Origin of the sequence: Treponema sp. TIM-1, assembly GCF_046533115.1 — a bacterium.
Taxonomy (GTDB): Bacteria; Spirochaetota; Spirochaetia; order Treponematales; family Breznakiellaceae; genus JAIRMO01.
The window spans coordinates 1-57,671 of sequence record NZ_JAJQRC010000015.1; the positions used below are offsets into that span (position 1 = coordinate 1).

The 57,671-nt window shown below is 55.3% G+C and carries 37 protein-coding genes and 2 tRNA genes (1 of these 39 running past the window's edge); 12 read left to right on the forward strand and 27 right to left on the reverse strand.

Annotation, left to right across the window (positions count from 1 at the left end):
- Window positions 1-296 precede the first annotated feature (296 nt).
- The 6 genes from LQZ21_RS07805 to LQZ21_RS07830 form a co-directional block, all read right to left on the reverse strand.
- Entirely contained in the window at window positions 297-1,652 is a 1,356-nt protein-coding gene (locus LQZ21_RS07805) for an autotransporter outer membrane beta-barrel domain-containing protein (protein ID WP_411043722.1), read from the reverse strand.
- 149 nt (window positions 1,653-1,801) lie between these two features.
- The gene (locus tag LQZ21_RS07810) at window positions 1,802-3,049 is read right to left on the reverse strand and encodes a hypothetical protein (RefSeq protein WP_411043723.1); all 1,248 of its coding nucleotides are present in this window, start codon (window positions 3,047-3,049) and stop codon (window positions 1,802-1,804) included.
- 136 nt (window positions 3,050-3,185) lie between these two features.
- Window positions 3,186-4,310 (reverse strand): hypothetical protein, encoded by a 1,125-nt coding sequence (locus tag LQZ21_RS07815; protein ID WP_411043724.1) that lies wholly within the window; start codon window positions 4,308-4,310, stop codon window positions 3,186-3,188.
- Between the two features lie 192 nt (window positions 4,311-4,502).
- Complete coding sequence (locus tag LQZ21_RS07820) at window positions 4,503-7,025, reverse strand: beta strand repeat-containing protein (protein ID WP_411043725.1); 2,523 nt, start codon at window positions 7,023-7,025, stop codon at window positions 4,503-4,505.
- Window positions 7,026-7,114: 89 nt separating this feature from the next.
- Window positions 7,115-9,157, reverse strand: a complete 2,043-nt coding sequence (locus LQZ21_RS07825; protein WP_411043726.1) for a hypothetical protein — start codon at window positions 9,155-9,157, stop codon at window positions 7,115-7,117.
- Between the two features lie 260 nt (window positions 9,158-9,417).
- Entirely contained in the window at window positions 9,418-9,660 is a 243-nt protein-coding gene (locus tag LQZ21_RS07830; protein WP_411043727.1) for a hypothetical protein, read from the reverse strand.
- Between LQZ21_RS07830 and LQZ21_RS07835 the strand changes: the two genes are divergently transcribed.
- Window positions 9,659-9,964, forward strand: coding sequence for a hypothetical protein (locus LQZ21_RS07835; RefSeq protein WP_411043728.1), 306 nt, complete (start codon window positions 9,659-9,661; stop codon window positions 9,962-9,964). The genes LQZ21_RS07830 and LQZ21_RS07835 overlap by 2 nt on opposite strands.
- 200 nt (window positions 9,965-10,164) lie before the next feature.
- Here the strand turns inward: LQZ21_RS07835 and LQZ21_RS07840 are convergent, their stop codons facing one another.
- Window positions 10,165-11,304: a hypothetical protein gene (locus tag LQZ21_RS07840; RefSeq protein WP_411043729.1), complete on the reverse strand. Its 1,140-nt coding sequence runs from the start codon at window positions 11,302-11,304 to the stop codon at window positions 10,165-10,167.
- Window positions 11,305-11,492: 188 nt separating this feature from the next.
- Window positions 11,493-11,575: transfer RNA gene (locus LQZ21_RS07845), tRNA-Leu, on the reverse strand.
- Window positions 11,576-11,890: 315 nt separating this feature from the next.
- Here LQZ21_RS07845 and LQZ21_RS07850 point away from each other — a divergent pair.
- On the forward strand, window positions 11,891-13,387 hold the full coding sequence (locus LQZ21_RS07850) for a porin family protein (RefSeq protein ID WP_411043730.1): 1,497 nt from the start codon (window positions 11,891-11,893) through the stop codon (window positions 13,385-13,387).
- Between the two features lie 372 nt (window positions 13,388-13,759).
- Window positions 13,760-18,016, forward strand: a complete 4,257-nt coding sequence (locus LQZ21_RS07855; RefSeq protein WP_411043731.1) for a hypothetical protein — start codon at window positions 13,760-13,762, stop codon at window positions 18,014-18,016.
- Window positions 18,017-18,147: 131 nt separating this feature from the next.
- Here the strand turns inward: LQZ21_RS07855 and LQZ21_RS07860 are convergent.
- Window positions 18,148-18,222: transfer RNA gene (locus LQZ21_RS07860), tRNA-Pro, on the reverse strand.
- A gap of 185 nt (window positions 18,223-18,407) precedes the next feature.
- Between LQZ21_RS07860 and LQZ21_RS07865 the strand changes: the two genes are divergently transcribed.
- Window positions 18,408-19,409 carry a lipoprotein TP_1001-related protein gene (locus LQZ21_RS07865; RefSeq protein WP_411043732.1) on the forward strand — a complete coding sequence of 334 codons (1,002 nt, stop codon included), beginning with the start codon at window positions 18,408-18,410 and terminating at the stop codon, window positions 19,407-19,409.
- 55 nt (window positions 19,410-19,464) lie between these two features.
- Here the strand turns inward: LQZ21_RS07865 and LQZ21_RS07870 are convergent, their stop codons facing one another.
- Window positions 19,465-20,469: a GGDEF domain-containing protein gene (locus LQZ21_RS07870; protein ID WP_411043733.1), complete on the reverse strand. Its 1,005-nt coding sequence runs from the start codon at window positions 20,467-20,469 to the stop codon at window positions 19,465-19,467.
- Between the two features lie 410 nt (window positions 20,470-20,879).
- Window positions 20,880-22,223 (reverse strand): xylose isomerase, encoded by a 1,344-nt coding sequence (gene xylA / locus LQZ21_RS07875; RefSeq protein WP_411043734.1) that lies wholly within the window; start codon window positions 22,221-22,223, stop codon window positions 20,880-20,882.
- 135 nt (window positions 22,224-22,358) lie between these two features.
- On the opposite strand from xylA, the gene LQZ21_RS07880 reads away from it, so the two are divergent.
- Together LQZ21_RS07880 and LQZ21_RS07885 are read left to right on the forward strand one after the other, a co-directional pair.
- Window positions 22,359-23,192, forward strand: a complete 834-nt coding sequence (locus LQZ21_RS07880) for a helix-turn-helix domain-containing protein (protein ID WP_411043735.1) — start codon at window positions 22,359-22,361, stop codon at window positions 23,190-23,192.
- Between the two features lie 91 nt (window positions 23,193-23,283).
- Window positions 23,284-24,753 carry a class I SAM-dependent rRNA methyltransferase gene (locus LQZ21_RS07885; protein WP_411043736.1) on the forward strand — a complete coding sequence of 490 codons (1,470 nt, stop codon included), beginning with the start codon at window positions 23,284-23,286 and terminating at the stop codon, window positions 24,751-24,753.
- Window positions 24,754-24,859: 106 nt separating this feature from the next.
- On the opposite strand, the gene LQZ21_RS07890 is transcribed toward LQZ21_RS07885, so the two are convergent.
- Both LQZ21_RS07890 and LQZ21_RS07895 read right to left on the reverse strand, forming a co-directional pair.
- Entirely contained in the window at window positions 24,860-25,861 is a 1,002-nt protein-coding gene (locus tag LQZ21_RS07890) for an aldo/keto reductase (protein WP_411043737.1), read from the reverse strand.
- A 153-nt stretch (window positions 25,862-26,014) separates the two neighbouring features.
- Entirely contained in the window at window positions 26,015-27,910 is a 1,896-nt protein-coding gene (locus LQZ21_RS07895; protein ID WP_411043738.1) for a glycoside hydrolase family 5 protein, read from the reverse strand.
- A 192-nt stretch (window positions 27,911-28,102) separates the two neighbouring features.
- Here LQZ21_RS07895 and LQZ21_RS07900 point away from each other — a divergent pair, with 192 nt between their 5' ends.
- Entirely contained in the window at window positions 28,103-29,287 is a 1,185-nt protein-coding gene (locus LQZ21_RS07900; RefSeq protein WP_411043739.1) for a hypothetical protein, read from the forward strand.
- Window positions 29,288-29,361: 74 nt separating this feature from the next.
- On the opposite strand, the gene LQZ21_RS07905 is transcribed toward LQZ21_RS07900, so the two are convergent.
- From LQZ21_RS07905 to LQZ21_RS07915, 3 genes are all read right to left on the reverse strand, one after another.
- Window positions 29,362-29,808: a PTS sugar transporter subunit IIA gene (locus LQZ21_RS07905; RefSeq protein ID WP_411043740.1), complete on the reverse strand. Its 447-nt coding sequence runs from the start codon at window positions 29,806-29,808 to the stop codon at window positions 29,362-29,364.
- Window positions 29,809-29,892: 84 nt separating this feature from the next.
- Window positions 29,893-31,167 carry a peptidase T gene (gene pepT / locus LQZ21_RS07910; RefSeq protein ID WP_411043741.1) on the reverse strand — a complete coding sequence of 425 codons (1,275 nt, stop codon included), beginning with the start codon at window positions 31,165-31,167 and terminating at the stop codon, window positions 29,893-29,895.
- Between the two features lie 291 nt (window positions 31,168-31,458).
- Entirely contained in the window at window positions 31,459-32,637 is a 1,179-nt protein-coding gene (locus LQZ21_RS07915) for a pyridoxal phosphate-dependent aminotransferase (protein ID WP_411043742.1), read from the reverse strand.
- Between the two features lie 639 nt (window positions 32,638-33,276).
- On the opposite strand from LQZ21_RS07915, the gene LQZ21_RS07920 reads away from it, so the two are divergent.
- Together LQZ21_RS07920 and mnmE are read left to right on the forward strand one after the other, a co-directional pair.
- On the forward strand, window positions 33,277-34,770 hold the full coding sequence (locus LQZ21_RS07920; protein ID WP_411043743.1) for a transglutaminase domain-containing protein: 1,494 nt from the start codon (window positions 33,277-33,279) through the stop codon (window positions 34,768-34,770).
- Window positions 34,771-34,988: 218 nt separating this feature from the next.
- Window positions 34,989-36,455: a tRNA uridine-5-carboxymethylaminomethyl(34) synthesis GTPase MnmE gene (mnmE, locus tag LQZ21_RS07925; RefSeq protein WP_411043744.1), complete on the forward strand. Its 1,467-nt coding sequence runs from the start codon at window positions 34,989-34,991 to the stop codon at window positions 36,453-36,455.
- A gap of 70 nt (window positions 36,456-36,525) precedes the next feature.
- On the opposite strand, the gene LQZ21_RS07930 is transcribed toward mnmE, so the two are convergent.
- Genes LQZ21_RS07930 through LQZ21_RS07940 form a run of 3 tightly spaced genes read right to left on the reverse strand, consistent with a single transcriptional unit; the run spans window position 36,526 to window position 45,129 of the window.
- Complete coding sequence (locus tag LQZ21_RS07930) at window positions 36,526-39,747, reverse strand: autotransporter outer membrane beta-barrel domain-containing protein (RefSeq protein ID WP_411043745.1); 3,222 nt, start codon at window positions 39,745-39,747, stop codon at window positions 36,526-36,528.
- Between the two features lie 26 nt (window positions 39,748-39,773).
- The gene (locus LQZ21_RS07935; RefSeq protein ID WP_411043746.1) at window positions 39,774-42,191 is read right to left on the reverse strand and encodes a hypothetical protein; all 2,418 of its coding nucleotides are present in this window, start codon (window positions 42,189-42,191) and stop codon (window positions 39,774-39,776) included.
- A gap of 25 nt (window positions 42,192-42,216) precedes the next feature.
- A complete protein-coding gene (locus LQZ21_RS07940) occupies window positions 42,217-45,129 on the reverse strand; it encodes an autotransporter outer membrane beta-barrel domain-containing protein (protein WP_411043747.1) in 2,913 nt (970 codons plus the stop codon).
- 309 nt (window positions 45,130-45,438) lie between these two features.
- On the opposite strand from LQZ21_RS07940, the gene LQZ21_RS07945 reads away from it, so the two are divergent.
- The 3 genes from LQZ21_RS07945 to LQZ21_RS07955 are packed head-to-tail and all read left to right on the forward strand — an operon-like array spanning window position 45,439 to window position 51,039.
- Entirely contained in the window at window positions 45,439-46,458 is a 1,020-nt protein-coding gene (locus LQZ21_RS07945; RefSeq protein WP_411043748.1) for a LysM peptidoglycan-binding domain-containing protein, read from the forward strand.
- The gene (locus tag LQZ21_RS07950; RefSeq protein WP_411043749.1) at window positions 46,382-48,715 is read left to right on the forward strand and encodes a flagellar assembly lytic transglycosylase; all 2,334 of its coding nucleotides are present in this window, start codon (window positions 46,382-46,384) and stop codon (window positions 48,713-48,715) included. The genes LQZ21_RS07945 and LQZ21_RS07950 overlap by 77 nt, the downstream gene beginning before the upstream one ends.
- Before the next feature lie 50 nt (window positions 48,716-48,765).
- Window positions 48,766-51,039, forward strand: coding sequence for a DNA translocase FtsK (locus LQZ21_RS07955; protein ID WP_411043750.1), 2,274 nt, complete (start codon window positions 48,766-48,768; stop codon window positions 51,037-51,039).
- A gap of 238 nt (window positions 51,040-51,277) precedes the next feature.
- Here the strand turns inward: LQZ21_RS07955 and LQZ21_RS07960 are convergent, their stop codons facing one another.
- The 8 genes from LQZ21_RS07960 to LQZ21_RS07995 all read right to left on the reverse strand — a co-directional run.
- Window positions 51,278-51,592 carry a hypothetical protein gene (locus LQZ21_RS07960; protein WP_411043751.1) on the reverse strand — a complete coding sequence of 105 codons (315 nt, stop codon included), beginning with the start codon at window positions 51,590-51,592 and terminating at the stop codon, window positions 51,278-51,280.
- Window positions 51,593-51,701: 109 nt separating this feature from the next.
- A complete protein-coding gene (locus tag LQZ21_RS07965) occupies window positions 51,702-53,075 on the reverse strand; it encodes a sensor histidine kinase (RefSeq protein ID WP_411043752.1) in 1,374 nt (457 codons plus the stop codon).
- Between the two features lie 24 nt (window positions 53,076-53,099).
- Entirely contained in the window at window positions 53,100-53,789 is a 690-nt protein-coding gene (locus tag LQZ21_RS07970; RefSeq protein ID WP_411043753.1) for a response regulator transcription factor, read from the reverse strand.
- A 22-nt stretch (window positions 53,790-53,811) separates the two neighbouring features.
- Window positions 53,812-54,459, reverse strand: a complete 648-nt coding sequence (gene phoU, locus LQZ21_RS07975) for a phosphate signaling complex protein PhoU (protein ID WP_411043754.1) — start codon at window positions 54,457-54,459, stop codon at window positions 53,812-53,814.
- 81 nt (window positions 54,460-54,540) lie between these two features.
- Entirely contained in the window at window positions 54,541-55,293 is a 753-nt protein-coding gene (pstB, locus tag LQZ21_RS07980; protein ID WP_411043755.1) for a phosphate ABC transporter ATP-binding protein PstB, read from the reverse strand.
- 10 nt (window positions 55,294-55,303) lie between these two features.
- Window positions 55,304-56,143 (reverse strand): phosphate ABC transporter permease PstA, encoded by an 840-nt coding sequence (gene pstA, locus LQZ21_RS07985; protein ID WP_411043756.1) that lies wholly within the window; start codon window positions 56,141-56,143, stop codon window positions 55,304-55,306.
- Entirely contained in the window at window positions 56,140-56,985 is an 846-nt protein-coding gene (gene pstC, locus LQZ21_RS07990) for a phosphate ABC transporter permease subunit PstC (RefSeq protein ID WP_411043757.1), read from the reverse strand. The genes pstA and pstC overlap by 4 nt, the downstream gene beginning before the upstream one ends.
- A 60-nt stretch (window positions 56,986-57,045) precedes the next feature.
- Window positions 57,046-57,671: the 3' portion of a substrate-binding domain-containing protein gene (locus tag LQZ21_RS07995; protein WP_411043758.1), read on the reverse strand. The gene runs 250 nt beyond the window's last position; 626 of the gene's 876 nt are visible here — the last part of the coding sequence; its start codon lies off the right edge, out of view; it ends in the stop codon at window positions 57,046-57,048.

Genomic DNA, 57,671 nt, shown 5'->3' on the forward strand with positions numbered 1-57,671 from the left:
AACCTGTAGAGTCCGCGTCCACCGCCCGTGACCGGTCGGTTACCGCGGGGAATTCCAGAGCCGTGAGCGGGGCGTAATTCCCCGCCGGGCTTCGCCGGCACGGGCCTAAACTGCCGGAGTGCCGGGGGGTAAGAGGCCTCCAGCCGTATTGGGGGCGGGGGGCGACCGGTACGGGGTTAAAGGCCGGGTACCGGGTAAAAAGGTCCCTCCCGTCCGGTGGACGGGAGGGGGTTGGTCTCGTTAAAACCCGGGCAGGCCGGGTTTTAGGTGTTATTTACTCATGCGGGAGGGTTAGGTTATTGCTCCACCCAACCGGGAACTGTACCATTATCACCCGGACCATTGTTATCGGCTACCCATATGTAGGTTTTTGGCTCTATTTCTCCATCACTCGCTACCGCAGAGCTATAGTCGCTCTTCATATAGAAATTTGGATAGAAAGGAGTGGTGGAGTAATCGCGGTAGTAAGCCTGATTATCGCCAATAACAATCTGGGGAGCATCACCGGTTCCACTAAGAAGATCGCCCTTTAGCGGAGTAGAATCGAAATCTCTGGAGCCACGCAGACTAATATATTGGCCTGCCTGGATAGTCAGTTTACCACCCCTTGCAATTGTCAAGGTTTGTGTGTATGTTGAGTCTGTTGTGTCTATGTCTTTTTGAAGATATAGAACAGCATATAAACTTGAGTCGTGGTTCTTAACCGTTGCTACACCGGCCAGAATATATTCGTTGTTGTTATAGGAGAACGTACCGCTTGTAAGTTCGAAATGGGGTGTAGTGCCGCCGCCACTAGGACCGACAAAAGGAGCAGAAACACCATTAACGATTGCCGTACCGCCAGCGCTCACGATGTTTTTCCCATTTCCGGTAAAGTTGACGCCTACACCAGCAGCAACGGTGGCGCCAGGCCCAACGGTAACCGTGCCTTCATTGATGCCGGTTACACCGTCTTCCAGGGTGTATTTACTATCAGTGCCACTAACATTGATAGTCCCGCCGTTGGTAAAGGAGGCGGCTGGAATCGTGGTACCACCCCCTGTGTCCTCCTTCGTCAACTTAAATTCGGCGCCAGTTCCAATGGCAATCGTGCCGGTATTGGTGGCGGCTGCACCGGCCGCCAGGGTGAAGGTGGTACTAACGCCGGTAACTGCGATAGTCCCAGAGTTGGCAATGGTTCCCTCCACCTCAAATTCGGCGCCAGTTCCAATGGTAATCGTGCCGTTATTGGTGACGGTTGCATCCTCGGCCAGGGTGTAGGTACCGGCAACTTCGATAGTCCCGTCGTTGGTAATGTCTCCCTCCACTACAAGTGTGGCGGTGCTCGCCACCACGATTTTTACGCCGGAATCAATTTTGAGTGAATCGATCGTCAGGGTTCCACTACCGCCAATGGTGACGGAGCCGTCGGCGGGGTTCGGGGTAACGGTGACGGTCCCGGTCCTAGTGCCGTCCTCCAACGCGGAGGCCGCGTTCGCGGCCAGCTCGGCCTTGGTGGGCGCGCTGGTGCCGCTGGCCCCCGTTGTCCCGGGGGGGGTAGGCGAAGGAGGATTTACGGTGCTGCTATCATTGCTGGTTCCCGTAGAGCAGCCCAAAATGAGGAATGATACACTTAATAGGGCGATCATTCCATAGACTAGTTTTTTGTTCATAACAACGTTCCTTAAAGTTTTGTTAAAGGCTGCACCCGGCAAGGGGCTAATATGCCGATTGCCGGATAGCCTGCCCGTCCAAACTGGACGGGGTTCGGTCCCTTAAAACCCGGACAAGCCGGGTTTTGGGTGCTCATGCGGGAGGAAAGTTATTGTTGTTTCCAGCCGGGAGTCACAGTAGTCGAAACATTATCGGCATCGGCGACCCATTTAAAGGTGGCGGTGGAACTAATAGAATTAGTGATGACACCTGAACCGTTATAGAAGTTACTGGTGGCACTGGCAACAACGATACTACCACCAGTACCAATAGTAATCGTGGCAGCAGAAGGAATATCAGTACCCAGTTCGCCAACAACTCCAAAGCTGACAAAGTTGCCATCATCATCAGTGAAATTACCCGTCAGGCTCAGCGCTGCTTCGAGAGTTAACGTACTGTTTTCCTTTATTAGAAAAACTTGGTCGCCCACATTGTTAAATGCACTTTTCAGTGTTACGGAACCCTCTACGATAAAAGAAGTGTTGTTAAAGTGAAACTTGCTGTCGGTAGGTACCACGAATATCATACCGGAGTCAGTGGCCCTACCGATAAAGGGGTCTGAGGCACCGTCGAAGTATACTTTACCGCCGCCTTCCACAATGACTATCCCGCTTCCGCCAAAGCGGACGTCTGCACCAATCGTAGCGGTGGCGTCAGGCCCAATGATAACCGTGCCGTTATTGGTGCCCTTTGTGCCGGCGGGCAGGGTGTAATCACCCTCCACTGTAATGGTCCCGGCGTTGTTAATGGTTCCATCGGCCGCCGCTGTAAATCCGGCGTCAGATCCAATAACAATCGTGCCGGTATTGGTGACGGTTGCATCGGCTTCCAGGGTGTAAGTACCAGTAGAGCCGGTAACTTCGATAGTCCCAGAGTTGGCAATGGTTCCCTCCACCGTAAAGTCGGCGTTATTAACGGTAATCGTGCCGTTATTGGTGACGGTTGCACCGGCTTCCAGGGTGTAGGTACCGGCAACTTCGATAGTCCCGTCGTTGGTAATGTCTCCCTCCACTACAAGTGTGGCGGTGCTCGCCACCACGATTTTTACGCCGGAATCAATTTTGAGTGAATCGATCGTCAGGGTTCCACTACCGCCAATGGTGACGGAGCCGTCGGCGGGGTTCGGGGTAACGGTGACGGTCCCGGTCCTAGTGCCGTCCTCCAACGCGGAGGCCGCGTTCGCGGCCAGCTCGGCCTTGGTGGGCGCGCTGGTGCCGCTGGCCCCCGTTGTCCCGGGGGGGGTAGGCGAAGGAGGATTTACGGTGCTGCTATCATTGCTGGTTCCCGTAGAGCAGCCCAAAATGAGGAATGATACACTTAATAGGGCGATCATTCCATAGACTAGTTTTTTGTTCATAACAACGTTCCTTAAAGTTTTGTTAAAGGCTATACCCGGCAAGGGGCTAACATGCCGATTACCGGATAGCCTGTCGGTCCCTAAAACCCGGACAAGCCGGGTTTTAGGTGTTAGTTGCTCATGCAGGCGAGGAAAGTTAATATTCCTGCCAGCCGGCCTTACCCGCATTCGCCCCACCGACATCATTGGTCCAGGTATAGGTACCAGTTACAGAACCTACTACAGCACCCGTAAGTCTGTCATAGAAATTAACAATGGTGCTGGGGTCGAAGCTAATAGTGCCGGTAATTTCAACCTGAGCGCCGGCAACGCCCCTAAGGACGGGGTTATCCGCAGTGCTGTTCTTCAACGTCAGGGTGTCACCAGAATCGATAATTAATTTACCAGCCTTTACGGTCAACGTTAAATTTGGCCTAAGCTCATAGTCTTCCGCGAGAGTTACGTTACCTTGCTCCACAGCAAAAAAACCATTGCCATAGGAGAATTTGCCCACGGGGGCGGTGGTGCTAAGTTGGAATGTCGATCCCGATGTACCGATAAGGGACGGACTGGAAATATCATCAGCGATTACCGTACCGCCGGCGTCCACGATGTTTATCCCGGTTCCGGCAATACGGACGCCTGAGGCAGCGCTAACGGTACCGGTACTCGCAACGGTAACCGTACCGTTGTTGGTGCCCTCTACGTCGGTGGCCAGGGTATAGGTACCCGCTACTGCAATGGCACCGGTATTGTTAATGGTTCCGTCTGCCGCCCCAGTCAAGGTACCACTACCTTGCACTTCAATAGTCCCGGTGTTGTTAAGGGTTCCGGTTGCCGCCACATTCAAGTTACCACCACTTTGCACTTCAATGGTCCCGGCGTTGGTAATGGTTCCCTGGGTTCCCGTCCCGTCCTGCACGGTAATGGTACCTGAGGGTACGACAAGGGTTGCCCCGCTGCCCACGGTAACGGGGGCGGAAATGGTGGTCCCGGTGACGACGGTGAGTTCCACACCGGAGGGAACGGCAAAGGGTTGGGTGATGGTTGTAGCATTGGAAATCCTGAGTTTACCGTTACCCGCGTCCACGACGGGGATGCCCAGAGAGGTCAGGGTGGCTGCCAGGGCTTTAGCCGATTCCCCGGGGCTGGGCCGCTTACCGCCGGAGTCGTCGAATGGGGAGCCTGGTGCCCCCCCATCGTCCGCCTCGGTGGGGCAGCCGATAAAAAACAATGATACGCTTAACAAGGCGATCATGCCATATAAAAGTTTCTTTTTCATAAAAACCTGCCTACTTATAGTTCCTGTTTTATCAGGTTTGTTCTTTGGCGGTTTTAACCGCTTTAGAACCAATCAAGGGCTGTCCGGACCTTTTCTGGTTCCGGACCGTCCATTTGTATCCGTGTCGGGGCCGCGCCCCAACAGGACGGTCCTGAAGGTTTTTCACGCTTTCAGGACTGCCCAAAGGGATGGTTAGGGGTTTCTCACACTAACACTCTGTGCCGCAATTTCTACGTCTGTAGCTGCTCCGATGATGGTTAAACTCGATGCCGGTAACGCGGCAAGGTCCCCTACGGTGGTTTCGAGCACTTCGTTATCGCCCCGGACGACGCCGTTTCCGAAGAGGGTGGCGTCAGCGGGACCGCATTCAAGGACTTTTTCGTGCAGGTTCGTTATGGAGAACGCCGTGGTATCGCTCAGGGTAAGCTTACCGGGGTTTGGTCCGTTGGCCAGGATGATCCGGTTGGCACTAGCATGTCCCTTTATCACTAAAGAGCCGTTGCCCAACAGGTCGAGGTTCACCCCCTCTATGGTAAGGAGTTTATTACCAGTACCGGTGGGATCTACCGTAATTATCGGGTCTCCCATATCGGGAACCACCGCGAGGGTTGCCCCGTTACCGGAGATACTATTCGCCCCGAGGGTTACCGTGCCGCCGGAGGCGGTCAGCCGCGATTCCGCGGCGGAGCCGGTTATTGTCGTATTCCCAAGGGTGACGACATTGGTGGCGGCGAAGGCGAGAATACCGCCATCCGCCAGGGTCAGGGACCCGGAAGTAATAGCACCATTAGTACCAAGGCGCAGAACGCCCGGTACCAGGAGATTGCCGCCGATACTGGTTGTCGCATTCAGGGCCAAGGTCTTGTTACCCACAAAGGTTGCAGGATCATCGGCATCGCCGGGCAGCTCCGTGCCCGCCCTCAGAATCCCGGTGATATTTATGATTACCGGAGTCCTGCCCGCGGCAAATACCGGGTTAGTGCCCACCAGGATCTGCTTGCCGGCTCCAAGGGTTAGGGATGTGGCCAGGGTAATTCCCTGCTCGTAGGCCAGGGTAACATTGCCATCCAGAACCGGCGCCGTGGCGCTTAATCCGGCGGTAAATTCCGTATCGCAGGCAATTATGGTGGCGCCCGTAAGGGTGGCCGGACCGCCAAAGACTATCTTGCCTGATCCGGCAATGCTGTCGTCAGGCGAAGCGGAACCAAGGGCGACACTGGCGGTTGTAGAACCCATGAAGTTAATGACGTTCTTATTGGCCGGGACTTTAAGAAAGTTGGCAACAAGGGTGGTGAGGGGGGCGCCGCTGACATTGACGCCAAAGTTCCGGGTAAAGTTTATCTCCCCGGTATTGGTGGTAACCGCGATCGGGCTCGTAACCAGCGGGGTACCAAGGTTTAGGACCCCGCTGTTCTCCGCAACCCTAACACCACCAGAGATCTGACCGCTATTACCGGTATTAAGGTTTATGGTCCCTTCGTTATTAGTAACAACGATACCTGGCGCCGCGATATCCGGGGAGGTAATGGTTATGGTCCCGGCCTTGGCATTCTTGCTGTTGGGGCTGGTGATACCAAGCCCGCCGGTGAAGGAGCCGGTGGTCGAAATGTCGAGGGAACCGGTATTTTGCCCCGAGATGGTAACAGCACTGTCAAAGATGGGGGCGGTAACGCTGACGGAACCGGCATTGTTACCGATGAAAAAGCTGCCGAGGGCGTCCATCTCCGGAGTCCTTACATCAACCTTTCCCGACTCGACGACCGTGCCGATGCTAAGGTCGGTAATTTGCGCCGCATCACTGATCGTAACCGTCTCGGGCCCTTCGATCCGGTTGATGGTAAGCTGTACAGAGTTACCAGCGCCAGCCCCCGGTCCCAGGATGGTGATGGGGGTGGTCCCCTTGACCGTGCCTAATTCTATTTCTCCGGCAAGATCCGGCAGGCCCAGGGTTACGTTCCCCGGAGCGCTGCTGGTCAGGATGGAATCGGCGGTAAATGTGAAGTTGCTACCCACTGCGCCAAACGTTGTGGAGTTATTTTCGGTAAGATCCACCTCCCCCAGCGCGATAAGGCGGGGTGTACCTGGCTGATTTCCATCGCCGGGCGCTCTGGATGCCGCGTTCACCGTAATCTTGTCCAGTATGTAGAGGTGCGTAACATGGGGGGCGACATTACTAAAATCCGGACCAAGTTGAAAACTGGGTACCGCAATATGGCGGTCGGTTCCCTGGACGTTTATAAGGGGGTCAGGCATATACTTAACCTTAAAGCCGCCGGTAGAGGTGGCTGTATAAATATGTTCCCCATCCCCGTTGTAGATAAAAGTGCCGGTACCCTCTACGGTTATGGTGGCATCCTGCGCAAAGCTGAGGGTTGAACGAGCGGCATTAACAATTACCCTATTGTTATTATCACCAATTACCCTTATGCTGCCCTCTACCCGGACCGGGACATCGCCAAAATCGGCGACCGTGGGTAAGGTGCCGGTACCTACTATCTTCAGTTGATCCGTCAGGACGACGGAGCGGCCGGTTGATTTTGCCGAAGCGACGGCCCGATCCACGTCCTCATAGTCGGCGGTGCCGAACAGGTGGTTTTCACTGTAAAGGGCGGTGCTTCCCCCGTCACTATCCGTGGCCTGGGAGCAGCCCGTCAGGGCAAACAGCGCCGCCAGTAACAGGACAACACTGCCGAAAATTATCTTTTTCTTCAACATAAAACACTCCTTAAAGTATCCGGAACTATGCCGGATGATTTGTTTCCCGCGTTGCCGGGCCTGGCCCTGCATGTTTGGGAATTCCGGCCTTAGTTGTTAAAGGTCGTACCGGATTTGGAAAGGGTGACGGCGGCGCCGGCCACGATGCTCACATCCGCGGCTGAAACATCCCGATGGGCCACGGACCAGACATTCTGGGTCGTCGTGGCAGTGGGCGAGGTTAAGCCCACAAAGCCCCCGGACAGGGTAATATTGTCGCCGATCTTTGACCGGGTGGTTTCTACTCCGCCTTCCCCGTTGTTCAGGGTAATTTTGCCCCGCTCGGTTAATATCACCCGGCTGCCGGCGACTATACTAATGATACCATTGGTGGCCAGATTAAGGTTCGCCTGCTCCAGGGAGAGGATATCCGCCGTGGCCAATCCGAAGGTGGGAACGCCCGCCGTTGTGGACAGGGTTGCCCCCAAAACACTCCCCGCGATCTTGTTGTTCCCCAGGGTAATGGTCCCACCGCTGGCCTTGAGGGTGGAAGTCCCGGTAATCGTCGTATGCCCTATATTAATGGTCCCGGTGGTAGTCGAGGGGGAAATGAGGGACCCCCCGTCGGCCACGGCCAGGTAGCCGAATTGGGTAGGACCATCCGTATTCGTTCTCAGGGTCACCCCGCTAATCGCCAAGGCAGCCTCCGGGGCTACCTGCAGGATACCGTCGGTTATGCGAAGATCATCACCAGCCAGGGTAAGCCTTTTTGCGGCGGGTATCCCGTTGGCATTAGTTGGGTTACCGGGAGCGGTCAAGGTTACCGAACTACCACTGTTATTGAAACGGATTAGTTCCACCGTATCGGGACCGGCGGTCAATATTGGCGCGACAATAGGGTCCCCTCCCCGGGGGGTAAACCGTACGGAGATGATTTTACCCGCCCCCAGGAACAAAGGATTCTCATCGCTAGCAAGGGTAAGCACCACCTCGTGTTCCAGGGTAACATTCCCGAAGAGCTGTAAAACCGCACTGGTGCTGACGCTGCGGTTAAACACCACATCCCCGGCTATGGTCGATACCGCGCCGCTAAGACTAAGAGCAGAACCACCCACAGTAGGAGGAGAATCAAAGGTAACCGTGCCGGTACTCGCGATATCAATCACATCGGGATCGGCTGTTCCGGAAAATTTGATGCTGCCGTCGCCGCCCCTGATGATAATATCTCCGACAGCGCCTAAAACCTCCAGGGTTCCCGCCCCGGTAAGTTTACCCGCTATGGTAAGAGCGCCGGCGGTCTCCTGGTCGATGATGAAATTCTTCTCCGCAGCCACGTTAATATTGGGGATAAGTGTCGGGTTCGGAGCGGTACCGGCAGGTACGGGTACGACAACGCCCCCTTTACTGGTGGTCAGGGTGGAGCAGGTACCTAAAGTAATAGGACCCCCTCCCACTATCACGCTGTCAGGGGGTGTTCCGATAACATCCACGGTTCCCAGGGCAGTGAGGATTAAATTATCCTTGGCGGGGATCCCGGGGCCCGGGTTTGTGGCGCTGCTGTCGATGACCAGCTCATCAAGCACGAAGAGCCTAACGAGTTTCTCGGCGTTTATCCGGGCGTCAACCCCGTTGGGGTTGGTGGAATAATCGTGGTTTTGTTTGGATCCCAGCTTAAACCGTTTTACCGCGGCTTTGATGGCGGTAGGCATGATGGTTTCCAGGCTTTCCGCATACTCCACCAGGGCCTCGACATTAACAGGCTTGGTATTCTGACCGGGCCGGTGAATGTATTCGCCATTAATCAGAATGAAAGATCCGGTTTCGCCCCAGGCTACATCGGCGTCAACCACACTCACCGTGCCGTTAGGAAACCTTACCAGCCCATCGATCCTGACCTGGGCGTTTTTAAAGTTTAAATGCCCGGGGCCGACAATGGTAAGTCCATCCTCCAGGACGATGGGCTCCCGCGCGGCAACCGCCCGGTCTATCGCCTCCTGGGCTTGATAGGGGGATACGGCAGATCCGTAGATCCGGTGCGCATACTGCAGTCCGGAACTACTATCGTCATCGACGGATGTGGGGCACCCCGTCAGAGTGATCAGCGCCGCTAAAAACAGCACCGCACTTCCAAAAATTAGGCTCTTTTTCAACATAAAGCCCTCCTGTATTTATAGTCACCCGGTCATAACAACCAGATGGCGGAAGCGCCCCGAAGGACGCTTCCAAATAAAAAGAGGACTATACGCATTGAAAATCAGCCCCGGATGGGGTATCATTACGATGCGTTTAGCAAATCCCCGTGGCAACGCGCATTCCGCCAAGAAAACCGTTGCCCCGGGGCCCTCTTTTTAAGGACACCGTCAAGGAACTTATCCGAACCATTCAGATAGTCCCGCTTATCTATAACCCGGCATTAACCGGCATAACCATACTCCCGGCGGCCAAACCGCCACAACAACCCCTCTCTCAAACCCCATACTGATCCGAGGATAAAAAAAAACAAAAAAGTAATATTTTTTTTAACAAAAATTGCTTTTTCGTCCCTACCTGGCACGGTTCTTGCTGGGGGGTAAGAAACTGAAAATGGAGAATTGAAAATGAAAAATAAAGAGGAAGGAGAAGTTTGGTGTGAATAGAAAATAGTATGGTCTGTCATGGCTTCCTCCTTTTATTTTTTGCCGGTTTGGGCCGGTCCCTTTTCCATTATTTACCTACACATTATTATATCACGTTTAGTCCCAAAAATCTCGTTTTTTTTAAAAATTTTTAAAAAAAATGCAAAAAAACGTCAAATTTCAGCCCCCCTCGCCAAATTCACCCAAAAAGCGCCCTCCGACGCCGGGTACCATGGCCTTATAAAGAATTTAACCACAAAGGCGAAGAAGGCGCAGAAGGCGCAGAAGGAAGGAAGGAAGGAAGGAAGGAAGGAAGAAGAATTAAGAGTTAGGAGAGAGAAATGAGGAGTGAGGAAAATCTCCTCTCTCCCCTCTTCGTTCGTGGTGTTCGTGTAGTTCGTGGTTAACCCTCTTCGCTCTTAATTCCCTTCTTCCCTTCTTCCCTTCTTCCCTTCTTCCCTTCTTCGCCTTCTTCGCCTTTGTGGTGAATTCTCTTTTATGTAATCTTCGTGGTCGAATCCTCTTCCCCCTTCACGCGGTAAATATCAGGAAATCGCTGATGCCCGGAGTTTTTCCTGGTGGGCCAGGACCTCGTCCAGGGGCAGGGGGCTGGTCCTGACCGGGGCGCAGGGTTTTCCGTTTTCATCCTGGATGGAGAGACCGCTGTTTCCGATTACCTGGGCGGCTTCTTTTATGGGGAAGATCCCGGTTTCAAGGTATTGGGCGATAAAGACCGAAAGACTGTCCGCGGCGCTTTGTACGGCCCCGGCATAGATATCGGGAACAGACCGGGAGTCGGGCTTATCCCCGGTTCCGGGGTGAAACCAGGTACGATGCGCTAAATTAAGATAATCAATGTGTTTGGGGAGGTTTTCAGGATAAAGATAGGGGATCGGAATCTCCCCTATCCAGTCAGGAGCTTCCTTTCCCCGGAGCCGATGGTTCATAGAGGTTTTACCGGGATCGGTATAATGGTAAAAGGTAGTACAATCACGGAAGGTATTTTCTATGCGTTCCTTAAGTTTAGTATCCCTACCGGCCCGCTCGGGAAAGGCGGCGATCAGAGCCTGGGCAAGGAGTTCTTTGAGCCCCGACGGCGGGGCCTCGCAGACAGAAACCAGCAGCGCCTCCTGATCCCAGGATGAGACCGGCCGGCCCCGGAGGTACTCCAGCATGAGGACATCGAGGATCCGCTCAAAAAAGGCATGGGCGGCTTTTCCCAGGGACGAAACCTGGTCCTGGTCCAGGGATTCGGTGGGGACCGGGAAGACTAAACCGGATTTATACACGATGTAGGGATGGGCCAGGCGATCCAAAAAAGCATGGGTCATAAACCCCAGGGCATAGGCCCCCAGGGCGTTGATCCCCATTTCCCGCCGGAGCATACGAATATCCTCCGCACTCGGAGGAGGGTCCGGCAGGGCCATCTTGAGGAGGGTCGCGGTAAAGATCCCATATCCCCGGCGGTGCAGCAAGCCGCCGTATTCCAGGGCGACCGGCCTGGTCATCTGGCTATGGTAAAAGATATCCGGTCCCTGGCACCCCAGAATAAAGGGGGTCTGATAATCTATTTGTATCTTTTTCAGGGCCTTTTCGGCTACTATTCCAAACCGGGAATGGATGGCAGGGTACATGGCACCTATCACATCCTCCCCAAAAAGGGTATGCAGAATCTGGGACGGCATATCTATAAAGATACCACCTAAACATTAAATGGCATACGGAATTTAAGAAAAATTTACCACAAAGGCGAAGAAGGGAATTAAGAGAGGAGTTAGGAGATTTTCCTAACTCCTCATTTCTCTCTCCTAACTCTTCTTCTTCCTTCTGCGCCTTTGTGGTCGATTTATATTAGGGTATAAAGCTTTTTTTTTGCGGCGAAGAAGACTTGAACTTCCATGCCTCTCGGCACCAGCACCTCAAGCTGGCGTGTCTACCAAATTCCACCATCGCCGCATTAATTGCAGTATAAGGATAGCCCAATCCGCATATTCGTGTCAATAGATCGCATGGCCTAATCAGTAATTCTCAGTCTAAAACAACCACGAGCTTTTGCTTCGATATTCCGGAATTTATACCTGAATTCTCGCCTTTGTTCGTGTGGTTCGTGTAGTTCGCGGTTAAATTTCTTCGCCTTGGCGGTCAATTTATAAAGAAATTCCGTTTTTTATTTTAAAATCTTGCATAACCTTAATTTTATTAAGACCAAAACATGGTTTTTTCCCCTGAAATGACTGATATATAAAGCAGTGCATTAATAAAGGATGAGGGATGAAGAAGGTAAAAAAAAGGAAGGGCTTGCGCGGTTTGCATTTTCCTCCTTTGCTTGCCATCCATTGCTCATGGTTCATTTTTTTTGCCCTCCTGCCCCGGGGGGCTGACGCCCAAACGACCCCGGGGGATATTTCGGCGGCGATCATGCCCTTTGTGGGGGACGATTTGGCCATAAGCGCCCAACTACAGGACAAGACCACCGGGGAAGTAAACGCCCTATCAGGCTATATCCCCCAGCCGTTTTCCGCCGAACAGTACCCCGAATACCTTAACTTGCGCCCGGATGAGCCCCCGGATCCGTCCCTGCTGGGAAACTCGCCATTTGTCCTTACCGGGGAATATTACGTTGACAGCGACGAATTAGAGCATTTTCAACTCTGGTTGTGGGTCAGTAGTACCGGGTCCCTGGTGTATACCGATGAAATGGTTTTTGAAAATATGGAGGAGGCCGAGGGCTATCTGCCCCCGGTAGTCAAGTGGATCTTCTCCAATATAGCGCAGCCGGCGGCAGTAGCGCCGGAAATAATAGTAGCAATACCGCAGGAAATGACATCGGAAATACTGGTGGAAATACCGCAGGAAGTAACCGTGGAAATAATACCGGAAATAGCGCCGGAAACGGTGGAGGAACCGGCGGAGGAAACGGCGGAAGAAACCATCGCCGAAGGGGATACCGGCGGAGACGGTGAACACCCTGCTTCCCCAAGGCTGTATCTGGGGCTGCGGGGAGGCGCTTCCTTCAACACCTATGAAATCCGGGGAACCGGGACGTATCAATCCGGCGCGGTTAAAAGTATCGGCCTTGAAACCGCTTTGGCTGCGGAACTCAGGATCCTGCGTTTCTTAAGTGTGCAGGCAGAGGCGGCCTTCAACCTGGAATACTTCAAGCCCTCTATGTTGAAACACTGGGGAAGTGAGGAAATTTTTACCAGTGACCTGTATAGGGTGATGTCCTTCCAGGTTCCCCTCCTGGTAAAATTGCCCCTGACCTTTGAACAATGGAGGCCCTCCGTTTACCTTGGGCCGTATATTATGCTGCCGCTCTTACCGATAAAAAATACGGAAGGTTCATATTTCTACCGGATAAATCTGCCCATCGGTATTATCTTTGGAATGGACCTGGGCTATACCCTGGGTCCCGGAGAACTCTTTCTCGATCTGCGGTACGAGATGGACCTGGGCATGACCATCGTGCGGGCCACTTCTTTTCAATACACCCAGAACCGGATAAGTATGACGTTGGGGTATCGGTTTGGACTATGGAACCGGCAGAAAGTTCCTGCGGCGCTTACCCCCGAGGAACCAGCGCTTAATCCCGAGGAATCCGTGTTTAACCCTGAGGAATCCGTGTTTAACCCCGAGGAATCTATGTTTAACCCCGAGGAATCTATGTTTAACCCCGAAGAACCTATGTTTAGCCCTGAGGAACCAGTGCTTAATCCCGAAGAACCTATATTTACCCCTGAGGAACCACTGGTCCCCTACACGGAGTAGCTGCCAAACCATCCCGCGCGAAATTTGAAGGGAAGTTTCCGCGGTTCTAAAAAACCGAAATTCTGCCCATTTTTGTAGTTTATTTTGAAATTTAGCATAAATTTAAGCTTATTTATACAAAGATTTTGTCTTTAACCGCTGAATTTATGATCAATAGAAGCAGTGGGGGGGAAAATAATGGCAGCAACGTTGGACAGCATAAATCGGAGAAATAGAGTGAGCTATAGAGTAACCCAAGGACTTGATGTTACGGATAAGGGGACCAATTGGCTTTCCCCCTTTTTGACGGAACCGGAAAGGAAAAATCAACAATTAGGGAAGTCCAGCGGGCGCGGTTTATGCTCTTTCCTTCGGCTTGGCGGCTTATGCGCAATGTTCTTGGTATTTCTCCTCTTGTTGGCGGGCTGCCCGTTGGATATGGGAGAAGATGTCATTCGTCCCCGGGAGGGCTTTGGAGACGATAGGATAAGCGGCATTATTCTCATCACCGACTACAATCTGCAAACCTATGTGCCCATCCCCGTGGCAGGAGAGAACCCGGTGTGGGCGATACGGAGCCGGGCGGACGTGGAAGTGGATGTGACATGGTATCGGGAGACGACGCCGAATACGGATACCTGGGATCCTATGACGGTGGGCGATTCCTTCGAATCAGGGATAAAGTATGGGGCGGATATTACCCTGCGGGCGATGAAGGGCTTTCGTTTTACTTCGGCGAGGAATTTCCGCTACGAACTGCCCACGGTGGTGGAAGTGCAACCCGGTGACAATCAAGGCGCCTCCGAGAGGACCCTAACCAGGGTCTCCTACAAAAAGGCAGCCTCGGCCGCGCCCGTAGACTACTTTGACCTGACCTACCGGGTACCGGCCCCCGTGGCGGGATCGACGCCGGTATCGACCATTACGGGCGCAGGGCAGTATACGGCCCTGGTAACCTGGACGAAGGCGGATGATTCGCCTATGGAGCCCGGGGACTTCATGTCGCAGACCGCGTATAAGGCCAAGTTACGACTGACGGCGGCATCGGGCTATGCCTTTGATCCCCCGGCGGATATGCGGTTTTTTCATTTGGGCAGTGACCCCGTAACCGACGGTACCAGTGCCAGTACCAGTCTGGCCTTTAAGGAACTGACGCCGGCCAAGAAGGTGGGGGAGGTAACCATCATCTTCCCGGCAACCTCCGTACTGAAGGCGGTGACGGTGACGGATCTGGACCTGACCAGCAAGCTCCCCAATCCGATCAAGGGCAGTATACCGGAACTGTATATTTCTTCTCCCCAGTATATGGGAACGATAACCTGGAGCCCGGCGGATGGCAATTTCCAGGCCGGTACGATCTATACGGCCAAGCTTGCCCTGATCGCCCTTTCCGGACATACCTTTACCGGAATAGCGGCGGATGCCTTTCTCCACCGGGGAGCGGACAAGCGGGTAACGCCGAACCCGACTAATGCCGCGGATAGCGGCACGGTAACGATTGTATTTCCGGCGACCACCACCACCAAGGCGGTTTCGGTGACGGACCTGGACCTGAGCAACAAGGTCCCCAAGCCGGTCACGGGAGGTACGCCGGCGCTGGTTCTTGCGGCTTCCCAGTATACGGGAACGATATCCTGGAACCCGCCGGACAGCATCTTCCAGGTCAGTACGACCTATACGGCCACGATTACCCTCGCCGCCGCTCCGGGCTACACCTTTACCGGGGTGGGGGCAAACACCTTTATCCATAGCGGGAAGGACGGGTCCGCTGCATCGAGCCTGGTTAATGCCGCGGACAGCGGTACGGTAATGATTTTGTTCCCGGCGACCACCACCACCACGGCGGTTCCGGTGACGGACCTGGACTTGACCAACATGATAGCCGCGCCGGTCCGGGGAAGTACGCCGGTACTCTACCTTTCCGGACCCCAATATACGGGGGTAGTAAACTGGACCTCCGGTCCATCCTCCACGACGCCCCTTGCCGATATTTTTGATGGCGACACGGCCTACACGGCCACGGTTACCCTCACCGCCGTTTCGGGTTACACCTTTACCGGGGTGGGGGCGGACACCTTTATCCATACCGGGAAGGACGGGGCCCTTACGCCGAACCCGTCTAACCCTGCGGACAGCGGTAAGGTAACGATTGTGTTCCCCGCGACCGCCGAGGTGAGCGCACTGAAAATAACAGACATAGACCTGAGCAGCAAGATCCCCCGGCCGGTTACCGGGGGTACCCCGACACTGTACCTTTCTACGCTGCAGTATGCGGGGACGGTAAGCTGGCTCCCGGCCCACGGTATTTTCCAGGCCAACATAGCCTATACCGCCACGGTTACCCTCACCGCCGCTTCGGGCTACAGCTTTACCGGGGTGGGGGCGAACGCCTTTATCCATACCGGGAGGGACGGGGCCCTTACGCCGAACCCATCTAACCCTGCGGGCAAAGGTAAGATAACCATCAAGTTTCCGATGACCACCGCCGGGAGCGTGAACAAGGTGACCGATCTGGATTTGACCCGCAAGATCCCCAAGCCGGTCACCGGGGGCACGCCGACACTGTATTTTTCCACTCCCCAGTATACGGGGACGGTGAGCTGGACCTCAGGACCCTCCAAGACGGCCCTTACCGGGCTCTTCCAGGACAGTTCGGTCTATACGGCGGAGGTTACCCTCACCGCCGCTTCGGGTTACAGCTTTAACGGGGTAGGGGCGGACGCCTTTACCCATACCGGGAAGGACGGGTCGGTGACACCGAACCCGTCTAACCCTGCGGACAGCGGTAAGATAACCATCAAGTTTCCGGTGACTACCGGGGGGAACCTGTCCACGGTGACGGACCTGGATATGTCCAAGTGGATACCGGCCCCGGAGGTGGGGGCGAGCGCGGTTCGATCCTTTGTCTCCCCGGAATACATAGGAAGCGTGAAATGGTCGCCGGCGACGGGGATCTTCAAGAACAGCACGATATATACCGCGGAGATTACCTTGTCTGCGATCCAGGGGTATTCCTTTGAGGGGAGCCAGAGCTTTGTCCATCCCGGGGTCGACCCAGGGGGGATAAGTTCCGGCGCCGATCCGGGGCATCCCGGGGATAAGCGGTGGCACATCGTGACCATCAAATTCCCGGTCACGGACCCAGTGGTCATCAGCGACTACGACCTCAAGAACTACCTGAGCCTTCCGGTGAAGGGAGAAAAGCCGCAGGTCCTTATTACCCACGAGGGGATTGATCAAACCGCGACCACCGTAAAATGGACGTGCTATCCCCCGGACTCCGCTATATCGACGGACCCGGACTACGTTTTCATCTCCGACCAGGAGTATCAGGCAGAGATAACCCTGCAGGTGGCCACGGGCTATATCTTTGACGGAACCCGTCCTTTTGACTATCCCAACGAGACCGATGCCAATGTGTTGGACAGTCCCTCCAAGAAGGACACCAAAAAGAGAACTTTCACGGTGATCTACACCAATCTCCTGGAGGTGGAAGGCTTCGCCGCCCCCAAAGGGAGGAGCCTCATAGACAAGCTCGTCAGCAGCCGCCAGCAGGCCGGCCTGTATGTGGAGATCAAGCCGGGCACTGAAACGGTAGCCTTTGGCACTGACAGCCTCCTCCAGGAAGGTTTAGTCCTGCGGCAGAATTCGACGAGCCCTCGGACGGTTACCATCGACGGCAACCATCGGGAAGTGACCCTGGGGGGAACCGTAACCAACGGAAGGCCCCTTATTACGATAGAGTCCCCGATTACCCTGATCCTGCGGGATATTACCCTGCGGGGTGCGCCGGGCAATACCGCCCCGCTGATCAAGATCTACCGGGGGGCAACCCTTATCCTTGAGAAAGGGGCCCTGATTGTCGGCAATACGAATATGGGACGAAACAATGATGACGCCGGAGGGATACTAATCAACGGAGGAATACTGGAACTGAGAGGCGGGACCGTCAGTGGTAACAGCGCCGGGTCGCCCAATATGGCCGGCGGCATTTCGATGGACGGCGCGGGGGGGGGCACCATCCTCATACAGAGCGGGACCATCAGCGGCAACAGCGCCAGCGGGAGCAGCAGCGGCGGCGGCATACGTGTCAGGAGTGGAAAACTCATCATGGAGGGTGGGACCATCACCGGGAATACCGGGGGTGGGGTCCTCCTGCTGGAATGGTCGGACTTCCTCATGACCGACGGAACCATCACCGGGAATACCGGCGGCGGCGGCAATATCCTGGTCAGCAACTACAATGCGAAAAGCGTCATAAGCGGCGGAACTATCGACATCCTGCGGGTTGCGGAGACCAGAATCGTGGAGATCCGGGGAGATACGGGAACCACCGGCAGTCCGTCGATAAGGCAGAGAACCCCGCCGGCGCTGAGCATAAACCGGGTGGAACTCCTGGCCACCCCCTCCGCGGTCAACCACGCCCAGATCACGCTGAACGGGATCCTGCCCGCGAATCTGATCATCGATGTCGTAAGCCGCGACACCCAATCGAACCAGGCGTTTGACCGCCGTACCGTCTACGGCCAGTTGGGGAACCGGGCTCTGCTCCTGGGCAACACCAACACCAACAACAGCGGGAACTACCTGCGGTTCACCTATGCCGGCAACTCCGGCGTCTTTGGCAGCGATGGGAAGATAGTTCCCTAAAGCCCGGGAACCCCCGCGGGGGTTCCCGGCTCCTGCGGGGCATTTGAAACCGCCCCGTAAAAATAAAAGATCCTTCCTTCCTTGCCATGCAAGGAAGGAAGGAACCTCATTTCATCGCCAAGATACCTTAGTCGGGCAACCCGGATTTGAACCGGGGACCCCAAGTCCCCCAGACTTGTACGCTAAACCAACTGCGCTATTGCCCGGCTAAGGGATCTTTCAACTGAAATTTTCCGTTTATACCTTACAACTAATGGGTATAGCATGTCAATATAGGAATCCAGCACAAACCTATCGTCAGTCCGGCCATTCATCCCGCATTTTTTTTATTTTTTTACCATGCTATTAAAGCAAGGCGCAGGACAATGCCATTACTAGGGTGGAGGTATCTATGATAAAACAGCTTTTAGGATGGTGCCTGGTCCTGACGGGTTTATGCGGCGGGGCGTGTTCCACCGAATCGGCGATACAAAAGGCCCTGGGCGTTCGCGCCTCGTCGCCGGTATTCCTGGGGTATAAAGCGGTTTCTCCCGCGGAGATCGACTTTCAGTTTTCTCTGCCCGTAGAAGTATCATCCATGGTTTTTGATCCCACCCTGGATGTTAAATCCGTTACCGGGGGTACGATGGTCCAGATCTATCTGAACCGCCCGGCAGCGGCAGGGGAGCGGATAACGGCTAATCTATTGGTAGAGGATGAGGGGGGGAATACCCTGGATGTGTTGATCCCCTTCAGAGCCCGGAATGACCGGCTCCCTTCCTTTACCATTACCGAACTCCGTACCGACTATTCAAAGCCCAAGGCCGAATTTGTGGAGATAAAAACCAAAACCCCCGGAAATCTGGGCGCCCTGCGTTTGTTTTCGGCAAGCGCCGGTATGGATGCGCCCATATGGGAATTTCCCCCGGTGGAAGTGGGGGGAAATGAGTACATCGTGATCCACCTGCGGAGCATAGAAGAGGGCATTGTGAACGAGACCGGTACGGACCTGGCCGCTTCCGGGGGGACCGACGCTTTGCCCACGGCCAGGGATTTCTGGGTCCCGGGCGCCGCCAAACTCCTTCATAAGACCGGCGCGGTGTTTTTTCTGGACCAGGATGACCAGATCCTGGACGGAGTTTTACTCTGCGAAGATGATGCGGGATGGTCAAAAAAGGAATTTATGGGAACCGTGGTGGAATTACTGAGCAGCCAGGGGGCATGGATCGGTACCGAGGGGGGTGTACCGGGCCCCCAGGACGCGGTGGTCAGTAAGGGCGCCACCGCCACCAGAAGCATTTCCCGGAAAGAAGCCCTTCCCGACACCAACAGCAAGGCGGATTGGTATATCACCGCGACGAGTAAGGCGTCACCGGGGAAGCCGAACAACCCCGAAGTGTATGTTCCCAAATGAGCGGTCTACCTTGTGGTCGAATGCTCTTTCTCCCCTGTATCCGGTGGATAGACCATTAACGGCGGGCGGGGCTCTTATCCGGGGGACGTAATTCAATCGGCCGCATGATTTTATCCACCGAATCAAAAAGCACGATATTGTTCCGGCCCCGGACCTTTGCATCATAAAGGGCTAAATCCGCCCGGCTGTATAACTCTTCCACCGTATCCTCTGAACCGCCCCGCATGCGGTAAACCCCCAGACTTACGGTAATATAGGGGGCTATGGGGGATTTTTCATGGGGAATGTTGAGATCGATAATCCCCTGCCTGATTTTTAATGCGATCCGTTCCGCTTCGACCAGCCGGTTTTCAGTCCCCATGATGATAAATTCCTCCCCGCCGACCCGGGCGGCATAAAGCCGCTCCTCATCGGTGATCTTTTTGAGTACCTTACCGATGGCCTGTAATACCACATCGCCCTTGGGATGCCCATAAAAATCATTGTACCGTTTAAAGTAATCCACATCCAGCATGATAATAACGATAGTTTGATGTATGTGCTGGCATACGGAGATATAAAAATTCACCGTATCCATAAAATCCCGGCGGTTCCCGATCCCGGTCAACTCATCCCTGATACTCTCCTCCCGGAAACGGTTGCGTTCCTTCTCCAGGCGCTGGGCGGCTATCATCTCCCGGATAGACACATAGGACATATACCAGCTAAAGGCCGCGCCGATCATGGCCGCGACAACAATGTTTATCAAATCGGCGATCCATATAGAAAAGGACTTAACCTCTATGGCCAGGGAGGAGAAAAGCAGTATGATCACAAAATTTATTAAAAGATTCCACAACGGATCTATCACAAATATGATCTGGGAACATATAAAAAAGATTAAAAAATTGATCGCCTGAAATTCCGGCCGGTCAACGATCCCGATATAAATGCCAAAAAACATCAATCCGGCAAAAAAAATAATAATTCCGGAATATACAAAAATATCCTCGCCTTTTTTGTGCTTCCGTACCCATTGGGCATAGAAAAAGGTGCTTAATTCCCATGCCTCAACGCCCATATAAATTAAAAATTTATACATTGATTTTTGAATAAGCAGGGGATAAAGTGAAAAAAGCATTACGATAAGCGTCGAAGCCAGGCTGATAAGTACCAGGCTCCGGGCATTATGATTAACGATACCCTTGTGACAGCCCTCTATGGCCTCTTTCGAAACATTGTAATACTTCCATCGATAAAAAATAGAAGTAATTCCCTTCTCCTTAAGGATGTTTTTTTAAATATAATACATTCTGGAAGGTTTTCAAATTTATGGGGCTTTCCCACGAGCAAAGAAGAGACGAGACAAGAATTCGACCACGAAGGCGCATAAGGCGAAGAAGAGGGAAAAATGAGTAATAATTCGTGGGGAGGGTTTCATACCCCGCGGATCTACCGCGCTTCTAAGGGTATGAAACCCGGCACCACGTCCTACAATCCCAGCAGGTACTGATTGAGGATGTTCTCAAGCCGTTCCTGCTTACCGCTGGTGATTCCCGCCTTTCCGTATTTGGAGCCGAGTTTGGCCAGATCTTCAAAGGAGAGTTCCCCCTTATCAAATTTTGCCCCGTCCCCGGAATTAAAGGAGGCGTACCGCTTTTTGACAAAAGCGCTGAGTTTTCCGTCATCGATGATCCGCTGGGCAATCTCAAGACCCACCGCAAAGGTATCCATTCCGCCGATATGGGCTTCAAAGAGGTCTGCGGGATCTATCGAATTCCGGCGTATTTTAGCGTCAAAGTTGAGTCCCCCCGAGGTAAAGCCCCCAACTTTGAGGATGGCGTACATGGCCAGGGCCGTCTCGTAGTAACTCGTGGGGAATTGATCCGTATCCCAGCCGTTCCGGGGCTCGCCCCGGTTTGCGTCCACCGACCCAAAAAGCCCCAGGGCAGCGGCGGTTTCCAGTTCATGGGCAAAGTCGTGGCCCGCCAACTCCGCATGGTTCGCTTCGATATTAAGCCGGAAATCCTTGTCCAGGCCGTAATACCGGAGGAAGCCTGCTACGGTTTCTACGTCGTAATCGTATTGGTGTTTGGTGGGCTCCATAGGTTTGGGTTCGATATAAAAAACCCCCTTAAAGCCCTGCTTGCGGGCATAATCCCGGGCCGCCCCTAAGAATTTCGCCAGATGTTCCTTTTCTTTTTTTAGATCCGTGTTGAGGAGGCTCATGTACCCCTCCCGGCCGCCCCAGAAAGTATAGCCCTGGCCGCCTAGTTCTATGGTAACATCAATGGCGGCCTTAACCTGGGCGGCAGCCAGGGCCACCACGGAAAATTCCGGGTTGGTCGCGGCGCCGTTCATAAACCGGGGATGGCTAAAGAGGTTTGCCGTACCCCACAGGAGTTTTATCCCCGTGGCCTTTTGCAATTTTTTCGCCTTTGCCGCCAGGGCAAAAAGATTTTTTTCACTTTCCGCGGGGCTTTCCCCCTCCGGGGCGAGGTCCCGGTCATGGAAACAGTAAAATTCCGCCCCCAGTTTGGTAAAAAACTCAAAGGCCGCATTCAGTTTATGCTCCGCCGCCTCCAGGGGGCTTTTGGCATCCACAATCCAGGGATGGGGATGGGTGGGCGCCCCAAAGGGATCCGACCCGTCGGCACAAAAACTATGCCAATAAGCAATGGCAAAGCGGAGATGATCCTTCATCTTTTTTTTGCCGACCTTTTTTTCCGCATCATAATACTTAAAGGCCAAGGGATTATCGCTTTTAGGTCCCTCGTAGATAATTTTTCCGATACCGGGGAAATATTCCTTATTCCCCACATAATACTCCGCCATAGATACCTCCCAATGGTTTTCGAATTCTTTTAAGCAGCCGGACCCGTCCGTGTTTGTTATCTATGATACCCCTCTTTGCGGAAACCAACCATAGGAAATATTGACAAATCATATCTATTATTGATATTTTTTTTTATGCGGATAAAAGACATGGTCCATGTTTATAAATTGGAGGGGGGGGATAAACTCGCCTGGCATGGACGGTACCATACCCATGATCCCGGGGATTATGAGGTGCACCTTTTTCTTGAGGGTAACGGCCTTTTTCTGCTGAACCGCTCCAAATTTATCATCCAGGGAAACCGTCTTTTTTTAACCAAACCCCGGGAATTCCATTCCATCCTGCCCGACGCGGTGCGGCGGCCCATCAGTTATTACGCCATCCTTTTTGAGCCGGATCCGGCGGCGGCCCCGGACCGGGAGCTCATCTCCCTGATTGAGGCCCGGGACCTGGCTGCCTACCGAAACACCGGTATTGAGGGCCGGGAACGGTTTTTGGTGGAAGAACTCTACCACCTGACCCGGGATACCGGCCGGGAGCGGGCCGCGGAATATCTATTACTGAGCTTACTCTACCGCTGGTATGGGGCCGCCCCCGCAGTGTCCGGAGAAATTGTCCCGGACCGGAACGCCCGGGGGGACCACACGGAACGGGCGCTGGCGTTGATGGAAAAATCGATCCGGGAAAAAATCGACATAGGGTCCCTGGCCCGGCGGCTTAACCTTTCGGAGGAACATTTTATCCGGCTTTTCCATAAAAAGTTGGGGATGTCCCCGTTTCAATATTTTATCCGGCTTAAGATCGAGGCGGCTTCGGCATACCTGGTGGATACCAACCTTACCATTGCTTCGGTGGCGGAACATTTTGGGTTTGAAAATCCCTTCCATTTTTCCCGGGTTTTTAAAAAATGCACGGGCCTTTCCCCCCGCCACTATCGCGGGACCTTTTCCGGCAGGGGGGTAGAGTAAGTACCCGCGCGGGTCCTAAGCAAAAACAGACCGGGGCTACGCTTGTTTTGCTCGGGTAGTTCATGGTTCAATAATAAACTATGGTATCATAATGAAACGGATTATTTTAAAGCCCGGAGAGGAAAAACGTATCCTGGGGGGCCACCCCTGGGCCTATGATAACGAAGTTGCCCGGGTCCTGGCGCCTATTCCCGGAGGGTTTAAACCCATTACCCTGGAAGAACTGGAAGCCGGGGAGCTGGTCGATGTGGAAAGCGGCCATAAGACCTACCTGGGCCGGGGTTTGGCTAATCCCCGTTCCAGGATCGTCGCCCGGATCTACAGCCCCTCCAAGGAAGGGGTGGATAAGGGCTTTTTTAAGCGCCGGATTCGGGCGGCCCTGGCCGGGCGGCTTTTGGGATACGATCTCCGCCGGGAATCGGCCCGGATCATCTTTGGGGAGGCGGATTTTCTTCCCGGCCTCATCGTCGACCGCTTTGTGGGCTGGCCCTTGGGGGAAATTGAGGCCGGCCTTACGGAGGAAGGGCCGTTGCGGGCCGGGTTTTCCGGGGAACCGGGGGAAGCCCTGACCTTTGAAAAGGTTGAAGCCGCCTTAGGCCCCCCGGCATCCTGGCTTTCGATACAATTCCTCGCCTGGGGGATGGACCGCCGCCGGGAGGAGATCCTCGCTGCCCTGGAGGAGGTTCTGGAAAGGTATGTCCCGCCGGAAGACCGGTTTACGGCCGCTGCGGATACAGGGGACCCGAAAAATGCCGGGGAACCGGGGCAAGGTCCGGCGGCGGGAACCGGGCGGCCCCTGGGGCTTCCCCAGGGGATGGTGGAAAAGTCCGCTGCCCGGATCCGGAAACTCGAGGGCCTCCCCCCCGGGGAAGGGCTCATCCGGGGGAGTTTCCCCGCTGAGGGGATCGTGATTTTTGAAAACAACCTGCCCTTTATCGTTCACCTTGCGGAGGGGCAAAAAACCGGCCACTACCTGGACCAGAAGGAAAACCGCCTCCGGGCAGCGGCCTTTGCCGTTGGGGGACGGGTCCTGGACGGCTGCGCCTATACCGGCGGTTTCGGCATCCACGCCGCCCGGTTTGGCGCGGTCCGGGGGAGCCAAGCCCAGGTGGTTGCCCTGGATGTTTCCACGGTTGCCTTGGAAACCCTTATGAAGAACGCCCGGCTCAACGGCGTAGAGGACCGTATAACCCCGGTGGAGGGGGATATCTTTGAAGTCCTCCGTTCCTATGAGCGGGCCAAGGAGCGGTTTGATCTCATCATCCTGGATCCCCCGGCCTTTGCCAAATCCCATTCCGCCCTGGAAGGGGCCCTCCGGGGATACAAGGAAATTAACCTCCGGGCCATAAAGCTCCTTGCCCCCGGAGGGGTCCTGGTCAGTTGTTCCTGCAGCCAAAGCCTGGATGAGGGCTCCTTCAAAGCCCTCATTGCCGAGGCCGCCGCCGATGCCGAACGCCGGCTCCTGCAGCTTGATTTCCGTTACCAAAGTCCGGATCATCCCATCCTGGTAGGGTATGATGAATCCCTCTATCTCAAATGCGGGTACTACCGGGTCTTATAAGCCCCTAGGAACTGTTCAAGAATAAAATGCGATGCATTTTATTCTAATTGCTTACACAATAACGAAATAACTTGCCCTTTTGGGCAAGTTATTTTTGAACAGTTCCCTATGAGGAAATATACCCTTCCGGATCCCAGAGGTCTTCCCAGCTCCGGGCGCCGGGCCAGAGGAACACCTGGCCTTTAATCAGGCGGCAGTTTTTGTCGGTTTTTGCCAGGGCCGCCATTTCCTCGCCGGTTAAGGGATCCTCCCGGGCTGCGCGGAGATTGGCCAGGTAGTTTTTTTCGTGAACCGAGAAGGGGATGGGGATAGCCCCCCGCTGGATGGACCATTTCAGGCAAACCGCCGAGGGGTGGATGCCGTGGGCTTTGGCAGCCGCCAAAACCTCCGGCTGTTCCATGTCAACCAGGTCCTCCGGGGTTTTGTCCCGTTCCGGCCGGTTCGGTGAACCCAGGGGACAGTATGCTATGGGCTGGATCCCCTGGGCAACACAGTAGTCGAACAACCGGGGCTGTTGGAAGCAGGGGTGCAGCTCCAACTCCAGGACCGCAGGCTTAATCCGGCACAGGGGGAGTATCGCCTCCAGTTTCGGGACGGTCATGTTGGACATGCCGATGCTGCGGACCAGCTTCATATCTACCAGCCGTTCCATCTGCCGCCAGGTCGCCATAAACCGGTCCGTTGAAAAGGGGACCGAATTGGGGTTCCGGGCATCGCCGTCACAGCCCGGAGCGTGATAATTGGGAAAGGGCCAGTGGACAAAAAAGGCATCCAGGTAATCCAGCCGCAGATCCCGAAGGGTTTTTGCCAGGGATAACAGGACCTCTCCCCGGCCGTGCTGGTCATTCCATACCTTGGAGAAGATGAAGAGTTCTTCCCGCTTTACCACCCCGGAATTGATAGCCTCTTCAAAAACCGTGCCGATGAGGTCTTCGTTACCGTAAACCGCCGCACAGTCGAACAAACGATAGCCCCCCCGGATGGCGCCGGCTACCGCCGCGGCAACTTCCGCCGGGGAGTACCGGTCAGAACCAAAGGTCCCCATGCCGATACCGGGGATCTCGTCCCCGTTGTAAAGGACCCGCTTGGGAACAAATCCATTACCCATAACTTTTCCTCCCTAAACAGACGCTGGGGAACCCCCGAAACCCCCCTGGGTTTCCGGCGGGCCCCGCTTAATCCCAGTATAACCCCTGGTGGTTCCAAATTAAAAGATGGGGAGGGGCTGTTTCAAAAGCCGCTGGTCCCCGCCGGAACTTTTTCAGGAAGGGCGGGCCGTATCTCCCCGGACCCGTATCTCCACCTCTCCCCCGTAAGCTCCGTGGAAGACGAGGAGCCGCCGCGCCTCGGCGTGATATTCGGTCTGTATCGGCTCTTCGACCCCGATGCGGGAGGTAGCGGCTGTTATTTCGGGCTTGCTGCCGAAGTACTCCCGGGGGATATAGATCTCCGTGGGGGCGGAAATAGCGGCATCCGCCATAAAACGGTAGATGAGGAGCCGCTTTTTCCGGTCCCAGCTTAAAAAGCGGGGGATCCCCGCGGTGGCCAGGGGATACGGCCGCAGCCAGCCCTCCATGGCCCGGCCCTCCCCATGGTGATAGATGGAAAGATCCTCATTGTTCCAGCCGTCCCCCCATTCGTGGGTATTATCCGCGGTGTAATTCCAGATGGTGGAATGGAGCAGATGGGCGTCGATGGCATCGTAATACATGGAGAGGGCATCCTCGTGGGAGCGGTAGTTCCGGGTTTTAAAGGCCCGTTGGTGGTTCATATCAAAGGGAAGCCCGAATTCTCCCAAAAGACAGGGGATATTTTCCATGTGATCCCGGGTCCAGTTGACCCCCCGGCCCAGTTGTTCCGAAAAATAGGCGGCTACGTTTTTCCGGCCCCACAGGGGTTTCCCGGTATCAAGCCGCAGGGTAAACCAGGGGCGGAACGATTTGGTATAGAGGGTAATGCCGTCATACCAGTGAAAACCATGGACCACCGTCGAAGGGTCCTCTGCTTTCCAGGTGGGCTGCTCCCCGGTGGGAACCCCCTCAACAAAAAAGATCGTTTTCTCCTGTACTTCCCGCAGCCGGTTTATGAGGCGGTTCATGAAGGGTTTAAGAAAATCCTCGGCAAACAACGCCGGCCTGCCCTGATAAAAGGCAAAATGGTCCTTCCTGAGGAGCCGGGGCTCCCCCCCCTCGTCGGTCCAGACCCCGGCCTGCTTCCACGGACAGGTAAACCCTTCGGTAAACAGGGACAGGCCTTCGGGGTTGAGGGTCTGGTGCCCCTTGACCCGTATCCCCATAAGGTCCATGGTATAGACCGGTACCCGGACCGGGTGGCCCGAAGCGGCGGACATGGCGGCAAAGGGGCTGGGCATGGGGCCGGCTTTGGTCACGCAGTTTTCCAGGCCCCCGCAGTCGCGGTAGCCGATAAACCCCTGATGGGGCTCGTTCATGGTTCCCCAGCCCTCGATGGCTTTACAATGCTTTAAACGCCGGTAGCAGTGCCGCAGGGCGGCGAAATATCGTTCCTGAAGCCAATCCTGGACCGGTTCTCCCGCTACTTTGACCCCCGGCGCATAGGTATTTCCCGCGAAAAACAGGGTAAACATGGTTGCCGCGGCATAACGGTTATAATTAACGGGCCATATCATTCGGGGATAGGGGCCGTGGTTGAAGCGATGGTAATTTTGCTGGGTCAAGGCCGCGCCCACGGCATCCAGATGGTCCAGGTTAACGCCCAATTTTTCCATGGTCCAGGCCGGGGCGCCGTCTCCGCCGGTCCAGCGGCTCCAGACATCCTGGTGGGGATCCATAAAAACGGAGATCCCCTTTTGCTCCGCGATGAGCAAAATTTTCCGCAGGTAGGCCAGATATGCCTCGTCGTAGATCCCCGGCCCTTCATGCTCCAGGGCTTCCCAGGTTATGATAAACCGAATAAAGGTAAGGCCCCAGCGCCGGAGCCGGTCAAAATGGGCCGGGGCCTCTTCCTCGGGAAAGGGCCGGCCGACAAAGGATACCCCCGAAGGATTTGCGAGGGATTCGGATCGCCAGCTTTGGCCGTCCGGATGCAGGGGGTATTTAGAACTCCCCCCCAGGTTACAACCCCTGAGTAACAGGGTCCTCCCCTGATCATCGGTGATGCGGTTTCCGGCGATATGCATAGGATCTCCTTGTCGTTTTCAAAACCGAGCTATTTCAAATCAACAACCCCGCCCCAAGGCTCCCCCACGTGAGCAGGTTCTTGGGTATGTACCCTTCGCAACGAATCAATTATGTGATACAATAGAACCAGTCCGATCTGGATCAGGTACAGTTTGTACATTATCCATAATTATAGGTAAAGGAACCAGCCCATGAAACGTATTTTTTGTATTATTTCTTTATGCATGATGGTCGTTGCCCTTGGTGTATCCCAGGATTTGGCAACTTATACGTATCTTTATAACGGCGCTGAAACCATTTCCGATCAGTTGAGTATCCTGCAGCAGGTGGAAAAGGCGAATTTAAGCGATTCCGAGGAGTTTTTTGTCAATGCCCTGGGCAGGCTGCTTTTGGAATATCCCGCCACCCAGGTTACCCTGGAACGGTCCACCGCCGATACCACTGCCCGGTTTCTCGCGGGGGTGCTGGGGGATAAAAAGTATACCGCTGCGGGGAGAAATTTGTGGCGAACGGTGGAAGTTTTTTCCAATCCCCTGGTAAAGGCCGATGCCCTGCTGGCCCTGGGTAAAGTGGGGGCGGTTAACTATTTTCCCCATGTAATCCAGACCCTTCAGGAGCTGAACGAGCGGCCGGTCCCGGACCGGGAGGGGGGGGAACGGATTGCCTATGGGGCGATTCTCGCCCTTGAAAATTACCAGGGCATTTCCGATGAACAGCGAAAGGAAGCGGCGGTGGCGGTATATCTTGCTGCCACGGGGTGGTATTCGGATAGGATACAAAAACAAGCCGAGGCTTCTTTGGCGGTCCTCGCACAGGACCCGACAGAGCCCTATAACTCGATTATCCAGGGCAGTTCCTATTCCTATGAAAACAAGTACAAAGCCCTGCAGAGCCTGGAGGCTGGCCAGGCTTCCACCACGGTCAAGGCTACGGTGGCGGTGACTGCCCTGACAGAAGGCTGGCGGCTGCCGACCGGCGCCGCCCAGTTCCGGGCGATATTAACCAATATCCGTAAATTGGCGATAAGTATGATTAACCGTTACCGCACCGAAGATGCCTCGGTGTATTCCCTGTTGGAACGTTCATACCGGCAGGGGACAGATACCCAGGAAAAATACGATGCCGTGGCGGCCCTAGCCTCCCTGGGCACCGACGAGGCGGTGGGACTGCTCTCATCCTTCCTTATGGTTATGAACGGTAAACTCCAGAGTAACAGCGTATCAACGGATGATCTGCAGATGACCCGGGCCTTAATTTCCGCCCTGGGTGCGGCGGGCAATCCCCAGGGACGGCCCGCCCTAAATGTGGTCCTTTCCCTTAATTGGACGGACGCCGTCAAGCGGCTGGCCAATGACGCCCTGAGCCGCCTCCGGTAACCGGGAGCCGGCATGGGGCCCATGCCGGTCTGCAGCGGCTGTTTCAAAACGAAAGGAAACAGCCGCCCCCCTCATTATTCCGCAAGGATATGTAATATCTCTTCCGGGCTGGTGGCGTTGAGGATATCGTTTCGTTTTTCCGAACTCTTAAAAAGCAGGCTTATTTCCGCAAGAAATTGAAGATGGGGACCGGTTTTTTCGAGGGGCGAAAGGGTCATAATAAAAATTCGGCATGGTTCGCCATCTAACGAATCGAAATCTATCGGATTGTCGGAAATGCCAATACATGCGACCAAGTCATGGATGGTGACACTTTTCCCGTGAGGTATGGCTATCCCATGCTTCATACCGGTGGACATCTTCTGCTCCCGTTCCATTACCGCGGAAAAGGCCGCCGCCCGGTCCTGAATCTTGTTGGCCCTTACCAAGATATCCAGCAATTCATTGATGATATCTTCTTTCTTGGTACCTTTAAGATGAAGAACTATCGTATCTTTTGTCAACACTGTCTTGAGGTTCATATATAAAGTGTAGAATTCAATTAGCGAAAAGTCAAGGATTTAACGAATTTTAGTATAATTAGTATAATTCCCGTATTCCCGGTCCTACCCCGGCTGCCCCCCTGCTCCCCAGAGGCGGATAAGTTCAATAATCAACTTACAGGCAGCGGTCATTTCGGAAACCGAGGCCCATTCCATGCGGCTGTGCCAATTTCGCCCCCCGGTAAAAATATTGGGGGTGGGTATCCCCAGCTCCGTAAGCCGGGACCCGTCGGTGCCGCCCCGGATAGGTTTCAGCGTAAATTCGATCCCCAGGTTGGAAGCGGCTTTTTTCAGCATTTCCATAACCAGGGGCTGCTCCAGGATCTTCTCTTTCATATTGTAATACTGGGGCTTTATGGTAAGGCGGACCGTTCCCCCGGGAAACTGGGCCTCCACAGCCCGGGCAAAACACTCCAGGGCCGCGATCCGCCGGTCTGCTCCGGCCCGCTCAAAATCCCGGATATACACGGTGAGGGCCGCTGTTTCCGCGTCTCCCTTAATTTCCATAAGGTTATAGTAACCGTAATACCCGTCGGTAGCCTCGGGGCTCTCCGACCGGGGGAGCATCATCGCAAAAGCCGCCGCCATGATGGTGGCGTTGGCCATGATCCCCCGGGCATATCCGGGGTGGATGGCCTTGCCCGTGCAGTGGATATCCGCTTCATAAGCGTTAAAACACTCAAGCTCCAGTTCCCCCAGGCGGCCGCCGTCCAGGGTGTAACAGGCCGCGGAGGTAAGCCATTCCCGGGGGAAGTCCGGAAGCCCCTTGCCGGTTTCCTCGTCCGGGGAGAAGACCAGCTCCACCGGGCCGTGTTTCAGCTCAGGATGGGCCAGGAGGTATTCCAGGGCCCCCATAATTTCCGCGATGCCGGCCTTATCGTCCGCCCCCAGCAGGGTGGTTCCGTCGGTGTGGATGAAGTCCCGCCCCTGGTGGGCGGCCAAATCAGGATCCTCCGCCGGGTCCAGGGCCAGGCCGCCTGAGAGTTCTATCCGCCTGCCGTCGTAATTTTTTACCAGCCGGGCCTGGACATCCCTGCCGGGCACATCTTCCGCGGTATCCAGGTGGGCCATAAACGCCGCTGCCGCCGCCCCTTCCTTTCCGGGGCTTGCCGGAACCCGGGCAAGCACATAACAATGATCGGTCAGTTCCACCTCCGTAAGCCCCAGGCCCCGGAGCTCCTCCGCCAGCATCCGGGCCAAATCCCACTGGCCCGGCGTGGAAGGGGTTGCCTCCACATGACGATCACTGGTGGTCCAGCAGCGGACATAGTTTAAGAAGCGGGGAACCACCAGATCGGCGATAAGGGTATCTTCTATGCAGTTTGCCGTATGTTCCATGGAATTAGTATAACACAACGGAGACAGGAACAAAAGAGAGAAATAACCAGGAACAATGTAAGAAATTCACCACGAAGGCGCATAAGGCGAAAAAGGGAGGAATTAGGAGTTAAGGAAAACCCTCAAAATATGACAGGCCCAGTCTTCCTCACTTCTCTCTCCTAACTCCTCTCTTAATAATTCTTCCTTCCTTCCTTCCTTTCTTTCTTCCTTATTCGCCTTCTGCGCCTTTGTGGTCGAATTCTCTTCCCGTCTCTTCCTCTTCGTTCGTGGTGTTCGTGTAGTTCGTGGTTAAATTCTTTGCGTATAACGGCTCATCCGTTCCCGCATCTTTTCCAGCCGGTTCAGGGCTTCGTAGAGGGTGTCGTTTTTTTTCGCAAAATGGAAGCGGATCAGGTGGTTAACCGGTTCCCGGAAGAAGCTGGACCCCGGAACAGCGCCCACGCCGACTTTACGGGCCAGGTCTTCGCAGAAGAGCAGGTCGCTTTCATAGCCGTATTCGGAAATGTCCAGCAGAATATAATAGGCGCCCTCGGGGATATTGTGGGGGATTCCCAGACTGCTCAAGCCCCGGACAAAAATATCCCGCTTTTCCGTATAGGTCTCAAGCAGGGTCCGGTAATACTCCGGGCCCATGCGCAGGCCGGCAATGGCCGCTTCCTGCAGGGGCGCGGCGGCCCCCACGGTAAGAAAATCGTGGACCTTCCGGGCTACTTCGATGACCGGGGCCGGGGCAATGATATACCCCAGCCGCCAGCCGGTGATGGAATAGGTTTTAGACAGAGAACTGCAAGACAGGGTCCGTTCCGCCATACCCGGCAGGGAGGAAATATAGTGGTGCCGGTGGGGGGCGTACACAATATGCTCGTACACCTCGTCGGTAATAATATAGGCATCGTATTTTTTGGCCAACTCTGCGATAATCCCCAATTCTTCCCCGGTGAATACCCGCCCACAGGGGTTGGAGGGGTTACAGAGGATCAGCGCCTTGGGCCTTTGCCGGAAGGCATCCTCCAGCTCCCCGGGATCAAAACGGAACTCCGGGGGCCGCAGGGCCACGTAGAGGGGTTCCGCCCCGGAAAGGATGGCGTCGGCGCCGTAGTTTTCGTAAAACGGGGAAAAAACAACGACCTTGTCCCCGGGATTTGCTACGGTCATCATGGCCGCCATCATCGCCTCGGTACTGCCGCAGGTAACCACGATCTCCGTTTCCGGGTCTATGGTACGCCCCATAACGCGGGACTGTTTTTCCGCCAGGGCCTCCCGGAAATTCCGGGCCCCCCAGGTAATGGAATATTGGTGGGGCCCCCGGAGGGCTATTTCCGCCAAACGATCCGTAAGCTCCCGGGGGGGATCAAAATCGGGAAACCCCTGGGAAAGGTTCAGCGCGTCGTATTGCTGGGAAATTCTGGTCATCCGCCGGATAACCGAATCGGTAAAATCCCTCGTCCGCTCACTCAGAAACCGCATAATCCATCCTTTTTATGAACTCTATGCAACCCTACTAAATTATGGTTCACGGGTCAAGGCGGGCCGGTAATACCGGGACAAAACCATTCATTTTCAGGCTAGAAATACCTAAAGAAATTTAACCACGAAGGCGCATAAGGCGAAAAAGGAAAGGAGAAGAATTAAGAGTTAGGAGGAAGAAAAGTTAGGGGTTAGGAAAATTCCTCGCTCCGCTCTTAATTCCCTTATTCTCATGTAATTGACCGCGCAACGGTCTACTTCGCGGTCGAATTCTCTTTCTCTTTTGTAAGTGCGGATTTTTTTCTTGACATTTTCTCCTACAAGGTGATAATATTAATGCCAGAAGCAGGAACGTCGACTGCGTTCATCTGATTTTCAGACTTCCCATTCGGTCCAGCTGAATGGTCTCCAATATCTTAAAGATAATCCAGGGATTCATGGGCATTTTTGTCCCTTTCGTCTATAAAAAGCTGGTGGGCCTCAATCTACAGGGCGCCGGCGATTTTTTCGATCATCTCGATGGAGGGAAATTTACGGCCAATTTCAATTTCACCGATATAACTTGCGGCGGTATCGCATTTTTCTGCAAGGTCCGGGTTCCGGGCAGGGCTTATATCATTTTTTGGGGGATGATCTCGTATGAAACGCCTGATAATTCCCGCTGTTACGGCGGTATGTGTTTTCCTGTCGGCCTGTGCGACAGGTACCGGGGTAATTGATGATTTTTTCACCACCCTTATAGGACCCTCCGCCGATCAAGGAGCGGAAAATACCGGTGCCCCGGTGGAGAAAACACCGCCAAAGGCCAGGAACTCTGGCAAAACCACCGGCCCGGCCGTCCCGGATCGTTTGCCGGTTCTGGCTTCGGTTTCGGCGCGGCAGACCCGGACTTACCCAAGACCTGCGTCCTATGAAGCCGCCTACGCCTACCGGAACGATACGGCGGATCCCCAGGTTAGACGGCTACCCCAGCAGATTGAATCCCTCCGCTCAAAGGACCCGGCCGAATATGTACGGCAGGCGGCGGCTTATATCAGCAAAAATTCAAAGGATCCCTTTGATAAGGTAAAAAAGGCCCATGACCTCGTGGCCCTGACCATACGGTACGATGCGGCTTCCTTCCTGGCAAACCGTAATCCTCCGCAGGATTACGAGAGTGTGCTGAAAAGCAAGCTGGCGGTGTGTGAGGGGTACTCGAATGTGTTTAAAAAGTTTTGTGATGAGCTGGGGGTCGACGCTGAGGTGGTTCACGGATATGGACGAGGGGTGGGTTCTTCACCCTTTATCGATGAAAACCCCGCTGATTCAAACCACGCATGGAACATCGTTTTTATTGAAAATGCGGGATACTTGATCGACTGTACTTGGGATGCGGGGAATCTGCGGGGCAGCAGTTTTCAGGCGGACTATACCACGGATTATCTTTTTTTAAAACCTGAATATTTTATCTACAATCATTTTCCGGAAGATCCCCGGCAGCAGCTTCTTGAAAAGCCCCTGTCTCCGGTTGCTTTTTCGCGGCTTCCCTTTTGCCGTCCAAAATATTTTGAAATCTTTTCCGCTGAAGCCGGAGATTTTGCAAAAGTACTCCGGGCAGCGGGAAAGACAGAACTGGAGTTTTCCCTTAAGGATGGATTTACCCCAAGCGTCGAAGTCTATGACGAAACCGGAAACAAAAAATTAGAGCACCGTTCTTTTGTTCAAAAAGAAGGCGATCTTTACCGGGCTTATCTTTCCTTTCCCGCGGCGGAAAATTATATGGTCAGGTTTTTTATAAAAAAAGAATCCGCCCGGGCCGCCGAATCATGCGCGGAATTCGGGGTAATCTCGACCGCGGCCAGCGGGGTAAGGTATCCCACCCAATATACATCCTTTGGGCCTGGTATTTCAATCATAAGTCCCCTGGAGATGCCCCTCGTAAAAAACCAAACGTATGAATTCAAAATCAGGGCAGAGGGCAAAGAAATTATTGCCCTTTTGTACAACCGGAACATCATACCCCTTGAAAAAGACGAAGCGGGAAACTTTTTTATTGAAGCGGAAATTCCTTCAAACACAAAGGAGATAATGATCGGAGCCGCCAACAATCCCCGGGGCCGCTATGAAGGATTGGTTACCTACGAGGTTAAGTAAGCCGGTTCCAAGGTGGCAGTCACCAAATTAAAAAGAATTCTCACCACGAACCACACGAAAAACACGAACTTTTACTTTGATATCCTGGAATTAATACCTGAATTCTCCCCTTTGTTCGTGAGGTTTGTGCGGTTCGTGGTTATTTCTGTCCTTTGTTGAAACTGAGAATTGTGGACGGCCTACTAGCCACTAAAGGCCGGGCCCGGTATATTTTGCCTATGGATACTCCTGTTTACGGCGATGACCGGCCCATCCTTGCCGCCGCGACCCCCCTGGGCGAGAGCGCCCTGGCGCTTATCAGAACCTCGGGGAAGGGCGCGGTGGACCTGGCGGCCTCGGTTTTTTCCCGGCCCCGGGCCCTGCGGGAGGCGCCGGGGAATTCCGTGGTTTACGGGTGGATCCTGGATCCCCGGAAAGGGGAGGATGCAAAAATCGACGAGGTCCTGGTCTCGGTGTACCGGGGGGCCCGGAGTTTTACCGGGGAGGAGGGGGCCGATATAAGCTGCCATGGAGGGATCGGTACGGTCAAGGCGGTTTTATCGAGCCTTCGGAACGCGGGATTCCGGGACGCCCTGCCCGGGGAATTCAGCTTCCGGGCCTTTATGAACGGAAAACTCGACCTGACCCGGGCGGAATCGGTGATGGAGCTGGTTTTTGCCAAAACAGACCGTTCCCGGGCACACGCGGTAAACCGGCTTTCCGGGGCCCTGGAGGAGGAGATCCGGGGCATCAAGACCCTCCTGGTCCGGGTGCTGGCGGGAACCGAAATTTACCTGGATTATTCCGAGGATGAGTTTACCGGGCCGGACCCGGCCCTGGGTGACGAAGCCGCCGGGCGGCTCCCTGACCGGGCCCTGGCCGAGGAAGCCCTGACCCGGCTCCGGGCCCTGGCCGATTCCTACGGCATGGAAAAGCTCTACCGGGACGGCGCCCTGGTGGTTATTGCCGGGCGGCCCAATGCGGGAAAGTCAAGCCTTTTCAACCGTTTACTCAAGGAAGACCGGGCCATTGTTACGGATATCCCCGGCACCACCCGGGATTGGCTCGAAGCCTGGGTTTCCCTGGGGGGTATCCCCATACGCCTCACCGATACCGCCGGGCTCCACTCCGCCACAGACCCCGTGGAAAAGATCGGCGTAGCGCGGAGCCGGGAGCTTTTGGCCGGGGCGGACCTCGTCCTCCACCTTATCGACGGGGCCCGGGGTTTTACCGAAGAAGACCGGGCCTTTTACCGGGAGCAGGCGGTTTCCCCCGCCGGTTCCGGGGTACCGGGCCTTCCGGTGATAGCCCTGTGGAACAAGATCGACGCCGCTCCCCTGCCGGCCTTTCTGCCGGATCTGCTCGCCGCGGAGGGGGCCGCGCAAACCATCGGGATCAGCGCGAAAACCGGGGAAGGGATCCCCCCCCTGATCCAGGCCGTTACCGCCGCGCTGGAGGCCCGTTTCGGCGGGGCTGCCGGGGAAACCCCCTCGGCGGGGCTGGGATCGGCCCGGCAAAAAGAGCTTATCGACCGGGCCATAGAAAACCTGACCGGCGCCCTGGCTCTGGCGGACCGCGCCCAACCCCTGGACCTGATCGCCCCCCTGCTCCGGGAGGGGGTCAACGCCCTGGGGGAGATCACCGGCGAAGTCTCCACCGCGGATATCCTGGAGGCCATGTTCAGCCGCTTTTGCGTGGGCAAGTGAAGCTCCGGCGGCTCAAGACCGCGGCCGGTTTCGGATACACCATGCGCCGGCAAATGAATTACCGTGCCCTTTAGGGCGTGGGAGGTTCATTATAGTACCCATAACAATAACTACCCTCTGCCCCTGTTCCTTCTATACCGTCAGTAATTTCGACAGGGTTATCGTTATACAGAAAAAGGCGTTTGTTTGTATGGATATAATCCGGAGTACTAGTGGAACAGCTTAGAAACTTCGTTGCCTGGTCACCGGACTGGATGTAGGACACAGGGCGAGTACCGCAAATGATATTTGCCACCGACGTCGAAGAGCTCAAGGACTCCACAATGGTAATCGTCGCGTCGGTACACAAAAACACCTTGTTGTCTTGATGTACCGCCGCCGATGTCCCCATTGAGAAAGCGCCAAAGGTGCTGTCCTTAACATATACCCCATAGTCGTTAGTACCAACGGTATTCCTTATTTCCCCGCCATGCAAGTTAAATCTTCCAACGGCAACATACACCCCATTGGCGCCGATCACTGCGGTATTGGCATCCTCCCGGGCCGCCCCGCCTATGGTACCGCCGTACATAGCAAACGTGCCCCCATAATAGGGATAGGTCCCCTGGGCAATATACACGGCGCCGCCTGAATCGGAGTCAGGGACAGCGCCGGAATACGACGCGCTATTGCGCGTTATATTCCCGTCTTCAACGTAGCACGTCCCACCATTGGTAATATATATACCCCCCCCGGAACCAGACGCATGGGCTGTATTTTCTTTTATGATCCCGGCATAAATACCGGCTCCCCCATTAGCGACATATAAACCACCGCCTGAGTTTTCACCATATGCATCATTGTCCGCTATGGTCCCGGCGTTTATATCGACACTTCCACCAGTATACATACCGCCGCCGGAACCGGCTTTTTTGGCTGTATTACTAGTGATAAGCGCGGCCGTATTGTTCATGGTGAAATTTCCATTGCCGACATATATGCCGCCGCCTGAGTTGATTTCCTCCGCCGTATTTTCCTTTATGGTCCCAAAGTTCATGACGAAGTATCCTCCCTCCATATATACGCCGCCGCCGGAATCGGCTTTTTCTGCCCAATTATTATTGATAAGCGCGGCCGTATTGTTCATGGTGAAATTTCCGCTGCCGAAATATACACCGCCGCCTGAGCTGATTTCCTCCGCCGTATTTTCCCGTATGGTCCCGCCGTATTGGTTGAAGGTCCCCCCACTGACATGCACCCCGCCGGCGCTGTTTTTGGCTTCCGCCCTATTGAATTGTATGGTCCCCCCATACATACTAACTACGCCGGACCGGACAAATAGGCCGCCGCCGGAATACTCGCCGACAGCCGTATTACCATCACCGGAATTTTCCCCGCCTACGGTCCCACCTTTCAAAATCAATCTCCCATTGTCGAGAAGCACGCCGCCGCCGAGTTGGGCCGTCATTTTTTTGATCACCGATCCCGGATTCAAATTAAGTTCTCCGCCCTTGACCAATACCCCACCGGCCTCCGAGGTCGTTTGATTACCCATAAGCGTCACCCCCTCTTCAAGGATTAGTTTTCCCCCAGCCAGTACGGTAACAAGGGGGGCAGTGTTGGCGTTATAGCCCTGCAGGGTAATATTTTGCAAGGTCAGGGTAACGCCGGCGCCCACGGTAAAAAGCGTACCCGGAGACACCACCCGCAGGGTCCTGTCGAGGCCGTTGATAGTAACATTGCCGGGACTGTTATTACCCGCTATAAGGGTGACGTTTTTTGCTATGTCCTCTGAACCAGCGGAGAGATCGATGGATAGCGTATAAATGTCGTCTTTTCTTTCTTTCATCACCCATAGGGCGCTGCCCTCGGTTTCAACCGGGCCGAAGCTAGTGGTCCGGAAGGCGGAAGCGGCGGCATCGGAAAAATTAATCCGTACCGTACCGCTCCCCGCCGCATTGGTAACCGCGCCGGGGGCATCCCGGTGGGAAAATATGTTTTGCCCTATCCCGGCAAAGGTATAACCGGGAGCGGCATTCAAGGTAAGCACCGCCGTATAACTGGTGCCGGATTGAAAGGGACTGTGGGGCGGCACCCAGGTCACGGTTCCGGCGTATTGGGGACCGGCGATACCCGTAACCGGGGTGACACCGACCACCGGTTTAGGTATGCGGCCGGTCAGAATGGTATCGTATACCACCAGGGAACCGGCGTTTACGGCCGGTGAAAAGTTGATCCGTACCAGGTTATCATTCGAAAGGCCGGTAATTATTTTTGCGCCCGTATGGGTGAAGACATTGTGCCCGATCTCGGTAAAGGTATAACCCAAAGCGGGAGTCAAGGTTACCTCCGCCGTATATTCCGTATCTGATTGAAAGGGACCAGCCAAAACAGCCTGGGTTTCGGTGTTTTTCCAGATCACCGTGCCGGTATACTGGGAACCGGCAAAGGATATAACCGCCATCACCCCCTTTATTGGCTTGGGTATATAGGGGGTCAGGTCGAAGTCGTTTATTTTCGTGGGAGTCCTGGTCGCCGTATAGGTAACGGTCATAAGCCTGAGATCGGGGTCGGTATCGGAACCATGGGGGGTTATTACCGTACCATCGGGATAAATAAAGGGCTTCCCCGCAGAAAAACGGTAACCCGGTTTTGCCGCCAGGCTTATATCCGCCTGGTATACAGCGCCCAACTTGAAGATAAAGGCGTCCGGAGCAGCTATATTGACGAAAGTACCGGAATCCGGAGACTGTTCCGCTTTCCATGTCACCTCCACCGTCATGTCTACCCGGGTATTGACGGCCCGTACCGGTCTCTCCCCGGCCATGGGAACCGGGATATAACTTTGCAGGTTATAGTCGGTGATAAAGGTGATATCCGCGTCGTCGGAGTTATGATAAGTAACCGTAACGGTCCGGAGGGTATCCCCCAGATCGTCGATCTGGGTATCTATCTTACCTGCGGGATAAACGAATGGGGTGGGGTAAAAACTGTAGCCCGGTTTGGCGGTGAGTCTTATCTCCGCCTGATACACCGTATCGGCCGCGAAGATCTCAAAGGGCAAGGGTACTTTACCGGCGCTGTTTTTCCATACCACACTGATATCCAGGTCCCCCCGGTTATTGACGAGTATTACCGGCCGCTCCCCTGTCTTCGGAATGGGAACATAGTTTTGGAGCTTATAGTCGGTTACATAAGTAATATCGGCGGTCCCATCCCTGGTGATCAAATAATCTTCCCCCAGGGGAACGGCACACCCGGCGATCAATAGTGCTATAGGGTAAAAAATCACCAATGCCGTAAATCCTTTCATCCTCTTGCTCCTTCTGCGGCCGATTTTTAATACGGCTTATAATATATGGACCAGATCCCCGCATCGGGTTCAGTAAAATGGTCGGTACTGCCGTTATAACGGAACTTCCGGTACTCCTCGATCAGGGATTGAGAATCTGCCGATATCAAGATATCCCAGCCGTAAATTACTTCTCCCTTTGTAAGGTTTGCCACCAGATCGGAAGAACTCAAGGGACCAGCAATCGTAATCCCCACCGCATTGCTCAAAAACACCTTGTTTTCTTGCGTCACCATCGCCGATCCCGACATCGAGAACAATGGATAGGCGTCATCTCGGTAAACACATACGCCATAGTCGTTGGTATCTGTGATATTTCCCGTTATGGTTCCCCCGGACATGGCCAACGAACCGTAGCTATATACACATACACCATTGCCCCCTTGGGCTGTTCTATTGGCATCGCCGTCTCCCCCTCCGATAATTCCGCCAGTCATCAGGAAGGTCCCGATGGTATACACCCCGCCGCCGGAATCGTTCCCCTGTGCCGTATTTTGTTTTATGGTCCCACCGTTCATCGTGAATTTCCCGCTTCTTTTGACCACTACGCCGCCGCCCCATTGGGCACTCATTTTTTCGATTACTCCCCCATTATTCAGGACAAGTTCCCCGCCGCTGTAGACCAATACCCCGCCGGCATCGGCGGTAGTTTGATTACCGGTAAGCGTCGTGCCGGCCCCGAGGATCAGCTTCCCCCCGGACGCTACCGTAACCAGCGGGGCATTGTTGGCGTTATAACCTTGCAGGGTAATATTCTGCAAGGTCAGGGTAACGCCGCCGCCCACCGACAGAAGCGTACCTTGGTCCCCCACCGTCAGGGTCCGGTTATGGCCGTTGATAAGAACCCGAGTGGGGCTGTTATCGGCCGCGGTAAGGACAACGCTATTGGGTATAACCGGTTCGGTAAAATCACCGGGAAGGTCAATGGTTAAGGGGTCGGTATCGAATCTTCTTTCCCGCATCAACCATAAGGCGCTGTCCTTGTCATCAACCGGGCCGAATGACCTAATTACCAGGTAGGTAGCGGAAGCGGCCGGGGGAAAGTTAATTGTTACCGTGCCGCTGCCCGCCGGGTTGGTAACGATTCCCGAGGCGGTGTCATGGAAAAATACGTTTTGTCCTATCCCGGTAAAGGTATAGCCCGGAGCGGCGTTCAAGGTAACTACCGCCTTATAAACCGTACCCGATTGAAAGGTACTATGCGGCGGCATCCACACCACCCTTCCGGTGTACTGGGCGCCGGCAATACCCAGAACCGGCGTCCCTCCGATTATCGGTTTGGGCAGACGGTCGGTCAGAACAGTGTCATATACTATGGTGGGGTTTCCCGCACTTGCGGTTACCGAAAAATCGATAGTTACGCTACCATTGCCCGCCGGATTGGTTACGGTTTTAGCGCCCGTATGGACAAATGTATCCTGCCCTGCCCTGGTAAAGGTATACCCCATAGCAGGGGTCAAGGTTACCTCCGCCGTATATGCCACGCCCGATTGAAAGGGACCGGTAAGGGCAGCCGGGGTCTCCATATTTTTCCATTGCACGGTTCCGGTGTACTGGGGACCGGCAAAGGACCAAACCGGGGTTACCCCGCTTATTGGTTTTGGTATATAGGGGGTCAGGTTGTAGTCGGTTATTACTATAGGGGTCTTGGTCTCTATATAGGTCACCCAGGTAAGGTTCCGCTCATCGGGATCGCTATTGGAAACCGGCTGTTCGGTTACCGTACCTGCCGGATATTCAAAGTTCCTCGCGGCAATAAAGCGGTAACCGGAATTTGCCTTCAGCCGGATCTTCGATCGGTATACGGTCTCTATATCAAAGGTATAGTTACCGGCTGGTATAAAACTACCGGAATTCACCGGATCTTCCCAGTCCACCTCCACCGTCATGTCCCCCCGGTTATTGATGGTCCGTACCGGTTTCTCCCCGGCCATGGGAATGGGGACATAACTCTGCAGGTTGTAGTCGGTGATAAAGGTGATATCCGCGTCGTCGGAATTATTATAGGTAACCGTAACGGTCCGGGTGGGATCCCCAAAGTCGCCGGTCTGGCTGCTTATCTTGCCCGGGGGATAGGCAAAGAGGGTGGCAGGATAAAAACCGTAGCCCGGTTTGACGGTAAGGCTTATTTCCGCCTGATATACCATATTTCCAAGGAAGGTATCAAAAGGCACGGGTACTGCCGCACCGGTATTGTCTTTCCAGACTACCGTAAGCTCCAGGTCCCCGCGGTTGTCGACATGTATTACCGGCCGTTCCCCGGTTTTGGGAATAGGAACATACCCCAGGAGGTTGTAGTCGGTTATATAGGTTATATCGGCGCTTCCGTCCCTGGTTATGATATAATCCTCCCCTAGGGGAAGGGCACATCCCGCGGTCACCAGCGCCACGCCACACAAAGCCATCAAAACCTTAACCCCTTTCATCTCCTTACTCCTCCTCCTTATAGACCCCATACCAGGTATTCATATCCGTACCCGTACCCTGTACAGCGGTGTTATCAATATACCCGAGAGCGGCTCCGTAATGGAATTTATTGCAATTTTCCTCGATAAGAGTGCGGGAACTTGCCCGCAACAGGCGCGTTGTCCCGGAACTGGGACTGCCTCCCGCAATGATAGTTGCCACCGGTGAAGGTTTCCTCAGGGTATTATCAATGGTAATCGTCGCACCGGGTTCCAAAAACACCACATTATCTTGAGCTACCCTTGCCAGCTCTGACATCGTGAAAGGGGAGCCGCCTTTAATATACACCCCATAATTATTGGTATCATCGGCGGTATTCCCCTCTATGGTCCCCCCGGACATACTAAAGAAACTGCGGTCAAACACACCGTTGGCGCCGGATGCTCTATTGGCATCGCCGTCCTCTTTTCCGCCGATGGCCCCGCCGTTCATGTAAAAGGCTCCACTGTCGATGGAGACACCGCCGGCGGAGCCGGAACCCTCTGCCGTATTGCCCTTTATGGTTCCGCCGTTCATGGTGAACGAAAAACTAGCATGCACGCCGCCGGCAGACTCGAAACCCTCTGCCGTATTGCCCCTTATGGTTCCGCCGTTCATGGTGAATGAAGCGGTATAACCAGCCCCATTATATACCCCGCCGCCGGTATATCTACCCTGTGCCTCATTGTCCTCTATGACCGCGTCACCATTCATGGTGAATTGTCCGCCGCTGACAGATACCCCGCCGCCGGAGCTGTACCCGATTGCCTTATTTCCTCTTATGGTTCCGCCATACATATTGAAGATCCCACCGGCATTTACTCCGCCGCCGCACCAGTCGCCAGAAGTCTCATTGGATTGTATGGTTCCCCCATACATATCGAATACCCCCCCCGCAACATGCACGCCGTCGCCGCCGCCGGAAGCGGTATTCGCGGAATTTACCCCGCCGATGATCCCGCCGTTCATGGTGAATTTTCCATCAGTATCGACAAGCACCCCACCACCATGGCTATCATAGCTATCGGCACTCATTTTTTTGATTGCCGCCCCGGCGTTCATGACAAGTTCCCCGCCGTTGATCCATACCCCGCCGGCCTTTTTGGTGGTTTCATTGCCGGTAAGAGTCACCCCATCATCCAGGATCAGTTTTCCTCCATACAATACCGTAACCAGCGGGGCATTATTACCGCTTATACCCTGCAGGGTAATGTTCTTTAAAGTCAGCGTAACGCCATTACTCACCGTAAGAAGCGTACCGGGAGTCTTAATCTCCAAGACCCGGTGGCAGCCGTCAATAGTAACATTGGTAGGACTGGTAATATCCCCTACAAGGATGGCGCTATTGGATTTAAGTTCCTCGGTACCGGCGGGAAGCTCTATGGTCAAGGGCAAGCTATCGTGTCTTCTTTCCATCATCAGTTTGAGGGCGCTCCCCTCTACACCAACCGGCCCAAAGGTATCTGCCGTGTAGCCGGGGATGGTGTCCGGGGGAAAGTCAATCGTTACCGTGCCGCTGCCTGCCGGGTTGGTTACCGCTCCCGCGGCGCCCCGGTGGGTAAATACATTTTGCCCTATCCCCGTAAAGGTAAAGCCGGGAACCGCCCGCAAGGTAAGCACCGCCGTATACGCCGTATCCCGTTGAAAGGGACCGATCAACATAGCCGGGGTATTGGTTTTTTTCCAGACCACCGTTCCCGTATACTGGCCCCCGGCAAAGGACGTAACCGGGGTTACTCCGTATGCCGGTTTAGGTATGCGGCCGGTTAAATCGGTTTCGGATACCGTCACCACACTGACGTTTCCCGTCGCCGAAAACCCGAGACTTACCGTCCCGCTATGGGCCGGGTTGGTTACGGTTTTAGCCCCCGTATAAATAAACGCATCCTGCCCTACCCCCGCAAAGGTATACCCTATAGCGGCTGTCAGGCTTACTTCCGCCGTGTATTCCGTACCGGCTTGAAAAGGACCCACCAGAACCGCCTGGGTCGCGGTATTTTTCCAAGTCACCGTTCCCGTATACTGGGCTCCCCCAAAGGAAGTAACCGCTGTCCCCCCGCTTGCCGGTTTGGGGATATAGGGGGTCAGATTGAGCTCGCTTATCACCGTGGGCGCCTCAGCCGCCTTATATTCCACGCGTAAGTCCCGCGCATCGGGGTCCGTATCGGGCCCCGGTGGGGTACTTACCGTACCCGCCGGATAGTCAAAATCCATTTCCCTAAAGCGGTAACCGGGGTTCGCGGTCAACTTTATCCCTGCCCGGTACACCGCCCCTGCCACAAAGGTATAGCTGTCCCCGGCAGGTATGGGGTTAAAGTTACCGGAATTCAACGGATTTTCCACTTCCCAGGTCACCTCGACCCCCACGTCCCCCCGGTGTGTGACGCTCCGGACCGGCTTTTCATCGGCCATGGGAATGGGAACATAACTCTGTAGATTATAGTCGGTAATATAGGTGATCTCCGCCTCATCGGAGTTATTATAGGTAACCGTTACCCTCCGGGTGGGTTCCCCCCGGTCATCGCTTTGGGCCGTTATCTTTCCGGGATGATACTCAAAGGAATTGGAGGGACTAAAGCCGTACCCCTCTTTTGGGGTAAGCTTTATCTCCGCCTGATACACCGTATTATCCGCAAAAACCGTTAGGCCCGGTAACGCATTACCGCTTTGGTCTTTCCATACCACGCTCAGATCCAGGTCCCCTCGATTTACCCCGGTTACCGGCGGCTGGCCCCGGGACGGAATGGGAACATAGGTTTGCAGGTTATAGTCAATTATATAGATAAGACTGGTTTTTCCCTCCCGGGTTATCAAGAAGTCATCACCCATGGGAATGGCGCATCCCGCTATCACCAGCGCCGCGCCGCAGAGAACCATTAAAACCTTAAACCCTTTCATCCTATATCTCCTTTATCGGCCAGGGAAAACTCCCCTGACTCCTGGATTTGCCCCATGAATCACCCCTTTTGACAAAAAAACTCCCCGGATTTCGGCCTACTCACCCAAAATCCGTTTGATTTTCTTGTTTAAATTGGTGGAATATCTTTCGAAATTCAGTCTGCTCTTTTGAGGCAACTTGACAAAATGTATCTTATTGTAATTTTACGAATATGTCAAGAAATATGAAACCACTAAATCTCTGTTCTAAACAAAATCAGATTGACAAAAGGCCTAAGCTTCTCTAAATTAGTAAGAGGAGCATGTCCAATGGCATCAACTATTGGTATTAAGATCGCGAACGGAGAATTCTATCCTATTTTGGAAGAGAAGTCTTCTACAAAAAAACGGCTTATCCTTACCACGGTTCATGATGCACAAAAAAGTGTCCAGATAGATCTGTATAAAAGTGTCACCAAGACCATGGCCGATGCGTTGTATATCGGGAGTTTGGTAATTGAGCAGATCAGCCCCAAGCCCAAGGGGGCTCCTTCGGTGGAGCTGACCATCAGTTCCAACGCCGCAGGGGAAATTATCGCCAATGCGGTGGATCTGGATGCCCATGGGCACGGTCAAGGCGAATATTACCACTTGAATATTTCCCTTGCTTCGCTTGAGGAAGACGGCGGGGATATCACGATTCCCGATTTTGAGCTGGAATCCTATGACTCTCCCCCCACCGAGCTATATAAACAGGAGAAGCCTGCCGATAAAGATATTAACCGCCGTTTGCCCCTCCTGTTGATTATCGGCGGGGTGGTGTTTATTATCCTCTGGTTGGGTATATGGCTTTTCCTTACCCAGGGGGCATTGCTGAGCAGGTTGTTTCCCGGTTCCGGGAAACCCGTGGCGGAAGCCCCGGCTCCAAAACCACCGGTAGCGCCCCCGCCGGTGGTGGCTCCGCCACCAGTAGCGCCCCCACCGGTAGTGGCTGCCTCGCCACCGGCAGCGGCCCCGCCGGCTCCGGCAGAATCCCCGGTGGAAACGGCCCAAGCCCCGGTCCCCCCGGCGGAACCGCCGGTCATTGAGGCGCCGGCGGCGGCGAAACCCGTGGCGCCGGCCCGTTCCCGGGAGCGGGCCGGCGCGCCGGTCAGCCGGTACAAGGTGCCAACGACCATCCCCCAGGGAGGGTTTCCGTACAAAATACAATGGGGAGATACCCTGTGGGAAATTTCGGAGGCTTTTTATCGTAATCCTTGGCTTTATTCCCGTATTGCCCGGTTTAATAATATCCGTAATCCAAACCGTATCATATCGGGAACCACGATCCGTATTCCGCCCAGGAATTAGGAAGCGGGTCCCGCTTCTCGTCTCCCTTTTTGTTTTCATCGTCAACCTTGGCGCCTGCAGGGCAATTTCCGTATTGGATCTGCCCCTGGAGGAGGCCGCCGAGCGGCTCAGGCAGGGGGACATAGCGTTTATCCTTAACGCCGATCCCCGGCGGATAGAAGAATTACGGCGGATCCACCCCTCGGCCGTGTTTTACGCAGGGCTTTTGGCCCAATCCCCGGAAGCCGGGACCGCGGATAACCCCGGCCTCCCCCGTCTTCCGGCGCTCCTCTTTGGCGCTGCCCTGGAAAGTCCCTCCCGCAAAATACAGGAGGAAGCGGCGGTCAAACTCCTCCCCCTGGTGCTGGAAGGGGAAGACACCGGTTTAGCGGAACGGTTCTTGCCGGGGCTGCAAAAAAGGCGGGCCTCCTTGGCCGGGACCCCCGGTGTGGAGGAACTCTACGGCGGGGTCCTCTATACCCTGGGCAGGTTTGACGAGTTGTCGGAACAGTACCGGGACCGGAACGATCCCTCCCCCTGGGGCAGGGCCCTTTTCCTCCTGGGGTCGATCCGGGCCGGGGAAAACCGTTCCCCGGAGCTCCTGGATTTCTTCCTTTCCGGCCCCCTGGAAGGCCCCCACCACTGGGCTTTTCGGGAAATACGGAAACTCCCCTCCCCTTTTTCAAGTTCCGAAGCCGCCGCAATAGCCGGCCGGTTTTCCGTAGCCCGTTTTGCCTATGACGAAGGGCTTAAACACTTCAGAATCCCCCTGGAGGGGCAAAGCCTCTTTTTTGCCTACCCCGAACTCCTCGCGGATTTGGGCAAGGCCTTTCAATATACCGCCGCCGGGGAGGAGGGGATAAAACTTTTTTCGGAATGGGACGAGCGGATCCGTTCCGGCGGGGAAGGGCTTACCACGGCGGAGGCCGGGAACATCCGGTTCAGGCTGTGGTATTACGGGGGGAGGATCCTGCGGCAGCGGGAACAGTACGGGGAAGCGGTGCGGTTTTTTACCCGGGCCCTTTCTTTTGCCCCCGACCCTCTCCAGCGGGACGCCTGCATCTGGTATATCCTTGAGATAACCCTGGAGGATGATCCCGGCGCGGTGATACCCCTCCTCAAGACCTATATCACCCTATGGCACGAGGATGAGTATTTTACCGACCTGCTGGACCAGCTCGCCCGGGAACTGATACTATCCGGGCAATGGGATTCATTTTTAGCGGTTTTCCCCCTGATCCGCCCGGGGACCGATGGGATAAGCCGGGCTAAATACGCCTATATTATCGGCCGGGCGGTCCTGGAAGGCTATATACCCGCCGCAAAAGCCGGGAATCTGCCGGACTTTTCCGGCGCTCCCCTCGGATCGGATTATAAAACCGCGGCGGCCCGGCCTTATTTCAGGATAGTCCTGGAAGAGAAAAAGGCGCCCTTTTATTACCGGGCCCTGGCCGCCGTGTATTTGGGGGAAGAGATCCCCCCCATACCAGAAGAAATTTCCGGCGGGACCCGGACTCCCTCCGGGGAGGGGATGGATTTTTTCCTGGGCTTTTTTACCTATGGCGCCGCATCCTATGCTTTTTCGTATCTTGCGCCGGTGATGGGGGATCTCCCTATAGGGGAATTGCGGTTTCTGGCCGAAACCTTTGCCAAGGCCGGGCGCTGGGGGGATTCCATCAGGATAAGCGCCCACTATATGGCCCGGGAAGATTATAGGTTAAGCCGCCGGGACTTGGAATTGGCCTATCCCCGGCCCTTTATCGGCCTGATCGAGGGGAGCGCCCGGAAGGAGCGGTTGCCCCCGGAAATTTTATACGGCCTTATCCGGACGGAAAGCGCCTTTATTCCCGACATCGGTTCCCGGGCCGGGGCCATAGGGCTGACCCAGCTGATGGCCGCCACCGCGGAGGAGATGGCCGGCCGGATCCGCCGGGAAGGGGGCCCCGACTACCGGGATCAGGGGGAAATCGACCTCCGGAACCCGGAGATCAACATTCCCCTGGGGACCCGGTATTTACGGTACCTCATGGACCGCATGGAGAGTCCCATGCTGGCCCTTTTGGCCTACAACGGGGGTATGGGCCGCCTCTCCCGCTGGCGGACCGCCCTACCGGAGCTGCCGGGGGACCTCTTTCCCGAAACCATTGAAGTAAGCGAGACCCGGGATTACGGCAGAAAGGTCCTGTCCTCGGCGGCGGTATACGGATATCTGTATTATGGTATGACGATGGAGGCGGTAGTTGCCGATATATTTATAAAGGAGGTTCCGGTCCCGTGATTTTGAAAACATTTTTTTCCCGCCCTGATTATAAATTTCGTCTCGCTGCGATGGCGGGCGCTTTGGGCTTAGGGGTATTCTCCCTGTGGTTGGGCTTTTCCGTTGCGGTTTCCTTTTTTAACCTAGCAGAGGTCCCCGCGCTGCCGGTGGATTTTTTAACCGACGCCTACGGGTTCCTGTCCTTCGGTATCCCCTTATACCTCTTGGGGGCCGCCCTGCTTCTGGCAGATCCCCGGTACCGCCCCAACCGGATCTTCATCCTGAATGCCGGGGTTTTCCCCTTCTTCACCCTGGCCCTGGGCTTTGCCTTTATCCGGGATTTTGTGGATTATGCGGACCGGATCCCCTTTCTTGCGTCCCTGGGCAAAACCGGTTTCTGCTTTCTGGTCATTAGCTTAACCTTTATTGAAGGTTTGATTATTATGGCCCTGGTTTCCCTGTTGTTTCCCCTGCCGGTACCGGATCAGCGCCCCGCGGCCAGGACAGGCCGGGCCGGATCTACCCAGGGTTTGCTTCCCCCGCCCAAGGGGACTATCAATGCTGGTTATAGCGAAGCGGCTTTCCTTACAGAAGGAAGCGGCCAAACCCAAAGCCCTCCTCAGACGGATAAACTGTTGGGATTCTCCGATTCAGCACCCCGGTACGGTATGGAAACCCGGCATCTGGTCAAGGACGAGGTAAAAAAATTCGACGCATATATTGAGGAACCTGATTTTTTTGAGGACTTCCAGCCCTTAGAACCGGTGAACGAAATTTTTCCCGATGAGGCGGAGGATGAACCGGAATATGTGGACGATGAGGCTCCGGAGGAAGTAAGCCCCTACGGCAAAGGCGCCTGGGTGGAAGAGGCCGAGCCGAAAGAAAACCTCAACGGCAGAAGGGAAACAAAAATAGGGAAACTAAACAAACGGCTGCCCTACCAGGTCCCAGTGGAAGGGATCCTCAACCAATACCCCGACGGCCAGTACTGGATCATCGATCAGGGAACCCGGGACGCCGCGATAACCCTCAAGGAAACCCTGGAGGAATTCAAGATCCAGGCGGAGGTAACAGGGATCCGCAAGGGGCCGGTGATCACCATGTTCGAGATCCTCCCCGCGCCGGGGGTCAAACTCTCCCGGATCGTGAACCTCCAGGACAATATCGCCCTGCGCCTGGCCGCTTCTTCGGTGCGGATCGTGGCCCCCATCCCGGGGAAACATGCCGTGGGGATCGAAGTCCCCAACAAAAAACGGAACATCGTCTCCTTTCGGGAGATCATCGAGGGAGAGCTGCGGCGGGAGGGCAAGAAGCCCGAGATCCCCGTGGTTCTGGGGAAGGACATCACCGGGGAGGCCCAAACCGTGGACCTGGTCCAGATGCCCCACCTCCTCATCGCCGGTTCCACCGGATCGGGCAAGTCGGTCTGCGTCAACTCCATGATCCTCTCGATATTATACCAGCGGGCCCCCGCGGAATGCCGGCTGATCCTGATCGATCCCAAAATCGTGGAACTCAAACTCTACAACGATATTCCCCATTTATTGACCCCGGTGATCACCGAGCCGAAACGGGCCTTCCAGGCCCTGCAGTACTGTATCTACGAGATGGAGCGGCGTTACGCCTGCCTGGACTCCATGGGGGTCCGGGACATCCGCAGTTACAATAAACGGATCAAGGAACGGGGTATCGCCGCGGAACACCTGCCCTATATCGTGGTGGTGATCGATGAATTCGCCGACCTTATGGCCACCACCGGCAAGGAACTGGAATCCACCGTGGCGCGCCTGGCGGCCATGAGCCGGGCCGTGGGGATCCACCTGGTCCTGGCCACCCAGCGGCCCTCCATCGACGTGATCACCGGCCTTATCAAGGCCAATATTCCCAGCCGGATCGCCTTTATGGTGGCCAGCAAGATGGACAGCCGGATCATCATCGACCTGGTGGGCGCGGAAAAGCTCCTGGGCAAGGGGGACATGCTCTATGCCGGGGTGGTGGACCCCTTCCCCGTCCGCATCCAGGGGGCCTTTGTCTCCGAAGAGGAGGTGGAACGGGTGGTGGAGTTTGTGAAGACCCTGGGGGCCCCGGACTATATCGACGACGAAATTTTCTACGACGAAGACGACGAGGCCGCCCCCTCCCTCTTTTCCGAGGGCGACGACCCCCTCTACGACAAGGCCCTGGAAGTGGTGGTGCAGCAAGGCAAAGCCAGCGCCAGCTATATCCAGCGCCGCCTCAAGATAGGCTACAACCGTGCCGCCCGGCTGGTAGAGGAGATGGAACGCCGGGGAGTCGTAGGCGCCGCCCAGGGGTCGAAGCCGCGAGAATTACTTAGAGGCGTATAAGGCCCTTTGGCCGCATACACCTTGCGCGCGACAGCGTGGCTCCTCCAACAAATTCAGCGCGGCGTGGCGCCCAATAATGCCACAGCACCCAACAACGGGCAGGACGGCTTTAGCCGTCCTGCGGCGCCGCCCAAGGATCAAAACCGAGAGAGTTACTTAGAGGTGTATAAGGCCCTTTGGCCGCATACACCTTGCGCGCAAAGCGCGGCTTTCCCAACAAATTCAGCGCGGCAAACGGTTAGAGAGCAGCTACCGTTTCCGGGGTCAGATGGAGGCTCTTGGCAATAACCTCAATGGGAACACCGTACCCCTTGAGCATTCGGGCGGATTCCAGCTTTTCCTGATAGGCCTCCACCCGCTCTTCCTCGCGTCCCTTCTCTCGCCCTTCCTCCCGGGCCATCCGTTTTTCCGCTAATACACTCTCTACCAATGTGTCAAACATCGTCCGATACTCCTTCTTTACCACCTGCTCCGTTACCGCCCCTATCTCCTCCGGCGGTATATCCAAGCGCTCCAACAAGACCGTGATCACCTCCTGTATCAGTTTAGTCATCCCCTCGGGAATTTTCAATGCCACCCTTTCCCAATACAACTATTCTCAGTTTCAATAAAGGACAGAAAAAACCACGAACCACCCGAACCTCACGAACAAAGGAGAGAATTTATGAAGGAAACGTCACCGTTATGGCGGTTCCTTCCCCCACCACGCTGGTGACGGTAATTTCGGCGCGGTATTTTTCCGCGATGTGTTTGACAATGGCCAAGCCCAGGCCCGTACCCCCCGAGGCCTTGGACCGGCTTTTGTCCACCCGGTAAAAGCGCTCGAAGATACGGTTCTGATGTTCCGGGGGGATCCCGATCCCCGTATCCGCGACGGTCACCGACGGGACCCCGGACTCGGCCGTTATGCTTACCCGGACGCTGCCCCCCTCCCGGTTATACCGCACCCCGTTGTCACAGAGGTTACGGACCAACTGTTCCAGGAGCCCCCGGTCGCCCCTGACTATGGCGTCCTCCCCGGTCAGCTCAAAATGGAGGTTTTTTTCTTTTGCCAGGGGGGTAAGGCTTTCAATACATTCGGCGGCGATCTCCCAAAGGCTGCAATTTTCCTCCTCCGGGGGAACGAGGAAATTCTCCAATTCCGAAAGTTTCAGGATATCCGTGATCAACGAGAGGAGCCGCAGGGATTCCCGTTCGATCTTGCCGGCGAATTCCCGCTCCTTGCCCTCTCCGGCCATGCCGTTGGCAATAAGTTCCGCGTAACCCCGGATAGTGGTCAGGGGGGTTTTGAGTTCGTGGGACACGTTGGCGGTGAATTCCCGGCGTATATTCCCGGCCTTTTCCATGTCCGCGGTGAGTTGTTCCATTTCGGCTTTTTGCCGCTGCAGCTGGGCCATCTGGTCCTGGAGCCCCTGGTTTTTTTCCGCCAGGGCGGAGATAAAGGGGGCCAGTTCCGGGTAGGGGGGGATCAGGTCCACCGAATCCAGCCGGTCCACCAGCTGCCCCATGGGGAGGATGATCCGCCGGGTCAGGACCGAAGCAGCCGCCCGGCAGCCGATAAAAAGCCCGCCATAGAGGATGGCGAACAGGGGCAGGGCCCGGAGCAGGATCATCCAGAGGGTATCGATCCGCCGGGAAAGGCGCAGAACCCTCCCGTCGTCCTGGCGGAGGGCGTAATACACCATCACCCTCCCCAGGGTACCGGAACGCCGCAGGGCCCAGCCCTCACCGGAGGCCAGGGCGGCCCGGATCTCCCGCCGGTCCCCATGGTTTTCCATGGCCTCCTGTTCCGCCTGGGTGTCCAGGAGTACCGCTCCCGTCGGGTCCACCAGGGTGACCCGGCTTACCCCCGTTTCCGCCGGGAGGAGGGCAATGCTGGAAAGGTCCAGCCGGCAGAGGAGCCGGGCCTCGGCGCGGAGGTCATGCCGGACCTGCTCCAGAAGGATACGGTAAAAAAAGAAGAGGCTTGCCAGGGCCGTTATCCCCAGGACAAACATACTGATCAGGCAAAGGTACCGGTAAATTTTACGTTTCATAGTACGATTACGGAACACCTCGATTCAATTTTCGCTCTCCCCTATTTTATACCCCACATGGCGGACCGTCAGAATATACCTTCCCGCGGGACCGAGCTTTTTCCGCAGGGTACGGATATGGATGTCCACAGTCCGGGTCTCTCCGATATAATCAAAGCCCCATACCTCGTTGATCAGCCGTTCCCGGGTAAAAACCACATCGGGGTAGGAGATCAGCTTTTTAAGGAGCTCAAATTCTTTGTAGGTAAGTTCCCGCTTTTCCCCGTCCACAGTGACCAGCCATTTTTCCTCATCCACGGTGATGGATTTAAAGGTCCGCGCCGCGGTCTTGCCGCCGCCGTCGGCCCGGCGGAGTACCGCCCGTACCCGGGATAGCAGCTCCATGATCCCAAAGGGCTTGACCACATAATCATCCGCCCCCAGATCCAGACCCTTCACCTTGTCCATCTCCGTGGTTTTGGCGGTCACCAGGATCACCGGGATCGAAGCGGTTTGGGGTTGGGAACGGAGCCGTTTCAGGATGGAAAGACCGTCCTCGTCGGGGAGCATGAGGTCCAGGATCACCAGCCGGGGCGGGGTATTTCTCAGGGCCTGCCGGAATTCGGCGCCCGAAGCAAAACCCCGGGCCTCAAAGGCCGCTCCGCTCAGGGAATAGAGCTCCAAATCCCGTATATCCGGGTCGTCTTCCACCACGTAAATCAGGGCCTTTTCCATATCCCTCCGTACAAGACTATCCTCAATCCGGGCGCTCTCGGTGACGGCCGGTGACCGCAAAAAAAGTCCATTCCGCCACATTACAGGCATGATCGGCGATCCGTTCCAGGTATTTGATCACCATAAGCCAGCTTAAGGATTCGGGGGCCAGGGCCGGCGACTTTTCAACCTGTTCCGCCAGGTGTTCCCGGATTTTGATAAAGTATTTATCCACCTGCTCATCGTTGTCAATCACCGAATTGGCCGCCAATTCGTCTTTTTCCACAAAGGCCTTGATACTGCGGTTGAGCATAGCCCCGGTCTGATCCATCATGTGGTCCAGTTTTTTTAGCTTAATCCGGGGCTTTTTTAAAATTATGGCGTATTTGGCCAGATCCACTATCTGGGCCCCGATACGGCCCAGATCAGTGATCATCTTCAGGGCCCCCACCACCAGGTGCAGGTCCCGGGCCACCGGCTGTTGGGTGAGGAGCAGATGCATACAGAGGATCTCGATGTCCCGTTCCATCTGGCATAACTCCACATCCCGGGACACCACTTCCTCCGCCGTTGCCTTATCCCCGTTAAGCAGGGCTTCCCGGGCCAGGGCAAAGGTTTCTTCAATCCGGGTCCCCATTTTTAGAACCAGGTCATCGATTTTTTTCAGTTGGAGTAAAAATTCCTTCCGCATCTGCCAAACTCCTCTATGATATAGATGCCTCTCCCAAAATCCGGCCGGGTTCGGGAAAGGCTTTGGAAAAGGCCGGGTTTCTTACCCGAACCTTCCGGTCACATAATCCTCGGTACGCCGGTCCTGGGGCTGGGAAAACACCCTCTCCGTTTTGTCGTATTCCACCAGGTCTCCCAAAAGCAAAAAGGCGGTCCGGTCCGATATACGGGCGGCCTGCTGCATATTATGGGTAACGATAATGATGGTGTATTGTGCCTTTAGTTCCGCCATAAGATCTTCGATCTTGAGGGTGGAAATAGGGTCCAGGGCCGAGGTGGGTTCATCCATCAGGATAAGCTCCGGGTTCACCGCCAAAGCCCGGGCGATACAGAGCCGCTGCTGTTGGCCCCCGGAAAGGGCCAGGGCGCTCTTCTTTAGCCGGTCCTTTACCTCCTCCCACAGGGACGCGGACCGCAGGGCCCCTTCCACGATTTCGTCCAGTTTTCCCTTTTCCCGGATCCCCTGGGTCCGGGGGCCAAAGGCGATATTCTGGTAGATACTCATGGGAAAGGGATTGGGTTTTTGGAAAACCATACCCACCCGCCGCCGCAGGCTGTCCACATCCACCCCCGGTTCGTATATGTCCCCATCGTCCAGACTGACCCTACCCGAAATCCGAAAATCCTCTACCAGATCGTTCATCCGGTTCAGGGTTTTAAGGAGGGTGGATTTTCCGCAGCCCGAAGGACCGATGAGGGCGGTGATCTCCTTATCGAGGAAATCCATAGTTATCCCATGCAGGGCCTTAAAACCGCCGAAAAACACATCCAGGGTTTCGGTTTTTATCTTTACCATGTTGCTGTCCTTAAATCCGGGTGACCCGCCGGGCCAGTACCGCGGAAAACCAGTTTATCCCCGCGGTCAGGGCCAGGAGTACCACCGCCGTGGCGTTAGCCTCGCTGGTATAGAGTCCCTCGCTGGAGAGGGCGTACAAATGGACCGCCAGGGTCCGGCCCGAGGAGAGCAGGTTCCGGGGTATCTGGGGCACGGTGCCGGCGGTGTAGATCAGGGCGGCGGTCTCCCCCAGGATCCTCCCGATGCCCAGGATCACCCCGGCGAGGATCCCCGGTCCCGCCGAGGGGAGGACGATCAAAAAGACGGTACTGAGTTTTCCCGCTCCCAGGGCAAAACTTCCCTCCCGGTAGGTCAGGGGAACCGAGTGAAGGGCCTCCTCGCTGGTCCGGATGATCAGGGGCAGGATCATGATCGCCAGGGTAAAGGCCCCGGAGAGCAGGGAATAGCCCCAGCCCAGGGAGGTCACAAAAAACAGAAGGCCGAAAAGACCGTAGACAATCGAGGGAAACCCCGCCAAGGTCTGGGCGGCGGCCCGGACTATCCGAACCAGACGGCTGCCGGATTTGGCGTATTCCGCCAGGTAAATCGCCGTGGCTATCCCCAGGGGGACGGCGATCACCAGGGACAGGACCGTTATCAGGATGGTGTTGATCAGGGCCGGAAGGAGGGATACGTTTTTGGTGGTGTAAACCGGCGACCACAGGGAACCTTTCAAATGGGGAATGCCCCGGAAAAGGATATATCCTATAATCAGGAGGAGGATGGCAAAGGTGAGGGTGGCGAAGCCCACCACCAAAACCCGCAGAACCAGGGAGAGGGGGTCCTGTTGTTTCCACATCCGGGACTTCATAGTTCCCCCTTATAAAAAACCACGGTTATGTTGAGGAGCAGAACCAAAACAAAAAGTACCAGGGCGGTGGCGAACAGGGCCCCCCGGTGCAGATCCGAGGCATAACCCATTTCAATCACGATGTTGGAGGTGAGGGTTCTGACCCCTTTTAAAATCCCCTGGGGGATCCGGGCCTGATTTCCCGCCACCATGATCACCGCCATGGTTTCTCCGATGGCCCGGCCTATACCCAGGATGATCCCCGCGCCGATCCCCCGGCCGGCCGCGGGGAAGACCACAAAAAAGAGGCTCCGTTCCTGGCTGGCCCCCAGGGCCCGGGCGTTTTCATAATACGTATCCGGTACGGCCCGGATGGCCGCCTCGCTGACCCCGATAATCGTGGGGAGGATCATGATCCCCAGGATGACCGCGGCGGTGAGGAGGCTCATCCCGGTCCCGCCGAAGAGGTTCCTGACCAGGGGAACCAGCACGATGAGGCCGAAAAACCCGTACACCACCGAGGGGATCCCCGCGAGGAGGTCCGTGGCGGGTTTCAGCAGCCGGTACAACCGGGCCGGGCAATACTTGGCCAGGAAAACCGCCGAGAAAATTCCCACCGGGATCCCAAAGATCATGGCCCCGATGGTGACATAGATACTCCCCAGGATCATGGGGAGTATCCCGAATTGGGGGGGTACGTCCGAGGGGGACCACTCCTTCCCCAAAATCAGGGGGAAAAAGCCTATTTTCCCCACCGCGGGGAGCCCGCCGGCGAAAAAATAAACACAAATCAGAAAGAGAATCAGCACGGAAAATATTGCCGTCCCCTGAAAGACCTTCTGCATGATCCCGTCTTTGTCCATACCCTTGTCCTTTATCCCATGGTTACCCGGACTTACGTGTCCGGGTTTTTTGCGGTTTATTTATTTAAGCCCCTCCCACGAGGTGATTTCCCCGGTAAAAACCTGTTTTACCTGGGCAGAGCTGAGGCCGTTCAGGGGATTGCCGGGGTTGACGATCACCGCGATCCCGTCGATGGCGATCTTCGTGGGGGTAAGCTGGGCCTTTTCCGTGTCCGAAAGTTCCCGGGAAGCCATACCGATATCACAGGTACCGTCCACGGCCGCTTTAATACCGGTGGAGGAATCGCTCATCTGGATCTCAATGACCGCGTTGGGGTTGCGGGTCAGATAGGCCTCCCGGAGTTGTTCCATCACCGGGGTAACCGAAGAAGATCCGGCTAAAACCACCCTCCCCGAGGAGGAACCGGTATATGCCGGGGCATTGGCCGCCACCGGGATATAGCCCTTGGCAACTACCGCCTGGCCTTCCCGGCTTAAAATAAAGGCGATAAAATCCTGGGTCGCGGCGCCGGCGCTTCCCTTAACGGCAATATTAAAGGGCCGGATGATCTTGTAGCTGCCGCTTTCCACATTGGGGATGGATGCGGCAGTTCCGTCTATGTTCAGGGCCTTAACCGTGGTATTCAGGGAGCCCAGGGACACATAACCGATGGCCGCGGGGTTTCCCGCCACCGCGGAAAGCATAA

What these genes read in the sequence shown, in the direction of transcription:
- LQZ21_RS07805 (WP_411043722.1), bottom strand. Translation starts at nt 1,652, where the DNA reads ATGAACAAAAAACTAGTCTATGGAATGATCGCCCTATTAAGTGTATCA.
- LQZ21_RS07810 (WP_411043723.1), bottom strand. Translation starts at nt 3,049, where the DNA reads ATGAACAAAAAACTAGTCTATGGAATGATCGCCCTATTAAGTGTATCA.
- LQZ21_RS07815 (WP_411043724.1), bottom strand. Translation starts at nt 4,310, where the DNA reads ATGAAAAAGAAACTTTTATATGGCATGATCGCCTTGTTAAGCGTATCA.
- LQZ21_RS07820 (WP_411043725.1), bottom strand. Translation starts at nt 7,025, where the DNA reads ATGTTGAAGAAAAAGATAATTTTCGGCAGTGTTGTCCTGTTACTGGCG.
- LQZ21_RS07825 (WP_411043726.1), bottom strand. Translation starts at nt 9,157, where the DNA reads ATGTTGAAAAAGAGCCTAATTTTTGGAAGTGCGGTGCTGTTTTTAGCG.
- LQZ21_RS07835 (WP_411043728.1), top strand. Translation starts at nt 9,659, where the DNA reads ATGGCTTCCTCCTTTTATTTTTTGCCGGTTTGGGCCGGTCCCTTTTCC.
- LQZ21_RS07830 (WP_411043727.1), bottom strand. Translation starts at nt 9,660, where the DNA reads ATGACAGACCATACTATTTTCTATTCACACCAAACTTCTCCTTCCTCT.
- LQZ21_RS07840 (WP_411043729.1), bottom strand. Translation starts at nt 11,304, where the DNA reads ATGCCGTCCCAGATTCTGCATACCCTTTTTGGGGAGGATGTGATAGGT.
- LQZ21_RS07850 (WP_411043730.1), top strand. Translation starts at nt 11,891, where the DNA reads ATGAAGAAGGTAAAAAAAAGGAAGGGCTTGCGCGGTTTGCATTTTCCT.
- LQZ21_RS07855 (WP_411043731.1), top strand. Translation starts at nt 13,760, where the DNA reads ATGTTCTTGGTATTTCTCCTCTTGTTGGCGGGCTGCCCGTTGGATATG.
- LQZ21_RS07865 (WP_411043732.1), top strand. Translation starts at nt 18,408, where the DNA reads ATGATAAAACAGCTTTTAGGATGGTGCCTGGTCCTGACGGGTTTATGC.
- LQZ21_RS07870 (WP_411043733.1), bottom strand. Translation starts at nt 20,469, where the DNA reads ATGGGCGTTGAGGCATGGGAATTAAGCACCTTTTTCTATGCCCAATGG.
- xylA (WP_411043734.1), bottom strand. Translation starts at nt 22,223, where the DNA reads ATGGCGGAGTATTATGTGGGGAATAAGGAATATTTCCCCGGTATCGGA.
- LQZ21_RS07880 (WP_411043735.1), top strand. Translation starts at nt 22,359, where the DNA reads ATGCGGATAAAAGACATGGTCCATGTTTATAAATTGGAGGGGGGGGAT.
- LQZ21_RS07885 (WP_411043736.1), top strand. Translation starts at nt 23,284, where the DNA reads ATGAAACGGATTATTTTAAAGCCCGGAGAGGAAAAACGTATCCTGGGG.
- LQZ21_RS07890 (WP_411043737.1), bottom strand. Translation starts at nt 25,861, where the DNA reads ATGGGTAATGGATTTGTTCCCAAGCGGGTCCTTTACAACGGGGACGAG.
- LQZ21_RS07895 (WP_411043738.1), bottom strand. Translation starts at nt 27,910, where the DNA reads ATGCATATCGCCGGAAACCGCATCACCGATGATCAGGGGAGGACCCTG.
- LQZ21_RS07900 (WP_411043739.1), top strand. Translation starts at nt 28,103, where the DNA reads ATGAAACGTATTTTTTGTATTATTTCTTTATGCATGATGGTCGTTGCC.
- LQZ21_RS07905 (WP_411043740.1), bottom strand. Translation starts at nt 29,808, where the DNA reads ATGAACCTCAAGACAGTGTTGACAAAAGATACGATAGTTCTTCATCTT.
- pepT (WP_411043741.1), bottom strand. Translation starts at nt 31,167, where the DNA reads ATGGAACATACGGCAAACTGCATAGAAGATACCCTTATCGCCGATCTG.
- LQZ21_RS07915 (WP_411043742.1), bottom strand. Translation starts at nt 32,637, where the DNA reads ATGCGGTTTCTGAGTGAGCGGACGAGGGATTTTACCGATTCGGTTATC.
- LQZ21_RS07920 (WP_411043743.1), top strand. Translation starts at nt 33,277, where the DNA reads ATGAAACGCCTGATAATTCCCGCTGTTACGGCGGTATGTGTTTTCCTG.
- mnmE (WP_411043744.1), top strand. Translation starts at nt 34,989, where the DNA reads ATGGATACTCCTGTTTACGGCGATGACCGGCCCATCCTTGCCGCCGCG.
- LQZ21_RS07930 (WP_411043745.1), bottom strand. Translation starts at nt 39,747, where the DNA reads ATGAAAGGATTTACGGCATTGGTGATTTTTTACCCTATAGCACTATTG.
- LQZ21_RS07935 (WP_411043746.1), bottom strand. Translation starts at nt 42,191, where the DNA reads ATGGCTTTGTGTGGCGTGGCGCTGGTGACCGCGGGATGTGCCCTTCCC.
- LQZ21_RS07940 (WP_411043747.1), bottom strand. Translation starts at nt 45,129, where the DNA reads ATGAAAGGGTTTAAGGTTTTAATGGTTCTCTGCGGCGCGGCGCTGGTG.
- LQZ21_RS07945 (WP_411043748.1), top strand. Translation starts at nt 45,439, where the DNA reads ATGGCATCAACTATTGGTATTAAGATCGCGAACGGAGAATTCTATCCT.
- LQZ21_RS07955 (WP_411043750.1), top strand. Translation starts at nt 48,766, where the DNA reads ATGGCGGGCGCTTTGGGCTTAGGGGTATTCTCCCTGTGGTTGGGCTTT.
- LQZ21_RS07960 (WP_411043751.1), bottom strand. Translation starts at nt 51,592, where the DNA reads ATGACTAAACTGATACAGGAGGTGATCACGGTCTTGTTGGAGCGCTTG.
- LQZ21_RS07965 (WP_411043752.1), bottom strand. Translation starts at nt 53,075, where the DNA reads ATGAAACGTAAAATTTACCGGTACCTTTGCCTGATCAGTATGTTTGTC.
- LQZ21_RS07970 (WP_411043753.1), bottom strand. Translation starts at nt 53,789, where the DNA reads ATGGAAAAGGCCCTGATTTACGTGGTGGAAGACGACCCGGATATACGG.
- phoU (WP_411043754.1), bottom strand. Translation starts at nt 54,459, where the DNA reads ATGCGGAAGGAATTTTTACTCCAACTGAAAAAAATCGATGACCTGGTT.
- pstB (WP_411043755.1), bottom strand. Translation starts at nt 55,293, where the DNA reads ATGGTAAAGATAAAAACCGAAACCCTGGATGTGTTTTTCGGCGGTTTT.
- pstA (WP_411043756.1), bottom strand. Translation starts at nt 56,143, where the DNA reads ATGAAGTCCCGGATGTGGAAACAACAGGACCCCCTCTCCCTGGTTCTG.
- pstC (WP_411043757.1), bottom strand. Translation starts at nt 56,985, where the DNA reads ATGGACAAAGACGGGATCATGCAGAAGGTCTTTCAGGGGACGGCAATA.